Origin of the sequence: Micromonospora sp. NPDC005367 (assembly GCF_040606825.1) — a bacterium.
Lineage (GTDB): Bacteria > Actinomycetota > Actinomycetes > Mycobacteriales > Micromonosporaceae > Micromonospora.
In genome coordinates this window covers 31962-88718 of the sequence record NZ_JBEXFP010000013.1, presented here as the reverse complement: position 1 = coordinate 88718, position 56757 = coordinate 31962, and the positions used below count along the sequence as shown (strand labels likewise).

Annotated in this window: 51 protein-coding genes and 2 pseudogenes (1 of these 53 cut by a window edge); 27 read left to right on the top strand and 26 right to left on the bottom strand. The window is 71.6% G+C overall.

The window, feature by feature from the left end; all coding sequences use genetic code 11:
• From ABZS42_RS12180 to ABZS42_RS12165, 4 genes are all read left to right on the top strand, one after another.
• Window positions 1-1375 carry the 3' portion of a nitrate- and nitrite sensing domain-containing protein gene (locus tag ABZS42_RS12180; RefSeq protein WP_355144413.1) on the top strand. It extends 1145 nt beyond the left edge of the window, so the window shows 1375 of its 2520 coding nt (coding positions 1146-2520); its start codon lies beyond the left edge, outside the window; its stop codon occupies window positions 1373-1375.
• Window positions 1376-1466: 91 nt separating this feature from the next.
• Window positions 1467-1889 (top strand): roadblock/LC7 domain-containing protein, encoded by a 423-nt coding sequence (locus ABZS42_RS12175; protein ID WP_355144411.1) that lies wholly within the window; start codon window positions 1467-1469, stop codon window positions 1887-1889.
• A 5-nt stretch (window positions 1890-1894) separates the two neighbouring features.
• Entirely contained in the window at window positions 1895-2281 is a 387-nt protein-coding gene (locus tag ABZS42_RS12170) for a DUF742 domain-containing protein (protein WP_355144409.1), read from the top strand.
• A complete protein-coding gene (locus tag ABZS42_RS12165) occupies window positions 2262-2864 on the top strand; it encodes an ATP/GTP-binding protein (protein WP_355144407.1) in 603 nt (200 codons plus the stop codon). Before ABZS42_RS12170 ends, ABZS42_RS12165 begins: the two co-directional genes overlap by 20 nt.
• A gap of 137 nt (window positions 2865-3001) precedes the next feature.
• Here ABZS42_RS12165 and ABZS42_RS12160 read toward each other — a convergent pair whose 3' ends face one another.
• Window positions 3002-5854 carry an aconitate hydratase gene (locus tag ABZS42_RS12160; protein WP_355144405.1) on the bottom strand — a complete coding sequence of 951 codons (2853 nt, stop codon included), beginning with the start codon at window positions 5852-5854 and terminating at the stop codon, window positions 3002-3004.
• 154 nt (window positions 5855-6008) lie between these two features.
• Between ABZS42_RS12160 and ABZS42_RS12155 the strand changes: the two genes are divergently transcribed.
• Entirely contained in the window at window positions 6009-6365 is a 357-nt protein-coding gene (locus tag ABZS42_RS12155) for a VOC family protein (RefSeq protein ID WP_355144403.1), read from the top strand.
• Between the two features lie 176 nt (window positions 6366-6541).
• On the top strand, window positions 6542-7180 hold the full coding sequence (locus tag ABZS42_RS12150; RefSeq protein ID WP_355144401.1) for a DedA family protein: 639 nt from the start codon (window positions 6542-6544) through the stop codon (window positions 7178-7180).
• A gap of 57 nt (window positions 7181-7237) precedes the next feature.
• On the opposite strand, the gene ABZS42_RS12145 is transcribed toward ABZS42_RS12150, so the two are convergent.
• Window positions 7238-7900 (bottom strand): C39 family peptidase, encoded by a 663-nt coding sequence (locus ABZS42_RS12145; protein ID WP_355144399.1) that lies wholly within the window; start codon window positions 7898-7900, stop codon window positions 7238-7240.
• 877 nt (window positions 7901-8777) lie between these two features.
• Here ABZS42_RS12145 and ABZS42_RS12140 point away from each other — a divergent pair.
• The gene (locus ABZS42_RS12140; protein WP_355144397.1) at window positions 8778-10448 is read left to right on the top strand and encodes a right-handed parallel beta-helix repeat-containing protein; all 1671 of its coding nucleotides are present in this window, start codon (window positions 8778-8780) and stop codon (window positions 10446-10448) included.
• Window positions 10449-10458: 10 nt separating this feature from the next.
• On the opposite strand, the gene ABZS42_RS12135 is transcribed toward ABZS42_RS12140, so the two are convergent.
• Window positions 10459-10641, bottom strand: coding sequence for a hypothetical protein (locus ABZS42_RS12135; protein ID WP_139337880.1), 183 nt, complete (start codon window positions 10639-10641; stop codon window positions 10459-10461).
• A gap of 222 nt (window positions 10642-10863) precedes the next feature.
• Between ABZS42_RS12135 and ABZS42_RS12130 the strand changes: the two genes are divergently transcribed.
• The 3 genes from ABZS42_RS12130 to ABZS42_RS12120 all read left to right on the top strand — a co-directional run bounded on the left by ABZS42_RS12130 (window position 10864) and on the right by ABZS42_RS12120 (window position 12753).
• A complete protein-coding gene (locus ABZS42_RS12130; RefSeq protein WP_355144395.1) occupies window positions 10864-11547 on the top strand; it encodes a hypothetical protein in 684 nt (227 codons plus the stop codon).
• A gap of 37 nt (window positions 11548-11584) precedes the next feature.
• Entirely contained in the window at window positions 11585-11974 is a 390-nt protein-coding gene (locus tag ABZS42_RS12125; RefSeq protein WP_355144393.1) for a hypothetical protein, read from the top strand.
• 107 nt (window positions 11975-12081) lie between these two features.
• Window positions 12082-12753 carry a hypothetical protein gene (locus tag ABZS42_RS12120; protein WP_355144391.1) on the top strand — a complete coding sequence of 224 codons (672 nt, stop codon included), beginning with the start codon at window positions 12082-12084 and terminating at the stop codon, window positions 12751-12753.
• 160 nt (window positions 12754-12913) lie between these two features.
• On the opposite strand, the gene ABZS42_RS12115 is transcribed toward ABZS42_RS12120, so the two are convergent.
• On the bottom strand, window positions 12914-13252 hold the full coding sequence (locus ABZS42_RS12115) for a hypothetical protein (RefSeq protein ID WP_355144389.1): 339 nt from the start codon (window positions 13250-13252) through the stop codon (window positions 12914-12916).
• A 7-nt stretch (window positions 13253-13259) separates the two neighbouring features.
• Between ABZS42_RS12115 and ABZS42_RS12110 the strand changes: the two genes are divergently transcribed.
• A complete protein-coding gene (locus ABZS42_RS12110) occupies window positions 13260-13514 on the top strand; it encodes a hypothetical protein (protein WP_355144387.1) in 255 nt (84 codons plus the stop codon).
• Window positions 13515-13606: 92 nt separating this feature from the next.
• Window positions 13607-14055, top strand: a pseudogene (locus ABZS42_RS12105) (alpha-1,6-glucosidase domain-containing protein); the annotation flags it as partial.
• 80 nt (window positions 14056-14135) lie between these two features.
• Here ABZS42_RS12105 and ABZS42_RS12100 read toward each other — a convergent pair.
• From ABZS42_RS12100 to ABZS42_RS12085, 4 genes are all read right to left on the bottom strand, one after another.
• A complete protein-coding gene (locus ABZS42_RS12100; RefSeq protein WP_355144385.1) occupies window positions 14136-15422 on the bottom strand; it encodes a hypothetical protein in 1287 nt (428 codons plus the stop codon).
• A gap of 270 nt (window positions 15423-15692) precedes the next feature.
• Window positions 15693-17315: a right-handed parallel beta-helix repeat-containing protein gene (locus tag ABZS42_RS12095; protein WP_355144383.1), complete on the bottom strand. Its 1623-nt coding sequence runs from the start codon at window positions 17313-17315 to the stop codon at window positions 15693-15695.
• 380 nt (window positions 17316-17695) lie between these two features.
• Window positions 17696-19549: a right-handed parallel beta-helix repeat-containing protein gene (locus tag ABZS42_RS12090; RefSeq protein WP_355144381.1), complete on the bottom strand. Its 1854-nt coding sequence runs from the start codon at window positions 19547-19549 to the stop codon at window positions 17696-17698.
• 295 nt (window positions 19550-19844) lie between these two features.
• Window positions 19845-21326, bottom strand: a complete 1482-nt coding sequence (locus ABZS42_RS12085; RefSeq protein ID WP_355144379.1) for an aminopeptidase P family protein — start codon at window positions 21324-21326, stop codon at window positions 19845-19847.
• A gap of 169 nt (window positions 21327-21495) precedes the next feature.
• Here ABZS42_RS12085 and asnB point away from each other — a divergent pair, with 169 nt between their 5' ends.
• Window positions 21496-23457, top strand: coding sequence for an asparagine synthase (glutamine-hydrolyzing) (gene asnB / locus ABZS42_RS12080; protein WP_355144377.1), 1962 nt, complete (start codon window positions 21496-21498; stop codon window positions 23455-23457).
• A gap of 93 nt (window positions 23458-23550) precedes the next feature.
• Here the strand turns inward: asnB and ABZS42_RS12075 are convergent, their stop codons facing one another.
• Genes ABZS42_RS12075 through ABZS42_RS12065 form a run of 3 tightly spaced genes read right to left on the bottom strand, consistent with a single transcriptional unit; the run spans window position 23551 to window position 27246 of the window.
• Complete coding sequence (locus ABZS42_RS12075; protein WP_355144375.1) at window positions 23551-25788, bottom strand: xanthine dehydrogenase family protein molybdopterin-binding subunit; 2238 nt, start codon at window positions 25786-25788, stop codon at window positions 23551-23553.
• Window positions 25785-26780 carry a xanthine dehydrogenase family protein subunit M gene (locus tag ABZS42_RS12070; protein WP_355144373.1) on the bottom strand — a complete coding sequence of 332 codons (996 nt, stop codon included), beginning with the start codon at window positions 26778-26780 and terminating at the stop codon, window positions 25785-25787. The genes ABZS42_RS12075 and ABZS42_RS12070 overlap by 4 nt, the downstream gene beginning before the upstream one ends.
• Window positions 26767-27246: a (2Fe-2S)-binding protein gene (locus ABZS42_RS12065; RefSeq protein ID WP_355144506.1), complete on the bottom strand. Its 480-nt coding sequence runs from the start codon at window positions 27244-27246 to the stop codon at window positions 26767-26769. The genes ABZS42_RS12070 and ABZS42_RS12065 overlap by 14 nt, the downstream gene beginning before the upstream one ends.
• A gap of 190 nt (window positions 27247-27436) precedes the next feature.
• On the opposite strand from ABZS42_RS12065, the gene ABZS42_RS12060 reads away from it, so the two are divergent.
• The gene (locus tag ABZS42_RS12060) at window positions 27437-28594 is read left to right on the top strand and encodes an XdhC/CoxI family protein (RefSeq protein ID WP_355144371.1); all 1158 of its coding nucleotides are present in this window, start codon (window positions 27437-27439) and stop codon (window positions 28592-28594) included.
• A 265-nt stretch (window positions 28595-28859) separates the two neighbouring features.
• Window positions 28860-29795 carry a carbohydrate kinase gene (locus ABZS42_RS12055; RefSeq protein WP_355144369.1) on the top strand — a complete coding sequence of 312 codons (936 nt, stop codon included), beginning with the start codon at window positions 28860-28862 and terminating at the stop codon, window positions 29793-29795.
• An 83-nt stretch (window positions 29796-29878) separates the two neighbouring features.
• On the opposite strand, the gene ABZS42_RS12050 is transcribed toward ABZS42_RS12055, so the two are convergent.
• Window positions 29879-31123: a multidrug effflux MFS transporter gene (locus ABZS42_RS12050; protein WP_355144367.1), complete on the bottom strand. Its 1245-nt coding sequence runs from the start codon at window positions 31121-31123 to the stop codon at window positions 29879-29881.
• 93 nt (window positions 31124-31216) lie between these two features.
• On the opposite strand from ABZS42_RS12050, the gene ABZS42_RS12045 reads away from it, so the two are divergent.
• Window positions 31217-31660 (top strand): MarR family transcriptional regulator, encoded by a 444-nt coding sequence (locus tag ABZS42_RS12045; protein WP_355144504.1) that lies wholly within the window; start codon window positions 31217-31219, stop codon window positions 31658-31660.
• Window positions 31661-31840: 180 nt separating this feature from the next.
• On the opposite strand, the gene ABZS42_RS12040 is transcribed toward ABZS42_RS12045, so the two are convergent.
• The gene (locus ABZS42_RS12040; protein WP_355144365.1) at window positions 31841-32674 is read right to left on the bottom strand and encodes an MBL fold metallo-hydrolase; all 834 of its coding nucleotides are present in this window, start codon (window positions 32672-32674) and stop codon (window positions 31841-31843) included.
• Window positions 32671-33075, bottom strand: a complete 405-nt coding sequence (locus ABZS42_RS12035) for a hotdog domain-containing protein (protein ID WP_355144363.1) — start codon at window positions 33073-33075, stop codon at window positions 32671-32673. Before ABZS42_RS12035 ends, ABZS42_RS12040 begins: the two co-directional genes overlap by 4 nt.
• A gap of 161 nt (window positions 33076-33236) precedes the next feature.
• Between ABZS42_RS12035 and ABZS42_RS12030 the strand changes: the two genes are divergently transcribed.
• The gene (locus tag ABZS42_RS12030) at window positions 33237-34322 is read left to right on the top strand and encodes a phosphatase PAP2 family protein (RefSeq protein ID WP_355144361.1); all 1086 of its coding nucleotides are present in this window, start codon (window positions 33237-33239) and stop codon (window positions 34320-34322) included.
• Window positions 34323-34333: 11 nt separating this feature from the next.
• Here the strand turns inward: ABZS42_RS12030 and ABZS42_RS12025 are convergent, their stop codons facing one another.
• From ABZS42_RS12025 to ABZS42_RS12015, 3 genes are all read right to left on the bottom strand, one after another.
• Window positions 34334-35701 carry a PH domain-containing protein gene (locus tag ABZS42_RS12025; RefSeq protein ID WP_355144502.1) on the bottom strand — a complete coding sequence of 456 codons (1368 nt, stop codon included), beginning with the start codon at window positions 35699-35701 and terminating at the stop codon, window positions 34334-34336.
• A gap of 475 nt (window positions 35702-36176) precedes the next feature.
• A complete protein-coding gene (locus tag ABZS42_RS12020) occupies window positions 36177-36683 on the bottom strand; it encodes a PH domain-containing protein (RefSeq protein WP_355144500.1) in 507 nt (168 codons plus the stop codon).
• A gap of 88 nt (window positions 36684-36771) precedes the next feature.
• A complete protein-coding gene (locus tag ABZS42_RS12015; protein ID WP_350792650.1) occupies window positions 36772-37002 on the bottom strand; it encodes a hypothetical protein in 231 nt (76 codons plus the stop codon).
• Window positions 37003-37244: 242 nt separating this feature from the next.
• Here ABZS42_RS12015 and ABZS42_RS12010 point away from each other — a divergent pair, with 242 nt between their 5' ends.
• Genes ABZS42_RS12010 through ABZS42_RS12000 form a run of 3 tightly spaced genes read left to right on the top strand, consistent with a single transcriptional unit; the run spans window position 37245 to window position 40272 of the window.
• Window positions 37245-38351, top strand: a complete 1107-nt coding sequence (locus ABZS42_RS12010; RefSeq protein WP_355144359.1) for a MoxR family ATPase — start codon at window positions 37245-37247, stop codon at window positions 38349-38351.
• Window positions 38330-39325: a DUF58 domain-containing protein gene (locus ABZS42_RS12005; RefSeq protein ID WP_355144498.1), complete on the top strand. Its 996-nt coding sequence runs from the start codon at window positions 38330-38332 to the stop codon at window positions 39323-39325. Before ABZS42_RS12010 ends, ABZS42_RS12005 begins: the two co-directional genes overlap by 22 nt.
• On the top strand, window positions 39322-40272 hold the full coding sequence (locus ABZS42_RS12000; RefSeq protein ID WP_355144357.1) for a VWA domain-containing protein: 951 nt from the start codon (window positions 39322-39324) through the stop codon (window positions 40270-40272). The genes ABZS42_RS12005 and ABZS42_RS12000 overlap by 4 nt, the downstream gene beginning before the upstream one ends.
• Window positions 40273-40291: 19 nt before the next feature.
• Here ABZS42_RS12000 and ABZS42_RS11995 read toward each other — a convergent pair whose 3' ends face one another.
• From ABZS42_RS11995 to ABZS42_RS11965, 7 genes and pseudogenes are all read right to left on the bottom strand, one after another.
• A complete protein-coding gene (locus tag ABZS42_RS11995; RefSeq protein WP_355144355.1) occupies window positions 40292-41416 on the bottom strand; it encodes an FAD-dependent oxidoreductase in 1125 nt (374 codons plus the stop codon).
• Window positions 41417-41462: 46 nt separating this feature from the next.
• Window positions 41463-41831 (bottom strand): signal peptidase I, encoded by a 369-nt coding sequence (locus ABZS42_RS11990; RefSeq protein WP_355144353.1) that lies wholly within the window; start codon window positions 41829-41831, stop codon window positions 41463-41465.
• Between the two features lie 51 nt (window positions 41832-41882).
• Window positions 41883-42860: a toll/interleukin-1 receptor domain-containing protein gene (locus ABZS42_RS11985; protein ID WP_355144351.1), complete on the bottom strand. Its 978-nt coding sequence runs from the start codon at window positions 42858-42860 to the stop codon at window positions 41883-41885.
• A gap of 584 nt (window positions 42861-43444) precedes the next feature.
• A complete protein-coding gene (locus ABZS42_RS11980; RefSeq protein WP_355144349.1) occupies window positions 43445-44605 on the bottom strand; it encodes an acyltransferase family protein in 1161 nt (386 codons plus the stop codon).
• Window positions 44602-45531, bottom strand: coding sequence for an alpha/beta hydrolase (locus ABZS42_RS11975; protein ID WP_355144347.1), 930 nt, complete (start codon window positions 45529-45531; stop codon window positions 44602-44604). The genes ABZS42_RS11980 and ABZS42_RS11975 overlap by 4 nt, the downstream gene beginning before the upstream one ends.
• Window positions 45532-45627: 96 nt before the next feature.
• On the bottom strand, window positions 45628-46290 hold the full coding sequence (locus ABZS42_RS11970; protein WP_355144496.1) for a response regulator transcription factor: 663 nt from the start codon (window positions 46288-46290) through the stop codon (window positions 45628-45630).
• A gap of 426 nt (window positions 46291-46716) precedes the next feature.
• Window positions 46717-47061 (bottom strand): annotated as a pseudogene (locus tag ABZS42_RS11965) (histidine kinase dimerization/phosphoacceptor domain-containing protein); the annotation flags it as partial.
• A gap of 602 nt (window positions 47062-47663) precedes the next feature.
• On the opposite strand from ABZS42_RS11965, the gene fabG reads away from it, so the two are divergent.
• From fabG to ABZS42_RS11945, 4 genes are all read left to right on the top strand, one after another.
• The gene (gene fabG, locus ABZS42_RS11960) at window positions 47664-48368 is read left to right on the top strand and encodes a 3-oxoacyl-ACP reductase FabG (RefSeq protein ID WP_076467521.1); all 705 of its coding nucleotides are present in this window, start codon (window positions 47664-47666) and stop codon (window positions 48366-48368) included.
• A gap of 33 nt (window positions 48369-48401) precedes the next feature.
• Window positions 48402-49169, top strand: coding sequence for an enoyl-ACP reductase FabI (gene fabI / locus ABZS42_RS11955; protein WP_355144345.1), 768 nt, complete (start codon window positions 48402-48404; stop codon window positions 49167-49169).
• An 88-nt stretch (window positions 49170-49257) separates the two neighbouring features.
• The gene (locus ABZS42_RS11950) at window positions 49258-50286 is read left to right on the top strand and encodes a ferrochelatase (protein ID WP_355144343.1); all 1029 of its coding nucleotides are present in this window, start codon (window positions 49258-49260) and stop codon (window positions 50284-50286) included.
• Between the two features lie 36 nt (window positions 50287-50322).
• Entirely contained in the window at window positions 50323-51102 is a 780-nt protein-coding gene (locus tag ABZS42_RS11945) for an HAD-IIA family hydrolase (protein WP_355144341.1), read from the top strand.
• 44 nt (window positions 51103-51146) lie between these two features.
• Here ABZS42_RS11945 and ABZS42_RS11940 read toward each other — a convergent pair whose 3' ends face one another.
• On the bottom strand, window positions 51147-51941 hold the full coding sequence (locus ABZS42_RS11940) for a hypothetical protein (RefSeq protein WP_355144339.1): 795 nt from the start codon (window positions 51939-51941) through the stop codon (window positions 51147-51149).
• Between the two features lie 495 nt (window positions 51942-52436).
• Between ABZS42_RS11940 and ABZS42_RS11935 the strand changes: the two genes are divergently transcribed.
• Window positions 52437-53255, top strand: a complete 819-nt coding sequence (locus ABZS42_RS11935) for a DUF3097 domain-containing protein (protein WP_355144337.1) — start codon at window positions 52437-52439, stop codon at window positions 53253-53255.
• 137 nt (window positions 53256-53392) lie between these two features.
• On the opposite strand, the gene ABZS42_RS11930 is transcribed toward ABZS42_RS11935, so the two are convergent.
• Complete coding sequence (locus ABZS42_RS11930) at window positions 53393-54700, bottom strand: serine hydrolase domain-containing protein (protein ID WP_355144335.1); 1308 nt, start codon at window positions 54698-54700, stop codon at window positions 53393-53395.
• A 121-nt stretch (window positions 54701-54821) separates the two neighbouring features.
• On the opposite strand from ABZS42_RS11930, the gene ABZS42_RS11925 reads away from it, so the two are divergent.
• Window positions 54822-55295 carry an NfeD family protein gene (locus ABZS42_RS11925; RefSeq protein ID WP_355144333.1) on the top strand — a complete coding sequence of 158 codons (474 nt, stop codon included), beginning with the start codon at window positions 54822-54824 and terminating at the stop codon, window positions 55293-55295.
• Between the two features lie 4 nt (window positions 55296-55299).
• The gene (locus ABZS42_RS11920) at window positions 55300-56403 is read left to right on the top strand and encodes an SPFH domain-containing protein (protein WP_355144331.1); all 1104 of its coding nucleotides are present in this window, start codon (window positions 55300-55302) and stop codon (window positions 56401-56403) included.
• Window positions 56404-56757 lie beyond the last annotated feature (354 nt).

Genomic DNA, 56757 nt, shown 5'->3' with positions numbered 1-56757 from the left:
CCAGGTGGGCAAGGCGTTCAACGCGGTCCAGGAGACCGCGATCCGGACCGCCGTCGAGCAGGCCGAGCTGCGCCGTGGTGTCCGCGAGGTCTTCCTCAGCCTGGCCCGGCGTACGCAGGCGCTGGTGCACCGCCAGCTGACCCTGCTGGACGCGATGGAGCGGCGCGAGCAGGACGCCGAGGAGTTGGAGGACCTGTTCCGGGTCGACCACCTGGCCACCCGGATGCGGCGTAACGCCGAGAACCTGATCGTGCTCTCCGGCTCCACGCCGGGCCGCGCCTGGCGACGCAACGTGCCCATGGTGGACGTGATCCGGGGCGCGGTCGCCGAGGTCGAGGACTACACCCGGGTCAACGTGCTGCCGATCGGGCCGGTGTCGCTCGCCGGTCGGGCGGTCGGCGACATCATCCACCTGCTCGCGGAACTGATCGAGAACGGCCTGTCTTTCTCCCCGCCGAACACCACTGTCGAGGTTCGGGGCCAGATGGTGGCCAACGGGTTCGCCATCGAGATCGAGGACCGTGGCCTCGGCATGACCCCGGAGGACCTGGCCGCGGCCAACCACCGGATCACCGACCAGTCCGAGCTGAACCTCGCGAACGCCTCCCGGCTCGGCCTGTACGTGGTGAGCCGGCTGACCGAGCGGCACGGCGTCAAGGTGCAGCTGAAGGAGTCCGCGTACGGCGGCACGACCGCTGTCGTGCTCATCCCGATCGACCTGGTCACCGACGCGGGTGAAGACCTTGAATCCTCCGGCGGCCTGCCGAGCACCCGGGCGGCCGGCGTAGCGCCCGAGGCGGCCGGCGCGACGCCGGCGGCGATCGCCCCGGCCGTCGCCCAGCCGGCGGCCCCGGTCGCGTTGGCCGAGCCGCCCGCGCCGGAGGCGCCCGAGCGGGCCGAAGCGGCCGTCGACGGGTCGGCGCTGCCCACCCGGACCCGCTCCGGGCCGCCGACCGCCGAGGGACTGCCGAGCCGTACCCGACGCGTCCCGGAACAGCAGGCGGCGCTGGAGGGACCGACGGTGCCGACCGGGCTGCCGCTGGCCGTACCCCGCATCGCGGCGGATGCGTCGGCGCCCGTCCGCTCCGAGGGTGGCCCGCTTCCGTCCCGGGTCGAGCCGCCGCAGACGGATTCGGGCCTGCCGGTCCGCGTCCGGCAGGCGAACATCGTGCCGGAACTGCGTGACGATCCCGCAGTGACCGGCGCTGACGAGGACGAGGAGATGGTGCGGCAGCCCGAGCAGGTGCGCCGGATGATGAGCTCGTACCAGAAGGGGACCCGCCGGGGGCGGACGGAGGCGGCGCGCCTGCTAGGCGACGATGACGCGCCGGAAGCCGGGCCCGGCCCGGACGCCGACGAGCAGCAAGCGACCTGACCAGTGCCGGCGGCGCGGAAGTCCGCCCGCGACGGAGCGGTCAGCACCAGACGAAGACGGCTACATCAGCCGTGGGAGAAGAGGACGACGAGTGGCCCAGAAGACGGCATCGGGTGCCGACCTGACGTGGTTGCTGGATGACCTGGTCGGCCGGGTGAAGCAGGCCGAACACGCGGTCGCGCTCTCGACGGACGGCCTGTTGATGGCCTCCTCGCAGGGGCTCAGCCGGGACGACGGTGAGCATCTGGCGGCGATGGCGGCCGGGATCCAGAGCCTCGCCCGGGGTGCGGGGAAGCGGTTCGGTGGTGGGCAGGTGCAGCAGACCATCATCGAGATGCAGTCCTCGTTCCTCTTCGTCACAGCCGCCGGGCGAAACGCCTGTCTCGCGGTTCTGGCCAGTGAGGACGCCGATGTCGGGCTGATCGCGTACGAGATGGCGATGCTCGTCACCCGGGTCGGCAAGCACGTGGCCTCGCCGACCCGGCCCGCCGAACAGCCGACCGGCGAGAAGTAGCCGCGATGACGGTGCAGGGGGAGTCCGCGGAGCATCAGTGGGTGGACGACCATGCCGGGCCGGTCGTGCGTCCGTACGCGGTCACGCGCGGCCGGGCCCGCCCGGTCACCGGCACGTTCGACCTGATCTCGCTGGTCACGGCGACCCGCGCCGATGTGGGCACGGAAATCGGCCTGGGGCCGGAGCACGTGGCGATCGTGGGGCTCTGCCAGCGCATGCAGTCCGTCGCCGAGATCGCCGCCCACCTGGACCTTCCGGTGGGCACCATCCGGGTCCTGCTGGGTGATCTGGTGGCCCGCAACCTGGTCCAGGTCCGCGAGCCGCGTACCTCGGCCGGGCTTCCCGACAACAGTGTTTTCGAGGCGGTTATCAATGGACTACGGGCCCTCTGAGCGGCCGGCGGGAGCGACCCCACTGCCCACCGCGATCAAGATTTTGGTCGCGGGCGGGTTTGGGGTGGGTAAGACCACCATGGTCGGCGCGGTCAGCGAGACACGCCCGTTGCGCACCGAGGAGGTGCTGACCGAGTCCGGGGTCGGCATCGACGACCTGTCCGGTGTGGAGAGCAAGAGCACCACCACCGTCGCGATGGACTTCGGCCGGATCACGATCAGCGACGACCTCGTGCTCTACCTGTTCGGTACGCCGGGGCAGGACCGGTTCTGGTTCGTCTGGGACGAACTGGCGCTCGGCGCGATCGGCGCGGTGGTGCTCGCCGACACCCGCCGGCTGGCCGACTGCTTCCCCTCCATCGACTACTTCGAGGGGCGGGGGACGCCGTTCGTGGTGGCGGTCAACTGCTTCGAGGGGGCCAGGCACTACCGGCTGGACGAGGTCCAGGCGGCACTGAACCTGGATCCGGGTGTGCCGGTGCTGCTGTGCGACGCGCGTAGGCGGGAATCCAGCAAGGAGGTGCTCATCACCCTGCTGGAGCACGCCATGAAGACCCGCGACGCCCGCCGCGCCTCCGACTGACCGGACGGCGGGCGCCCCTGCCGCCGGCGGGCGCCGACGCGTCCACCCGGCGGTGCGCACGGTCTCGTCCCGGGTGTCCCACAACGGCGAGGGCCCCTTCCCGCGAAGTGCGGGAAGGGGCCCTCGTGCGTGGTGCGTCAGTTGCTGATCATCCGGCGCAGCACGTACTGCAGGATGCCGCCGTGCCGGTAGTAGTCCGCCTCACCGGGGGTGTCGATGCGGACGACGGCGTCGAACTCGAGGCCGGTGTCGGTGGTGACCTTGACCGTACGCGGCGTGTCGCCGTCGTTCAGCGCGGTCACCCCGGTGATGGAGAACGTCTCCGTGCCGGTCAGGCCCAGCGTCTCGGCGTTCTCGTCGATCGGGAACTGCAGCGGCAGGACGCCCATGCCGATCAGGTTCGAGCGGTGGATGCGCTCGTACGACTCGGCGATGACCGCCTTGACGCCGAGCAGCATGGTGCCCTTCGCCGCCCAGTCGCGCGACGAGCCGGAGCCGTACTCCTTGCCGGCCAGCACCACCAGCGGCACGCCCGCGTCCTGGTACGACTGGGAGGCGTCGTAGATGCTGGTCTGCTCACCGGTGAGGTGGTTGACGGTGAAGCCGCCCTCGACGCCGGGGACCAACTGGTTGCGCAGCCGGATGTTGGCGAAGGTGCCGCGGATCATCACCTCGTGGTTGCCCCGGCGCGAGCCGTACGAGTTGAACTCGTGGCGGGCCACGCCGTGCTCCGCCAGGTACTTGCCCGCGGGGGAGTCGGCCTTGATCGATCCGGCCGGCGAGATGTGGTCGGTGGTCACCGAGTCGCCGAGCTTGGCCAGCACCCGAGCGCCGGTGATGTCGACGACGGCCTTCGGCTCCCGCTCCATGCCCTCGAAGTACGGGGGCTTGCGCACGTAGGTGGAGTCACCGCTCCAGGAGAACGTGTCACCGGTCGGGGTGGGCAGGGACTGCCAGCGCTCGTCCCCGGCGAAGACGTCCGAGTACGCCGAGCTGAACCCGGTGGCGCCGATCGCCGAGGCGATGACGTCCTGGATCTCGGCGCTGTTCGGCCAGATTTCGCGCAGGTAGACCGGCTCCCCGGAGCTGTCCTCGCCGATCGGCTCGTTGGCCAGGTCGATGTCCATCGTGCCGGCCAGCGCGTACGCGACCACCAGCGGCGGGGACGCCAGGTAGTTCATCTTGACGTCCGGGTTGATCCGGCCCTCGAAGTTCCGGTTGCCGGAGAGCACCGAGACGACCGACAGGTCGGCCTCGTTGACCGCGGCGGAGATCGCGTCCGGCAGTGGGCCGGAGTTGCCGATGCAGGTGGTGCACCCGTAGCCGACCAGGTGGAAGCCGAGCTTCTCCAGGTACGGCGTGAGCCCGGCACGCTCGTAGTAGTCCATGACGACCTTGGACCCGGGGGCCAGGGTGGTCTTGACCCACGGCTTGCGGTTCAGGCCACGCTCCACGGCGTTGCGGGCCAGCAGAGCCGCGCCGATCATGACCTGCGGGTTCGAGGTGTTGGTGCAGGAGGTGATCGCGGCGATCACCACCGCGCCGTGGTCGAGCTCGAACTCGGTGCCGTCCTCGCCGGTCACCCGGATCGGGTTGGTCGCCCGCCCGCCGGCGCCGACCGCCGCGGTCTCCAGGTCACGCGGGGCGTCGGCCGGGTCGTTGACTTCGTTGGCCGGGGAGTCGCTGGCCGGGAAGGACTCGGCGCTGGCCTCGTCGGCGTGGCCCACGATCCCGTAGGGCGGGTTGGTGCGGACGCCGCCGCGGGCGTCGGTGTCGCCACCGGTCTGGTCGTCGGCCACGTAGTCCTTGAGCGCCGAGCGGAACAGCGTCTTGGCGCTGCCCAGCGGCACCCGGTCCTGCGGGCGCTTCGGGCCGGCCAGTGACGGCTCGATGGTGCTCAGGTCGAGTTCGAGCTTCTCGGAGTAGTTCGGCTCGGCGGCCGGGTCGTGCCAGAGGCCCTGCTCCTTGGCGTACGCCTCGACGAGCGCGACCTGCTCCTCGCTGCGCCCGGTCAGCTGCAGGTAGCGGATGGTCTCACCGTCGATCGGGAAGATCGCCACGGTCGAGCCGTACTCCGGCGACATGTTGCCGATGGTGGCCCGGTTGGCCAGCGGCACGGCGCTCACGCCGGGACCGTAGAACTCCACGAACTTGCCCACCACGCCGTGCTTGCGCAGCATCTCGGTGATGGTGAGCACCAGGTCGGTGGCGGTGGTGCCGGCCGGCATCTCGCCGGAGAGCTTGAAGCCGACGACCCGCGGGATCAGCATGCTGACCGGCTGGCCGAGCATCGCGGCCTCGGCCTCGATGCCGCCGACGCCCCAGCCGAGCACCCCGAGGCCGTTGACCATGGTGGTGTGGGAGTCCGTGCCGACGACGGTGTCCGGGTACGCCTGGCCGTTGCGCTCCATGATCGTGCGGGCCAGGTACTCGATGTTGACCTGGTGCACGATGCCGGTGCCGGGCGGGACGACCTTGAACTCGTTGAACGCGGTCTGCCCCCAGCGCAGGAACTGGTAGCGCTCCTTGTTGCGCTCGTACTCCAGCTCGACGTTGCGCTGGAACGCGTCCTCGCGGCCGAACAGGTCGGCGATCACCGAGTGGTCGATGACCAGCTCGGCCGGGGCCAGCGGGTTGACCTTGGTGGCGTCGCCGCCGAGCTCGCGGACGGCCTCGCGCATGGTGGCCAGGTCGACCACGCAGGGCACGCCGGTGAAGTCCTGCATGAGCACCCGCGCCGGGGTGAACTGGATCTCCACGCTCGGGTCGGCGGTGGGGTCCCACGCGCCGAGCTGCTGGATGTGGTCGGCGGTGATGTTCGCGCCGTCCTCGGTCCGCAGCAGGTTCTCCAGCAGGATCTTCAAGCTGTACGGCAGCCGGTCGTGGCCGTCCACCTTGTCAATCTTGAAAATCTCGTAGCTCGCGTCACCGACGCGTAGCTGGGTCTTCGCACCGAAGGTGTCGAGGCTCGCCACGTCGTACTCCTTCACACCAGCGACCGTGTCCTGAGCAGTCTGTCGCACCGGTCGGGGGGCCGCCGAGGTTAGGCGACACTTACCCGCTTACCGCGTGCCAACAAAACCGTACGTCCGTCTTGCTATTAACGCAACCTCGTGCCATGGTCCGATACGAGGAGGTGCCTTCATGATCCACCACGTCCAACTCGCCTGCCCGCGCGGCTCCGAGGACGCTTCCCGCGCGTACTACGTCGGCCTGCTCGGCATGACGGAGAAGGCCAAACCGCCGGTGCTCGCGGCACGTGGTGGCTGCTGGTTCACCGGGTACGGGGCCGAACTGCACCTCGGCGTCGAGGACGACTTCCGGCCCGCCCGCAAGGCCCACCCCGCCCTGCTCCGCCCCGACCTGGACGCCCTGGCCGCCCGGCTCGCCACGGCCGGTGCCCCGGTGATCTGGGGCGACGACGAACTGCCCGGGATGCGCCGGTTCCACACCGAGGACGCGCACGGCAACCGGCTGGAGTTCGTCGCGCCGGTGGCGTGAACGCTCCCCGTCCTGCGGGAGCGCCACCTCTCGCGCGGGGCTGAACTGCGGATTCGCGTCGTGCGCCGGAGACGTTCGCGGCGCCCGCACGTGACGTGACGGGAAACGCGTCAACGCGCCTCGCTGGTCGTCCCCGGGCGCAGGTAGCGTTCGAGCGCCGAAGCGGGGAGGGTGGCGTGCTGGACGTACAACAGTGGCTCGGGGCGCTGCCGCCGCTGGTGATCTACCTGACCGTCGCCGGGATCATCGGGGTGGAGAGCATGGGCATACCGCTGCCCGGCGAGATCACCCTGCTCAGCGCGGCGCTGCTCGCCGCGACCGGGGTCGTCGAGCCGGAATGGGTGGCGTTGGCCGCCGCGCTCGGCGCGATCGTCGGTGACTCGCTCGGCTACACCGTGGGCCGCCGGGGTGGCAGACCACTGCTCGTCCGGCTCGGCCGGCGCTTTCCCCGGCACCTGGGCCCGGACCACCTCGCCCGTGCCGAGCAGACCTTCGCCAGGCACGGCGTGTGGGCGGTGTTCTTCGGCCGGTTCGTCGCGCTGCTGCGCATCCTCGCCGGGCCGCTGGCCGGCGCGCTGCATGTGCCGTACCGCCGGTTCCTGCTCGCGAACGCGACCGGCGGCCTGGTCTGGGCCTTCGCCACCACGTACCTGCTCTTCCACCTCGGTCGGGTCGCCGAGCACTGGCTGAAGAACTTCTCCTGGGCCGGGCTGGCCGTGGCGCTGCTGGCCGGGGTCGGCAGCACCTGGTGGCTACGGCGACGGGCGCACCGCACGCCGGAGCACGACGAGCCGGTCTCCACCAAAACCCCGTGACACGACCGAGGGCCGGCCCACGTGGGCCGGCCCTCGGTCGGTGGTGGTTACTCCGAGTCAGCTGGTGGAGTAGCCGCGGGTGGCGATCCAGTCGGCGAGGTTGTCGACGTTCATCCGGTAGGAGGCCATGTTCGGGTTGGCCGAGTCGGCGATGGTGACGGTCTTGCCGCCGTCGCGGTAGCCGATGACGCTGATGTAGTGGCCACCCTCGTAGGAGTGGACGTTGCCGTCGGTGTCGGTGGCGGTGCCGAAGATGTTGGCCACGACGGCGCGGCCGTCGTCGACGGTGCGGACGATGTCAGCCTGGAGCTGGTTGGTCTGCTTGTCGTCGGCGGTGGGGCTGGACATCTCGACGCTGTGGTAGGCGTTCTTGCCGGTCTCCTTGTTCAGCACCGGGGTGATGTCGAAGATGGAGTTGGTGCCGTGCACGTTGGTGCCCATCTCATTGGCCATGGCGTCGATGCTGATGTCCTTGCCCTGGACGGAGAGGGCGTTGCGGGCGGCGGCGGGGCCGCAGTAGAAGAAGTTCGGCTGCGCCTGGTAGTGCATGGTGAGTTCGTGTTCGCCGTGGCCCTTGCGGTCGCTCTGCTGGGAGGCCGTGGTGTTCGGCTTCTCGGCGGGGGCCGCGTTGGCGGCGATGGCGGGGCCGGCGATGCCGCCACCGGCGGCGGCGATTCCAGCGGCGGTCAGGACGGTCTTGCGGATCAGATCGGTACGCATGATGTGTGCCTTTCTGGTCGGGTGTCCGTGCGGCAGGGGGTGTCGCACGGGTGAAGTCGTGCAGAAGGCGCCCGACGGCGTGGCGTGCTCGGGCGGCCCGGGGTGTAGCGGCGAGGGCCGGTTCGGCATTGCACCAGGGGCCCGGTTCCCGCGATGGTCACCGCGGGGCTGCGGAGTGTAACGGTGCGCGCCGGCAGGTCATTCCGGGCGCCGGGGTGGGGCTACCTCACGTCCGGGCTCTGGGCCTGGTCGTTCCCGGTGCTGTCGCCGTCGCCCGTGATTCCGAGTGGTGTGGGCGCGACCTGCGCGTCGCCCGCGATGTCGGGTTGCTGTGGGCGCGACCTGCGCGTCGCCCGCGATGTCGGGTTGCTGTGGGCGCGACCTGCGCGTCGCCCGTGATGCCGGGTGCTGTGGAGGTGACCTGCGCGTTCGGCATTTCAACGAGCCTGGGGCCGGCGGTGTTCCCGCTCTCTGCCTGACGCCGGGTCGGGCGGTACGCCGTCTTCAACGCCCCGGCTCCTGGCGGGATTCCGGCGCGGGGTCGCCGCAGGCAAGGGACGTTCACCTCGATACCGGACATTCGACGCGGTATGCCGCCCACCGGACCGCCAAAATTAACCAATGAGGCCGATCGGCGACATGATCGACTCGCCTTCCATGAAGTCGCGGTAACCCGGCGCCTCGGACACCCCGACATCAATGACCCCGAGTCGATCATCCCAGTCGTGCTCCCGGGGCCGGACCTCCCGCTGGGCCGGGGCCCGGAGGCCGGAGGCCGGTGGCTTTTCGACGGGGCGCACGGCGTCGGGCGTTTTCGGCCGAGGCGAGCGGGAAAGCGTGCCGAGCTTGACGGGACCTACCGTGGAGGGAGCGCCGGGTGTCGCAGCACGGGTTGCCGACCGTCGCGCAGCGGCCCACGCCGGTCGCCGGCGCGCCTCTCTACTGCGACGCACGCGAGTGCGGTTTGCAGGGCGACGGTGTGACGAACGACCAGCCGGCGCTCTCCGCTCTCGTCGACCGCCTCGGCACCGGGTACGTCTCCGACGGCCGTCCCCGGGTCATCTACTGCCCGCCGGGCATCTACTCGATTCGTGACGCCGGCACGGTCTGGCGCAGCGGGGTGTCACTGATCGGGGCGGGCCCGGCGGCCACCCGCTTCGTGCTCAGCAACGAGGGGAACCGCGCCGATCCGACGCCCCTCGCGTACTGGACCACCGTGCAGCACGGCGCCGACCGGGACCGGCACATCGCCGACTGCTCGTTCGCCGACTTCGAGATCGACGGATCCGGGGTGGCGATGGCCGAATACAGCTACCTCGCCAAAGGGCTCGGGCTTCAGTACGTCGTACGGGGCGTGTTCCGCAATCTCTACATCCACCACACCGGGGCGACCGGTCTCGGTTGCGACTTCCTGCAGGACAGCCTCATCGAGGGATGCGTGGTGGTCGGCTGCGGCCGGCTGGACAACGGCGAGGAAATAGGCGGCGCCGGGATCGGCGTCGGCATCGGCGGCTGGGGCGAGGTGGAGCGGCTCACCATCGCCAACTGCACCACGATCGGCAACGGCACCAACGGCATCTTCCTGGAGTTGCAGAAGGACTACTGGACGCCACCGCGAGGATTCCGCATCATCGGCTGCCACAGCCAGGCCAACCGCTTCGGCATCTCCGACTGGGGCGCGGACGGCCTCATCGTGTCGGCCTGCACGCTGACCGGCAACCTGGAGGCCGGCTTCGACGTCTCGGGCAACGGCACCGCCGGCGTCGCCGGTCGCGGCGGGCTGTTGACCGACTGCGTCATCGATCGCAACGTCGGCGACGGCGTGAGCATCGGCAACACGCCGGGCCCGTACACCGTGCGGGGCAACCGGATCAGTGGCAACGGGGCGCACGGCCACCACGAGCACGACCTCGGGCCGACCTACCCGGGTCCGGCCGAGCACGTCGTCATCGAGAGCAACGAAATCTGGGACAACGGCCTCGACGGGATCCGGATCGACCGTCCGATGTCCGACGCGGCCATCGTCAACAACCGGATCCGCAACAACGGCCGCCGGCGCGCTCCGGCCGCGACCGGCGGCGGCGATGCGGTGCGGTACGGCCCGCGGTCCGCGACGGACCGGACGGCGCGCTGGCCCGCCGACGGCCATCGGGGCAAGGTGCTGCGGGTCGATTCCCGGGTCGCGCTGGTGGCGGGCAACACCGACACGGAACTCAGCCTCGCCGAGGTACGTCCGGACGCCAACTCCGGTTGGAACGAGGCCGTCCCCGGCCCGGGCACGGGGTACGAACTGCCGGAACCGCCGCCGGTGCGGGCCGGTATCACCGTGAACGCCGCCCTCGACTCGGCCACCGTACGGGGCAACCGGATCTGGGACCACCGCGACGAGCAGGGACAGACGTACGGGATCTGGCTCACCGCGCGGGGAAGTTGCGTCAGTTGCCGGGTCCAGGACAACGACTTCGCCGGCAACGCCGAGGGGCCGCTACGGCTGGACACCCCGCCGATCGGCGGGCGCTGGGACGGCAACCATCACGACGAGGACTGACCCGGCGCGTTCACCGGACGTCGTCGCCCTGCGCCGTGGCCTCCGCGTGCCGGGCGAGCAGTCGTGCCCGGATCTCCTCCGGGGTGTACGCGCGGCGACGCCGCTCGGCGCGGGCGATCACCACCCCGGTGGCCGCCACACCGGCGAGACCGGCCAGCCCGAGCACCTTCCACCACCGCATCCGTCGCCGCACCGCTCCAGGGTAGACGTCCGGCCGTCGCGAGCAGGTGCGACACCCGCCGGGACGACTCCGTCGGCGCGTCGTCTCCGGCACCGTTCGGCACGAGAGCGTGCGTCGACTCCGGCGTGGGTCGGCACGAAGAGCATGACGCCCCGCAGGTTGAGATCCAGCCGGCGGGTCCACCGGCCCGTCGAACATGTCCATGGCAGCGACATCGGCATAGGCTCAGCGCCTATGAGCGTCAGTCTCGACGAGGCGGTGGAGCTGACCCGCACCGGCGACCTGTGGGTCTTCCGTGGCCGCAGCGTGCCGGACCGAGCCATCCAGCTCACCACCAACAGCCCGGTGAACCATGTCGGGATGGCCGTGGTGCTGGACGACATGCCGCCCCTGATGTGGCACGCGGAGCTGGGCAGGTCGCTCCCGGACCTGTGGTCCGGCGGGCACCAGCGCGGCGTGCAGCTGCACGACCTGGCGGACGCGGTCCACGTCTGGGCCAACCGCTACGGGCAGCGTGCCTGGCTGCGCCAGCTCGACCCGCCGGCGGGGGCGGAGGCGGAGCAGGCGGTGCTCCGTACGATCGCCCGGCTCGACGGCACGCCGTTCCCGTCGACCGCGCAGCTCGCCTGGCGCTGGCTGCGTGGCCGTCTGCCGCAGCTGCCCCAGCCCGGCCGGGACATGCTGGCGCGTGCCGGCGGGAACAGAACGCCCCGGCCGGCGACGGTCCCCGATCGGGCGCTGGAGACGGCGTACTGCGCCGAGGTGGTGGCGGTGACCTACGAGGCGATGGGTCTGCTGCCGCCCGGACGCCGCCCGAACTGGTACGACCCGGGCCGGTTCTGGAGCGGCGACGACCTCGGTCTGGCCGGGAACGCCCGGCTCGGCGCCGAGATCGAGGTACACGTCCCGCCGCGCTGAGGTTTGCCGACTCCGACGACCGGCAACTGCTTGCGCTGTGAGAGCCTCCACCGATCTCGATGCACTGACCGACTTCTTCGACCGGTACGGCGTGGCGCTGACCGCCGGCGACGTGCCTGCCCTCGCCGGCTGCTACGCCCTGCCCGGGCTGGTGGTCGCCGGCACCTACAGCTTCTCCTTCAGCTCGCTGGCGGCGGTGGCGCTCTCCTTCGTCGGCGCGGCGCCGGACTACCGGGAGCGGGAACTGATCGCCGCGCACGCGCTGATCGAGGACGTGCAACCGGTCTCCGCGTTGCTCACCATGGTTGCCGTGGAGTGGGAGTTCCTGGACAGTGCCGGCGCGCGGGTGCCGGGCGAGCGCTACCGGTACCTGCTGCGCCGCACCGACACCGGCCCGGTCATCTGTACCGTCGTGCGTACCGGCTGACCGGAGCGTTCCTTCCGTCCGGACGGCCGGTGCCTTCCGTCGAGACGCCGTTTCCCCAGCGGTTAAGCCTGACTACGCTGCGGGTCGGCTTCGAGGAGAGGGGACACATGCCTGTGCGGCCTGCCGGGGCGTCGGGACCGGGGACCGCGTCCAAGGTGGTGGCGTCCGTACCGTGGGTCGTCGTACTGCTCGGCGTCCTCACCCTGGCGATCCTCCTGCTCGTCGCGTCGCTGTCCTTCCGGGTCCGTGAGCCGGAACCGGCTGCGGCCCCGGGGCCCCCGCCGGTGTCACCGGTCTCGCCGGCGGCGACGAACAGTCCCACCGCCGCGTCGCCCACCGCCAGGACCAGCCCTTCCCGCGCTGCGGTAGCTCCGTCCCGTGCGGTACGCCCGTCGCCGACCGTGCCGCCGCCCCGGTCTCCGTCCGCGCCCCGGTCCGACCAGCCGGCGTCGGTCGACGGCGCAGCGTTGACGGCCACTTACCGGGTGCGGGACGCCGACCGGGACGACGTCGTCGCGGAGCTGGTGCTGCGTAACGAAACCGGCCGCGCCGAGCGGTGGACGGTCGACCTCAGCTTCACCGGCCGGGTCCGGGGCCTGCGGGTCTCCGGCGCGCCGGTCTGGGTGGCGCCCAGCGGTGACGGCCGGTACGTGCTGCGCGGCCACGGCTCGCTCGCGCAGGGGCGGAGCATCGAACTACGCCTGCGGTTCAGCCGCGGCGACCGCGGCGGCCAGCTCAGCGAGTGCGCGGTGAACGGCAACGCGTGCGTCCTCGCCTGACCCGTTACGCTCCCCGGGCGACCAGGAGAGGGAGGGACATGTCCGGCACGGATCAGGGCACCCGACGCAGACATGGCAGGGCTGTGGCGTCCTCGCCTTGGATCGTGGTCTTCGCCGGGGTGGTGGTCATGGTGGTGCTGCTGGTCATCGTGCTGAGCACCTACCGGGGACGCTCCGATTCGGAGGTGCCGCGCGGACTCGACGTCGGAGCGCCGATGCCGACGCCACCCTGGCTGTCCGCGTCGCCGACCGGTTCCGCTTCCGCCGACTCGACCGGTGGGACGCGTCCACCGTCGGTGTCGCCCACGCCGACACCCTCGTCGTCCTCGGCCGTCCCGACGTCGTCGGCGTCGAGCGCGACGGTGGCTCCGCCCGGTTCGCCCTCGTCCACCCCGAGCCCGCGGGTCTCCAACGCGCCGCAGGTGTCCGCGGCGCCGCCGGCTCCGCCCACGTTGACCGGCCGGTACCGGGTCAGCAGCACCTTCAGCGGCGGCTTCATCGGGGAGGTGCAGGTCAGCAACGTCTCCGGAAGCGATCAGGACTGGCAGGTACGGCTGGAGTTCTCCGCTGGCCGCGTGACGACGGCCTGGGTGATGAACGCTCCGCAGGGAAGGCTGCGCGAGAACGACGACGTCTACACCTACACCGGTGGGGCCGACCTCGCGCCGGGCGGCTCGGCGCGACTCATGTTCCATGTGGAGCGCGCGGAGACCCGCCCGGTGGCGTGTTCCGTCAACGGCGTCACCTGCGGCGGTCTCTGACTTGTCTGCCTCCGAGGCTCGCGGTACGGGCGGCCGACCAGCGGCGTCGTGTTCCTAAGCAAGTGGTGTTCGGGCAGGGCACCGGGCTTCGTCACCGCCGACGCCGAACGTACGCCCGGCCGCTGCTGGCCGATCCGGCACCGCTGCCGGACTGCGCGGCGATCGACACCACCGACGCCCGCTGTGTCGAGCTGTTGCGGGTCCGGGCCTCGTCGCCGGTCTTCTGACTGGCCACGGCCGAGGAGGTGCAGCGGAGGTTGTCGTTCCCGCTGTCCGGTACGGCGGAGACGCCCGGCGTGCTCACCATGACGCTGGACGGCGGGGGCTGGATCAGCGCTGGGCGTCGGTGACCGTGGTCTTCAACGCCACCCCGCAGGCCGCGACCCAGCGGTTGCCCGAGTTACGGGGTGCGGACGTGTCGCTGCAACCGGTGCTGCGTACGTCCGCGGATCCGGCGCTGCGGGCCGCCTCGTTCGACCGGGCCACCGGCACGTTCACCGTGCCGCCGCGCAGCGTGGCGGTGTTCGTGCGGGAGCGCTGACGTACGACGCGACCGGCCCCCTCCCGCTGGTGCGGGAGGGGGCCGGTCCGCGCCTGCGATGGCTTGCCTGCGTCACCAGATCAGTAGCCGCAGCCAGGGACGTTGACGCAGTTCCTCGGCGGGTTGAACTTGACCCAGGTGTTGTTGGCGAGTGTGACGGTGCCGTTGTTGTTGTGGATGCCGCCGGCGCCCGCCCTCGTGCTGGCGAAGTTTCCGATGATCCTGCTGCCGCTCACCTCGAGAGTCGCGCCGGTGTCGTTGTATATGGCGCCGCCCTGCCTGGCGTGATTGCCCAAGAAACCCCGGTCGTGAAGGTTCCGGGTTCTGCTGTCGAACAGGCCCGCGATGTCGAGGGTGAAGGTGGAGTTCCGCACGGTGGCGGTGGCTCCGCCCTGGAAGAGCCCGCCGCCGTTGCGGGCGGCCTTGTTCCCGGCAACCTTGCTTGAGTCGAGCAGCAGCGTGGCGTTCCCGTCGTTGTGGAGGCCGCCGCCGTCGTTGCTCGCGCTGTTGTGGGCGATCTGGCTGGACGTGATGCTGGCGGCACCGCCTCCATCATTGGCGATGCCGCCGCCGTCGGCGCCGCTCTTTCCGGTGCCTTTGGCGGTGTTGTTTTCGATGCGTGAACTTTGGATGGTCAGCTCGCCCGCGTTGTAGATGCCGCCGCCGGCGACGAAGGCGCGGTTCTTTGACACCACGGAGTCGCGCAGGGTGGTCGTGCCGAAGTTGGCGATTCCGCCGCCTCGCCCGCAGCTCTCGTTCTCTGTGATGACGCTGTCCTCGATGTCAGCGGTGCCGCCCGGCTGCACGAGGATGCCGGCGCCGTCGCCGGATCCGGGTTCGGGGTCGATGGGGGATGGACACGGCTGAGGCTTCGGTCCGCTCGTGTCGCCGCCCCTGATGGTGAAACCTTTCAATATCAGGTGACCGCCAGCGCCGACGTTCAGGATCCGAAAGCCGAGCTCGCCGCCGTGGGCGAACGTCGAGCCGTTGCCCAGGATCGTGATCGGCTTCTCGATGACGGGGAAGGAACTGTTGCTGGTCTGCGCGGCGTCCGCGCCGGGCTCCGCCAACGTGTACGTGCAGTTCGTCGCCAGGTTGAGTACTCCACCGTTGGTCCGGTTGGCCTTCGTCAGCTCCGCTAGCAGCGCGCTGGTGTCGCACGACACGTCCTTGGCTGTCCCGCCGATAGCCGCCTCGCCGGTGGACAACGTCACGCCGGCGGGACGCTGGACACCGGCAGCGTTGGCGCCAGCAACGGAAACACCAAAGACGCCGAAGATGCCGGTCAGCCCCGCCACGCCAGTGGCGAGCCAAAGCGTGCGTCGGCTGGTCGACGCGCTGTTGTTATTGGGAAGTTGGTTGTTCATCGGGCTCTCCTCGTGCCACACGGGTCGGTCAGTCATGATCTGCGCCGAACGCTTCAAATACGGAGGAAGTGCATAAACCGACGATAAGGCCCACTACGTCCACAAGCGGCAAAACATGAGAATGACTTGCTTTGGCGTCGGCGGTGCCTCGCACTGTCGGCCCCGGGTTCGACTGGCAGGGATCGGCCCCCTCCCGCTGGTGCGGGAGGGGGCCGGTCCCTGTCTCGACCCGTGCCGTCGCCGTCGGCGGCGTCACGTCACCCGGGGGTGTCAGCCGAAGCAGTTGGGGGGTGTGGCCCCCAGGCCGAGGCAGTTGGTCGGCCGGTTGGCGGTGACCGCCGACTTGTCGTCGATGATCACGCCGGAGTTGCTGGTGAAGATGCCGCCCGGCGGCAGGGTGGAGAAGTTGGCCGCGACCTTGGTCTTGTCCAACCGGACCTCGCCGCCGAGGTTGAAGATGCCGCCGCCGATGCCGATCGGGCCGACTGCCCGGTTGCCGACGACCTCGCTCTTGCGCAGCACGGTGATGCTGCGCTCGTTGAACAGGCCGCCGCCGAAGAAGGCCGCGACGTTGTCCTTGATCGAGGTGTTCTCGATGTTCGCCCGGCTGCCGAAGGCGATCGCGAGACCGCCGCCGACACCGATGGTGCTGTTCTTCTCGACCTTCACGTCGTAAAGGTTGAGCGAGGACTCCGCAGCGGCGATGCCGCCACCGGCGACGAGCGCGGTGTTGTCGGAGATCTTCGACTGCTTCACCGTGGTGTTGCCCTCGATGTCGAGGAGGCCACCACCGAAGCCGATGGTCTTGTTGCCGCTGATCTCGCTCTTCTCGACCCAGACCGTGCCACCGTCGACGTCGTCGGTGAAGATCTCCGCGGCGCCGTTGGAGATGCCGGCACCACCGATGCCCGCCTCGTTGTTCGTCACCTTCGAGTCGAAGACCCGCAGGACGCCGGCGTTGAAGACACCACCGCCGAAGAAGAAGGCGGTGTTCTGGGCGACGGTGCTCTGCCGGATGCTGGTGGTGCCGAAGTTGGCGATGCCACCACCGTTGCCGCCGGACTGGTTCTGCAGGACCTCGCTGTGCTCGATGTCGGCCGTGCCGCCCGGCTGTACCAGGATGCCGGCGCCGTCGTTGAACTCCGGCTGCTCGACCAGGGTGCTGACGCCGTCCTTCGGGGTCGCCTTGGGCGCGGCCTGCAACGTGGTGCGCGGTGTCATGGCCACGGCCTTACCAGCCTTGGTCGCGGCCGCCTGCGCCTCGACCGAGGTCGAGTACGCCGACCAGACCGCGGCCGGGGCCGGCGCGCTGAGGTAGTTCAGGGTCTGGCCACCCTTGATGGTCAGGCCCTTCACCGTCAGGTGCCCGCCCGGACCCACGTTCAGGATCCGGAAGTACTGGGCGGTGGCGTCCCGGACGATCTTGGTCTTGTCGCCCTTGAGGGTGACCCTTTCGGTGATGACCGGCAGGCCGTCTCCGTACTGGTTGTACCGGGTCAGGTTGTAGGTGCAGTCCTTGGCGAGTTCGAGCGTCGCGCCGTGGTTCTGGTTGGCGAAGACGATCGCCTGGATCAGCTTGTCGGTGTCGCAGGGCACCTCCCTCACCTTGTCGTCCCTGCGGTTCTTGTCGCTCTTGTCGCCTTTGTCGTCGCGGTGGTCGCGGTCATCCTTGCCGCCCCAGTCGCCGCCCTTGTCGCCGTCCTGGCTGACCTGGGCGGTGGCCCAGCGCAGGCCGTCGACGCCGGCTGCGCCGGCACCGGTGGCGACGCCGACTCCGGCAAGGCTGACCACACCGGTCAGACCGGCGACACCGCTGGCGAGCCAGACCTTACGACGGCGCTTGGCCGCCGTCGCCGGCTCCGCGGCCTCGTTGTTGGTTAGGTGATTGGACATCGGAGCTCTCTGCCCTCTCCTCGTACCAGACAGGTTCGCGCCGCCACAGGCGTGCGTCCCCTGCTACAAATCGGTTGTAGCTCCCGAAACCCAACTTATGAGAATGTTCTTCGCCTCGGGCTCGTATCCGAGATAAGTCCACATTCCGTACCCGATTGGGCAATCAGGGTCGCGAACCCCCGGCAGGATCGAGACCGCTTGACAGGGCCCGGACGGGGTGGAGGGTGATGGCAGCTCCGGTGTGGCCCGGACGGCGCGGAGCGCGCCAGACTGCCCGGCCGGGACGCCGTGCGGCAGGCCCGATGGAAATGGAAGGCCCCTCCGTGTCGTCCGAAACGACGCGGAAGGGCCTTCCTCTATGTGAACCAGCCCCTCGCCGGTCAGGCGAAGCAGCCGGGAACGTTGAAGCAGTTGGTCGGACGGTTGGCCGTCACGGCCGACTTGTCATCGAGCTCCACCTCGCTGCTGGGCGAGTTGAAGATGCCGCCGGGCGGCAGGGTGGCGAAGTTGTCCTTCACCTTGGTCTCGTCCACCCGGACCTCGCTGCCGAAGATGGTGAAGATGCCACCACCGATGCCGAGCGGCCCGACGGCGCGGTTGCCGGCGACCTCGCTCTTGCGCAGCGTCACGGTGCTGTCCTCGACGAAGAGGCCACCACCGAAGAACGCGGCGACGTTGTCCTTGATCGAGCTGTCCTCGATCGTCGCCACGCTGTCGAACGCGATGGCCAGACCACCACCGACGCCCACCGTGCTGTTCTTCGCCACGGTCACGTGCTTCAGCGTGAGCTGGCTGTCCGCCGCCGCGATGCCACCACCGGCGAGTACCGCCGTGTTGTCGGTGACCTTCGCGTACTCCAGCTTGGTGTCACCCTCGACGTCGAGGATGCCGCCACCGAAGCCGACGGTCTTGTTGCCCGTGACCTCGGTCTTGTAGAGCCAGAGCGAGCCACCGTCGACGTCGTCCCTGAGGATGCCCGGGGCGCCGTTGGCGATGCCGGCGCCGCCGATCCCGGCCTCGTTGTTCCTGACCGACGACTCGTCCACCTGGAGCACGCCGGCGTTGAAGATGCCGCCGCCGTAGCGGAACGCGGTGTTCTCCGCGACGGTGCTCTTGCTGATCCGCGTGTGCCCGAAGTTGGCCAGCCCGCCGCCCTTGCCGCCGGACTGGTTCAGCAGGATCTCGCTCTGTTCGATGTCGGCCGTGCCACCCGGTTGCACCAGGATGCCCGCGCCGTCGCCGAACTCCGGAATCTCCACGAGGACGCCGGCGTCGGTGGCGGCCTGGTCGGCCGGAGCCGGCGCGGCGGCCGCCCCCGCGGCGGTCGCCGGTTCGACCGCGGTGGCCTTCGCCTCAGCCGCCGCCTTCGCGTCGGCCGCCGCCTTCGCCTCAGCCGCCGGCTTCGTCGCGTTGCCCGCCGGCTTCGTGGCGTCGACCGGCTTCGCGTCGGCCAACGCCTTCAGCGTGTCGGCCTCCACAGCGGTGGGCGTGCCCACCTTGACCGCCTCGGTCGCCTGGACCGAGGTCGAGTACGCCGACCAGACCGCGGCCGGGGCCGGCGCGCTGAGGTGGTTCAGGGTCTGGCCACCCTTGATGGTCAGGCCCTTCACCGTCAGGTGCCCGCCCGGACCCACGTTCAGGATCCGGAAGTACTGGGCGGTGGCGTCCCGGACGATCTTGGTCTTGTCGCCCTTGAGGGTGACCCTTTCGGTGATGACCGGCAGGCCGTCTCCGTACTGGTTGTACCGGGTCAGGTTGTAGGTGCAGTCCTTGGCGAGTTCGAGCGTCGCGCCGTGGTTCTGGTTGGCGAAGACGATCGCCTGGATCAGCTTGTCGGTGTCGCAGGGCACCTTCTTGACCTGGTCCTTGTGCTCGCGATCCTTGCTCTCGCCGGCGCGGTCGCTCTGCCCGCTCCAGTCGCCGCCGCTCCACTCGTCGCCGCTCGCGTCGGCGCCGCTCCAGTCGTCGCCGGACCGGTCGTCCGCGCCCTTTTCGTCGCCCGCGTCCGCCGCGCCGGCGTCGCTGACGTTCTGCCTCGAGGTGGATGACTGCGCGTCGGACAGCCGGTCCGTGCCACCAGCCTTGTCGTCACGTGCGGCCATGCCGCCCAGAGCCGCCAGGCCGACCACGCCGGTCAGGCCCGCGACGCCGGCGGCCACCCACAGTTTCCGTCGTCCTGATCTCGGCGGTGGGGCCGGTGCCCCGCCGTCGGGAGTGGTTACGTCATTGGACATCAGAGCCTTCCGCCCTTTCCTGCTACCAGACGGGGTCGCTCCGCTCTAAGTCGGTGCGACCAGCTACAAATCGGTTGCAGCCTCTGATGGCCACCGTATGAGAAGGATCCTCGCGACGGGGATGTATCTGAGAAAACCCCACATTGTTCTCACATCGGTCATCGGTCGAGGCAACCGGTTCGCCTAGGTAGGAAGGGCCCGACCAGCACGAACACGGACGGGCCCCGCAGCCGGCGCGGAACGTTCGAAAACGTCACCGTCCGGCGGCGGGGCCCGCCGCGTTCGGTCCTACCTGTCAGCCCGGGAGGCGGGGACCCGCCTCCCGCTGCGCGGCCAGCCAGGTCTCCACCTCGTCGGCCGCCCGCGGCAGGCCGGCCGAGAGGTTCACCGCACCGGACGCGGTGACCAGCACATCGTCCTCGATGCGGATGCCGATGCCGCGCAGCTCCTCGGGGACCAGTTCGTCCTCCGGCTGGAAGTAGAGCCCGGGCTCGACCGTCAACACGTAGCCCTCGCCGAGCGTGCCCTCGCGGTATTTCTCCTTCGAGGCGTTGGCGCAGTCGTGCACGTCGATGCCGAGCATGTGCCCGAAGCCGTGCAGCGTCCAGCGCCGGTAGACCGTCGACTTCTCGTCCATCGCCTCGTCCACGCTCACCGGAAGCAGGCCCAGGTCGGCCAGGCCCTCGGCGAGCACACGCATGCAGGTCCGGTGCACCTCGCGGAACTCGACTCCCGGCTTGATGAAGTCGATGCCGGCCTGCTGCGACGCGTACACGATGTCGTAGACCTGGCGCTGCAACGGCGTGAACCGGCCGTCCACCGGCACCACCCGGGTGACGTCGGCGGTGTAGAGGTTGCGGTTCTCCACGCCCATGTCCATCAGCAGCAGCTCACCCGGGCGGGTGGTGCCGTGGTTGTGCACCCAGTGGAGGGTGGTGGCGTGCTCCCCGGCGCCGACGATCGAGCCGTAGCCGACGTCGTTGCCGTCGTGCCGGGCCCGCAGCGCGAAGACACCCTCCAGAAGCCGCTCGGAGACACCCCGGTCGGCGGGGAGAACCCGCGCCACGTCCTCGAAGCCTCGTACGGTCGCGTCGATCGCCTCCTGGAGCTGCGCGATCTCCCACTCGTCCTTGACCAGCTTCAGCTCGGAGATCACGACGGCCAACTCGTGGTCCCGGGCCGGCTGGCCCTCGGCGCGTGGGCCGTCGTACGGGCGCACGGCCGCATCGACCCGGGAGTCGAACCCGCGCAGCACCCGGGTACGCCGTGGCGCCAGGTCGGCGAGGGCCACGTCCAACTCGGCCAGATCAGCGGTGGGCAGGCCGAGTTCGGCCGACTTCTCCGTCAGCGTCGGCCGCCGGCCCACCCACAGCTCGCCGTGCCGGCTGCGGAAGAACTCGTCGGTCTGCCGGGACGAGCGGGGGCGCATGTACAGCGTCGCGTCGTGCCCGGAGCCGTTCGGCCGCATCACCAGCACGCTGTCCGGCTCGAGATCACCGGTCAGATAGGCGAAGTCGCTGCCGGCTCGGAACGGGTAGGCGGTGTCGTTCGCGCGTACCTTCTCGTTCCCGGTGGGGATCACCAGCGTCTCGCCGGGGAAGGCCGCCGAGAGGGCGGCCCGGCGCTTGGCGTGGTTGGGTGCCTGGGGGGCGGGGGTGACCGCCAGCTCGCTGTCCCGCCAGCCCTGCCGCATGAAGGACAGAAACGCCTCCGGAAAGGCAGGATCGTGTGATTCCGTACCATCCGTCGGCTTTTCGGCGGCCCGCTCCTCGGTCATGCTGCGTTCCTCTCGCGTGGATCCTGGTGCCGACGGTACCTGCGTGCCCGTGTGCTCGTGAACCCGCGGGATCGGCCGACCGACCGCGCGACCCGCGGCGGCGTGAGTAGCCTTCCGGATCGCCGGACGGCCGCGACGGCTCTTCTCCGCGCGTGAAAAGATGACGACCATGTGCGGACTCCTGGCCTTCTTCAGCGCGCGCGGTGACGCCGGCGCGCACCGCGACCACATTGCCGGCGCGTTGGAGTGCCTGCACCACCGTGGCCCCGACGAGACAGGGGTCGAGCTGGTGGGCGACGCGTCCGGCCGGTACGCGGACGCGGTTTTCGCGCACAAGCGCCTGGCGATCATCGATGTGGCTTCCAGCCACGAGCCGCTGCCGTACGCGAACGGCCGCTACCTGCTCACCTTCAACGGTGAGATCTACAACTACATCGAGCTCCGGGACGAGCTGATCCGGGACTTCGGTGCGCAGTTCGCCACGGCCGGCGACGGTGAGGTGATCGTGGCCGGCTACCACTACTGGGGCGAGCAGGTACTCACCCGGCTGCGCGGCATGTTCGCGTTCGTCATCTGGGACCGGCAGGAGCGGCGGGCCTTCGGCGGCCGCGACTACTTCGGCATCAAGCCGCTGCATTACCTGGAGACCGCGGACGGGCTCTACCTCGCCTCGGAGAAGAAGGCGCTGCTGCCCTTCGCGCACTCGAACTACGAGGGCGACGCCGGTATCGACACCGCGAACCTCAGCCACTACCTGACCCTCCAGTACGTCCCGGAGCCGGGCACCCTGCACAAGGGGGTCCACCGGATCGGGTCGGGGGAGTACCTGACCTGGACCCCGGGTGGCCGGATCGAGGTGCGCCGCTGGTACCGGCCGGTCTTCCGGCCCGCTCCGGTGCCCGACGAGCAGAAGCTGTACCACGAGATCCGGGAGACGCTCCGGGATAGCGTCCGGATGCACATGCGCTCGGACGTGCCGGTCGGCTCGTTCCTGTCCAGCGGCATCGACTCGACCGCCGTGGTGGCGCTGGCCCGGGAGTTCAACCCGAACATCCTCACCTTCACCGTCGGCTACGACGTGCCCGGCTACTCGGAGATCGACGTCGCCCAGGAGTCGGCGCGGCACCTCGACGTCACCACCATCCCGACGAAGATCGGGCCGCAGGACATGATGGAGGCGCTGCCGAAGATCGTCTGGCACCTCGACGATCCGGTCGCCGACCCGGCCCTGGTGCCGCTCTACTTCGTGGCGAAGAAGGCCGCCGAGCACGTCACCGTGGTGCTCTCCGGCGAGGGCGCGGACGAGTTCTTCGGCGGCTACACCATCTACCGGGAGCCGCTCTCGCTGAGCTCGGTGAACAACCTGCCGGGTGGTGTGCAGAAGGGGCTGCGGGCGGTCTCCAAGGCCATCCCGCAGGGGGTGAAGGGTAAGAGCTTCCTCGAACGCGGCACCACCCCGCTGGAGGAGCGTTACTACGGCAACGCCCGGATGTTCACCGAGGAGGAGAAGCAGCACCTGCTGCGCCGGTACGACCCCTCGGTGCGTTACACCGACGTCACCGCGCCGATCTACGCCGAGAGCACCGAGCTGGACGACGTCACCCGGATGCAGTACGTCGACCTCTACACCTGGCTGCGCGGCGACATCCTCGTGAAGGCCGACCGGATCTCGATGGCGCACTCGCTCGAGGTGCGGGTGCCCTTCCTCGACCGTGAGGTCTTCGACGTGGCGGCGAAGATCCCGGTGGATCTGAAGCTGCCGCCGCGTTCCGACGCCACGAAGTACGCGATGCGCCAGGCGTTGCAGGGCGTGGTGCCACCGGCGATCGTCAACCGGAAGAAGCTGGGCTTCCCGACCCCGACGCGGGTATGGCTGCGGGGCGAGATGTACGAGTGGGCGCGTCACGTGCTGGCCACCTCGGGCGCCGGTGACCTGCTCGACCTGTCGTACGCGATGCGCCTGCTCGACGAGCACAAGCGGGAGGAGGCGGACCACTCCCGCAAGGTGTGGACCGTCTTGATCTTCTGCATCTGGCACGCCATCTTCGTGGCCAAGACGCTCGACCCGGGCATCCAGCGCAACCAGTCGGCCCTGCTCACGAAGCCGGTCGTCGGCTCGATGGTCCGCTGAGCTCCGCCAGCTCCATCACGATCAAGAGGTTTGCGTCATCCGGCCGTCGTCCGGTGACGCAAACCTCTTGATCATCTCCCGGTGGGGTGGGGGTTAGAGGAGCTTTTCCAGGGTGATCGGCAGCTCGTAGATGCGGCGACCGGTGGCGTGGTGGACGGCGTTGGCGATGGCGGCGGCCGCGCCCACCACGCCGATCTCGCCCACCCCCTTGATCCCGATGGGGTTGACCACGTCGTCCCGCATCTCGACGGTGTCCACCACCACGTCCGGCGCGTCCGCGTTCACCGGCACCAGGTAGTCGGCGAGGCTGGCGTTGGCCCAGCGTCCCAGCCGCGGGTCCATCCGGGTGGCCTCCAGCAGCGCCTGGCCCAGCCCCCAGAGCATTCCGCCCATGAGCTGGCTGTGCGCCAGCTTGCGGTTGAGGACCCGTCCCGGCGCGAACACGCCGACCATCCGGCGTACCCGCACGACACCCAGGTCCGCGTCCACCGCCACCTCGGCCATCTGCGCTCCGAAGGTGTGGATGCCGTAACCGGCGTCCTGCGGCGGCGGGTTCCAGGTGCCGAGCACCTCCACGTCCGGCGTCATCGTGCGGTGCAGCAGGTCGGAGTACGTCTCACCGACGTCGGGACGGTCCGACAGCACCATCTTGCCGTCGCGAACCTCCACCCTGGCCGGGTCGGCGCCGTGCAGTGGTGAGTGGTCGTCGCCGACGGCGCGCCGGATCAGCTGGTCGCGCAGCTCGCACGCCGTCACATGCACGGCGGAGCCCACCGCGCTGGTGCCGGCCGACCCCACCGCGGCGGTGATGTTCGGCAGGTCGCTGCTGCCGCCCACGAACCGCACCCGCTCGACCGGGAGGCCCAGCGCGTCGGCGGCGACCTGGGTCATCGCGGTGAAGACGCCGGTGCCGAACTCCGAGACACCGGCCTCGACGACCGCCGTGCCGTCGTTGTAGATCCGGGCCTTCGCCCGCTGCGGGTTGACCGGCTGGGTCACCGGGTAGAGCGCGCTGGCCAGGCCGGTCCCGATCAGCCACTGCCCCTCGCGCCGGGACCCGGGCCGGGGGTCCCGGTCGTGCCAGCCGAACAGCTCCGCCGCCCGCTGGAAGCACTCCCGGAGCCCACTGCTGGACCAGGGATTCCCGCTCTCGGGGTCGGTGTCGGAGTAGTTGCGCATCCGCAACTCCAGCGGGTCGATCCCGACCCGCTCGGCCAGCTCGTCCATCGCGCACTCGAGCGCGAACATGCCGCTCGCCTCGCCGGGCGCGCGCATGAAGGTGGGGGTGATGGTGTTGCCCCGGACCAGGTGGTAGATGCCCTCGTAGTTGGGGTTGAGGTACGCCACCGCCGCGCTCTGCAACGACGGCTCGGCCCAGTCGTCGAACGACGAGGTCAGTGAGATCTTGTGATGGCGTAGCGCGGTGATCCGTCCGTCGGCGTGGGCCCCGATGGTGACTCGCTGCTCCTGCTCCTCACGGTGCCCGCACGAGGTGAACATCTGCTCCCGGGTGAGCACCAGCCGGACCGGCCGGCCCACGTGCCGGGCGGCCAGCGCGGCCAGCGCCGGGTGGTGCCAGACCATCGCCTTGGAGCCGAAACTGCCGCCCACGGCGTGACTGACGACCCGGATCGAGATCGGCGGCAGGCCGAGCAGTTCGGCGACGGTGAGCTGGACGGCGTTCGGTCCCTGCGTCGAGTCGTAGATGGTCAGCCGGTCGACGTCGTCCCAGACCGCGGTGCTGGCGGACATCTCGATCGGGTTGTGGTGATTGGGCGCGAACCGGTAGGTGGCGTCGACGCGTACCTCGGCCTCGGCCAGGGCCTTCGCCACGTCACCGCGGGAGCTCTGCCCCGGCAGCAGGCCGCCGAAGATCCGCTCCGGCACGTATGCCCGGTCGCGGGCCTGGTCCAGCAGGGTGGTCGCCGGTGTGGTCTCGTACTCGATGCGGATCAGGGTGCCGGCGTGGTCGGCGCGCTCGATGGTGTCGGCCACCACGATGGCGACCGGCTGGCCGCCGTAGTGGATGGTCTCGTCCTGCATCGGGAAGAACGTCTGGCCGGGTGCGGCGAGCCCGGCCAACGACGGCAGCAGCCGCGGCACGTTGGCGACCCGGCCCAGGTTGCGGTGGGTGAGCACGGCCAGCACCCCGGTGGCCTGTTCCGCCGCACCGGTGTCGATCGAGGTGATCCGCCCGCTGGCCACCTTCGCGTTCACCACCACCGCGTGGACCAGGTTGGTCACCGGCACCTCGGCCGAGTACCGGGACTCGCCGCGTACCTTGTAGCGGCCGTCCACCCGGTTCAGGGTTGCGCCGATCGCCGGGCTCATGCCGACCCCTCCCGCTCCGCCATCTCCGTGAGGGCGCGGACGATCGTCCGCCTGCCGAGCTCGATCTTGAAGGCGTTCATCCCGTGCGGTGTCGCCGCCGCCATCTCCGCCTCGGCTGCACGGGTGAAGGACTCGGTGGTCGCCGGCGCGCCGTCGAGCTCACTCTCGGCGGCGCGGGCCCGCCACGGCTTGGTGGCCACCCCGCCGAGGGCCAGGCGGATCTCGGCGATCCGCCCGCCCACCACCGACATGGCCACCGCGACCGCGACGAGCGCGAACTCGTACGACTCCCGGTCGCGGATCTTGATGTAGCGGGAGCGGGCCGCGACGGGCAGCGGTGGCAGGTCGATGCCGGTCACCAGTTCGCCGTGCGTCAATGGGTGCTCCCGTTCCGGGGTCCGCCCCGGCAGCAGGTAGAAATCGTCGATCGGGATGCCGCGCTGTCCGGCCGGGCCCTCGGTCTGCACCACCGCGTCCAGCGCCATCAGGGCGACCCCGAGGTCGGACGGGTGGGTGGCGATGCAGCACTCGCTGGTGCCGAGTACCGCGTGCCCCCGGTTGACCCCTTCCAGGGCGCTGCACCCGGTACCGGGTGCGCGCTTGTTGCAGGCCGCCTCGGTGTCGCGGAAGTACGTGCACCGAACCCGTTGCATGAGGTTGCCGGCGACGCTCGCCATGTTCCGCAGTTGCGGCGAGGCGCCCAGCAGCAGCGACTCGGTCACCACCGGATAACGCCGCCGTACCGTCGGGTGCTCGGCCACGTCGCTCATCCGGGCCAGCCCGCCGAGCCGCAGGCCGCCGCCGGGCAGCTCTTCGACCTGCTTCAACGGCAGGTCGTTGATGTCCACCAGGCGGCGGGGCTGTTCGACGTAGATGCGCAGCAGGTCGACCTGGGTGGTGCCGCCGGCCAGGAACGCGCTGTCGGGGTCGGCGGCGACGGTGCCGATCGCGGTCCGGACGTCGGAGACCCGCGAATAGCTAATGGGACGCACGTTCGCCTCCCTGCTCGTCCCGGACCCGCCGGATCGCCCTGCGGATGTGTGGGTACGCGGCGCAGCGGCAGAGGTTGCCGCTCATCCACTCCTTGATCTCGTCGTCGTCACGGGCGTGCCCCTCGGTGAGCAGCGCGACGGCGGACATGATCTGGCCGGGGGTGCAGTAGCCGCACTGGAACGCGTCCGCGTCCAGGAACGCCTGCTGCATCGGGTGCAGCGTGTCGCCCTCGGCCAGGCCCTCGATCGTGGTGATCTCGCGGTTCTCACAGCTGATGGCGAGCGTCAGGCAGGCCAGTACCCGCCGCCGGTCCACCCAGACCGTGCAGGCTCCGCAGGCGCCCTGGTTGCAGCCCTTCTTGGTGCCGTGCAGGTCGAGCCGGTCCCGAAGCGCATCGAGCAGGCTGACCCGAGGCTCGATGAACATCTTCCGGACGGTCCCGTTCACCCGCAGGCGGACCTCCACCTCGTCCGGGCCTCGGACCACCGCGCTGTCCGGGGCCGGCGCCGTCTGGACCGCCTGGTGCGACTTCACCAACTCACACCCCCTGGTCGTCCGGCCGACCATATATTCCAAATCGCTACATTTTCGTGGGCATGGCCGGACTTAACCCGTCCGGCGGTGAGAGCCCGGCGGTGCGCCGGGAGGTGGGACGGTGCGGGTGCGGGACGCATTCGACGAACTGCACCGCCGCTGGCGGGCCGGGGAAGCGGTGGCCCTCGCCACGGTCGTGGCCACCTGGCGGTCGGCGCCCCAGCCGCCCGGTGCCACGATGCTCGTCACCGCCGACGGCACGGTCACCGGCAGCGTCTCCGGCGGCTGCGTCGAGGCGGACCTCTACGAACGGGCGCGTGGCGTGCTCGGCAGCGGCCTGCCCGAGCTGGTCCGGTACGGCGTCAGCGACGACGACGCGTTCAACGTCGGCCTCACCTGCGGCGGAGTGCTGGAGGTGTTCGTCGAGCGGATCGAGCCCGCCGGCTTTCCGCAGCTCGACGCGGTCGTCGTGGCCCGTCGGGCCGGGGCGCCGGCGGCGGTCGTCACCTGCGTCGCGGCCGACTCCGGCGACCAACCCGGCGCGGTCCCCGCCGACCCGGACGGCCGGTTGGGCCGCAGGCTGGTGCTCGCGGGCGATCGGATCCTCGGCTCGCTCGGCAGCGAACGGTTGGACGCCGCGGCGGCCGCCGACGCGCTCGGGATGCTCGTCGCGGGCCGCAGCGGCATGCTCCGGTACGGCTACGACGGGCAGCGCCGCGGCAGCGGCGTCAGCCTCTTCGTCGCGGCGTACACCACACCACCACGCATGATCGTCTTCGGCGCGATCGACTTCGCCGCGGCGGTCGCCCGCATCGGCTCGTTCCTCGGCTACCGGGTGACCATCTGCGACGCCCGACCGGTGTTCGCCACCGCTCGGCGGTTCCCCGGCGCGGACGAGGTGGTCGTCGACTGGCCGCACCGCTACCTGCAGGCGCAACTGGACGCGGGGCGGGTCGACGCCCGGACGGTCGTCTGCGTGCTGACCCACGACCCGAAGTTCGACGTGCCGGTGCTCGCGTTGGCGCTGCGCCACCCGATGGCGTACGTCGGGGCGATGGGCTCCCGCCGTACGCACGACGAGCGGCGCAAGCGGCTGCGCGAGGCGGGCGTGACGCCGGAGCAACTCGCCCGGCTCGCCTCGCCGATCGGGCTCGACCTGGGCGGACGTACCCCCGAGGAGACCGCGGTGAGCGTGGCCGCGCAGATCGTCGCCGATCGTTGGCGCGGCAGCGGTCGACCGCTGGCCGAACTGGCCGGACCGATCCACCACCCGGGCTAGCCGGGCTGCACCTCGGCGATCGCGTAGCGCTCGACGAGGTGCTCGCGGCCCGCCGGCGGCTCGTCGCGCTCCGGCCAGAACTTGGTGACGACGCTGATCCCAGCCGCCTCGTCCAGGTCGAAGACCCCGTTACCGTGTCTTCGACGTTCGCCGTGGTGCGCACTGTGCCAGCCTGGTACGACAAGATCTCCCCAGGCGTGACGTCGCGCGCGGGTGACCGTCGCGTCGGACGGCGCGGCAGCGGGCGAGGACGAAAGGGACCGGAATGGGATACGCGATGGTGCTCGGCGAGGCACTGGTCGACCTGATCGAGACCGAGTACGACGGGGCGCCGGTCTACCGGCAGGCGATCGGCGGTGGACCACTGAACGTGGCGGTCGGGGTGGCCCGGCTCGGCGGTGCCGTGCAGTTCGTCGGGTCTCTCGGTGACGACGCCCTGGCCGGCCGTATCCGCGACTTCCTCGCCTCCGCCGGCGTCGGTCTCGACGGGGCGGTCACCGCGCCGGCGGCCACCGCGCTCGCGGTGATCACGCACGCCGGTGCGGAACCGGACTTCCGCTTCTACGGCGAGCCGCCCTCGTACGGTCTGCTCGCCGCCGGCGACCTCGACGTCGCGGTGGTGGAAGGGGCGGACGTGCTCTACTGCGGGTCGGTCGTGCTGCTCCGTCCGACGGTGCTGGCCGCCGCGCGGCATGCCTGGTCGCTCGCCACCGGCCTGCGGGTCTTCGACCCGAACGTCCGCCCGCGGCTGCTCGACGATGAGGCCGCGCTCGCCGGGCTGCGCGAGGTGGTCGCCGAGTTCGCCGCCGGAGCGCATGTGGTCAAGCTGAGCGAGGCCGACGCCGCGCTGCTCTATCCCGGCGAGCCGGTCGAGGGCGTCGCCGCGTACCTGCGGGAACTCGGTGCCGCCACGGTGGTGGTGACCCTCGGGGCCGACGGCGCCGTACTCGCCGCGGCCGACGCGGACCCGGTCCGGGTACCGGCGCCAAAGGTCAATCCGGTGGACACGACAGGCGCGGGCGACTCGGTGATGGCCGCGATCATCGCCGACCTGCTGGTGGCCGGCGAGCCGGGGGAACCGGCCGGCTGGATCGAGCGGGTCGCGTTTGCGCTGCGCGTCGCCGGCCTGGTCTGCGAGTCGCCCGGCGGTGCCACGTCGATGCCCACCCGGGCCGCCGTCCTGGCCCGCTTCGCGGACTGAGTCGCGCTCTGCCGCCGGCCGGTACGCGACCTTGGTCGCCGCCCGGCCGGCGGGACGCGAGCGCGACCCGGTGGGCGGCGGGTTCAGGTGGCGGGACCGGAGCGCGTCAGGGCCAGTACCGCGGTGAGGGAGAGCACGACGGCGCCCGCGACGACCGCGGCCATCGGCACCCCGCTGCCCTCGCCGCCGAGACCGACCAGCGGCGCGGCGAGCGCCCCGGCCACCGACTGGACCGTTCCGAGCAGGGCCGCGGCGCTGCCGGCGTGGCGCGGATGGCGGTCCAGTCCGAGCGCGGTGCTGTTCGGCGTAACCATGCCCAGCGAGGCGACGAACACGAACAGGCAGGCCGCCACCGCCCACGCGCTGCCGACCACCGCACCCGCGAGCAGTCCACCCGCGGCTGCCGTGCTGACCACCAGGGTGCGGGTCAGCAGCGTCCGCGGGTCCGAACGGTCGAGCAGCCGCGCGTTGGCCTGCCCGACGGCGACCAGGCCCAGCGCGTTGAGGCCGAAGATCAGGCTGAAGGTGGTGTCGGAGACACCGAAGACGTCCTGGAAGACGAAGGACGAACCGGAGATGTAGGCGTACAGCCCGGCGAAGGCGAGGGCCTGGGTCAGCGCGTAGCCGAGATAGACCCGGTCCATGGCGAGCATCCGCATCGTCCGTACGGTGCTGACCAGGCCGCCGCCGTTGCGACGCTCGACCGGCAGGGTCTCGGGCAGCCGCCAGGCGACCGCCACGGCGAGCAGCAGGCCGATCGCCGCGAGAGCGACGAAGACCGCACGCCACGAGCCGAACCGCAGCACCAGGCTGCCGATGCCGGGCGCGGCGACCGGGGCGACGCCGAAGATCAGTGTGAGCTGGGAGAAGTACTTCGCCGCTGCCCGACCGGAGTGCAGGTCGCGGACCACCGCCCGCGCCACCACGACGCCCATCCCGCCGGCGAAGCCCTGGGCGAAGCGCGCCACCGCCAGCGCGGAGGCGTTCGGTGCGACCGCGCAGACCAGGGAGAGTACGGCGTACGCGAGCACGCCCGCGAGCACCAGCCGGCGCCGCCCCAACCGGTCGCTGAGCGGGCCGGTCACGAACTGCCCGACAGCCATTCCGACCAGGCAGGTGGTGAGCGAGAGTTGGATGTGCGCCTGGTCCGCCCCGAGGTCGCGAGCCATGGCGGGAAACGCAGGCAGGTACATGTCGAGCGACAGCGGCCCGAACGCGGTCAGCAGGCCGAGCAGGGCCACCAGACCCGGGCCGCCGCGCGCCGGGCCGGCGTTCGCCTCGCCGTGACCCGACGAGGAGCGTACGGACGTGCGCGCGAGCTGGACCACGGTGCTTCCCCCATCAAGACGATCTCGGTCGGTAACCATAGCTCTGTAGTCAGAGGTATCTCTCGCGGGTAGGGTCACCTCGTGGGGAACGTCATGTCGGGCGACAGCATGACGCGGCTGGGCGCGCTCGTGGGCGATCTGCACCGGCTGCTGCGCCGCTCGGCGACCCAGCGGGCGAACCGTCCCGAACTGCCCGACGCGCAGGCGGAACTGATGCTGCTGGTCCGGGCGAACCCGGGCGTGAGCGTCAAGGAGGCGGCCAGCCGGATGCGTACCGCGCCCAACACCGTCAGCACCCTGGTACGCGATCTGGGCGCGGCCGGACTGGTGCGACGCGAGCGCGACCCGGTGGACGGCCGGGTGGCCCGGCTGCGGGTCACCGAGGCCGCGGAACAGCGAATCGCCGACCACCACCGGCACCGGGTGGCCCTGCTCACCGACGCGCTGAACCGGCTCGACCCCGAGGCACGGGAGGCAGTGACCGCCGCCGTACCGCACCTGGAGCGTCTCGCCGAGCTGCTCCGCGAACCCGGCTGAACACCGCGCCCGGGGTCACGGCCTCGTCGCGGGTTGATCGACTCGGGTTGCGTGGATGTCGGGGTGTCCAGCGCCCGTGGACGCCCCGACTTCAAGGAACCCGAGTCGTTCTTGAAGGGGGCGGGGGTGCACGCCGATCAGGGGGCGCTGGCCTCTGAAGGGGGCGGGGGTGCACGCCGCTCAGACGGCTGCGGCGTCGAGTTCGGCGTAGCCGCGCCGGATCGCGCTCAGCGCGGCGTCGGGACCGAACGGGGCGTCGGCGGCGAGCCGCTCCGGCGCGACGCCGGCTCGGTGCCCGGCCCGGGTCAGCCCGGCCAGCTCCGCCAGTTGCCGCTGCTGGGCCCGGACGAAGTCCACGTCCACCGGGCGGCCGTGCCCGGGAACCACGACCGTCGTGGCGGTGCACAGCCGCAGCAGGTCGACCACGGCGTCGGGCCAGCGCAGCGGGTACGCGTCCTCGAACGCGGGCGGCCCGCTCTGCTCGATCAGGTCCCCGGCGACCAGCACGTCCACGTCCGGTACGTGCACCACCAGGTCGCCGTCGGTGTGCCCCGGTCCGGGATGGCGCAGCAGCACCGGCCGGCCGCCCACGTCCAGCAGCGTCTGCGTGCGTACCGAGTGGGTAGGTGCCAGCAGCACGGTGGCGGCCAGCGCGGGGGCGAGTTCCGGCCAGCCGGCCGACACCTCGTCGTACGCCTCCCGGCGCAGCCGGTCCGGGTGCTCTCGCAGCGCCGTGGTGACGCGCTCGTGCGCGTAGATCGGGCGGGGTGGCTGCCCGGCGAGGACGGCGTTGCCGAAGCAGTGGTCGAAGTGGTGGTGGGTGTTCACCACCGTCCACCCGGCGGTGGTGACCGCTCGGGCGGCGACGGCCAGTTCGGCGGCCTGCCCGGCGGTGGAGAGCGTGTCGACCAGCAGGGCGGCGCCGTCCCCGACGACCAGCGTGACGTTGACGTCGAGCACCGGCTCGTTGAACACGTGCACGCCGTCGGCGACCTCGACGAAACGGCCGGTCATGCGGTACGGGTGGCCCGCTCCACGAAGCGCCGGCGGTCCACGAGGATCCGCTCCACGCGCCCGTCGGCCACCGTCTCCGCACCGTCGGTCACGCGCACCTCGAACAACAGCCGTCGCCCGTCGACCTCGGCGAGCCGGGCCTGGGCGTGGACCGTTCTCCCGACCGGGGTGGCGGCCCGGTGGTCGAGCTCGACGCGGACACCCACCGTGGTCATGGCGGGCGGCAGGCTCGCCGCGGTCGCGGCCACCGACGCCGCCTCGGCCAGCGCCACGACGCGCGGTGTGCCCAGGACCGGCACGTCTCCGGAGCCGACCGCCTGCGCGGTGTCGGCGTCGGTGACGGTCAACTCCACCCGGGCGGTCAGCCCCGGCGTGAATCCGGGCACGGGCTGTTCCTGCATGGCCAACACCCTAGGCCCCGGGTGGCCCGGGGGCCATGCCCGCGACGGGCGGTGAGCAGGCGGGCTCTACCGGCCCGTAACGCGGCAGCCCGGCCGGCCACCGGCGACGCGCTGGTGGCTGGCGTCGGTCGATGCCACGCCCGCCGTTAACCTTGACCGCGATGGCCGTCGTGACTGACCCCCAGCCCCCCGCCCGGACCGACCCGCCCGCGCCGCCGGACCGCGGGCGTCGCCGTCTGGTCGCCATGACGATCTGGGGGATGGCCTTCGTCGCCGCCTGGTTCCTCATCGGGCTGCCCACCGACCCGGCGTACGCGTTCCTCTGGATCTGGGCGGCCACCATCGCCTGGCACTCGTCCCGGCCCTGGCGCAGCCACCTGCGCTTCGCGCGCGACTGGGTGCCGGTGGTGTTGCTCTTCGCCGTGTACAACCTCTCCCGTGGCTTCGCGGACAACGGCGCGGTGCCGCACGCGTACGAGCTGGTTGCCGCCGACCGCTTCATGTTCGGCTGGGCGACGGGCGGGCAGGTGCCCACCGTCTGGCTCCAGCAGCACCTGTACCGGCCCGAGGTGCAGTGGTGGGACGTGGCGGCCAGTTGGGTCTACTTCTCCCACTTCGTGGTCACCCTCGCCGCCGCGGCGGTGCTGTGGCTGCGTAACCGGTCCCGCTGGGGGGCGTACATGCGGCGGTGGGGTTTCCTCTGCGCCGCCGGCCTGGCCACCTACTTCCTCTACCCGGCGGCCCCGCCCTGGTGGGCCGCCCAGAACGGCCTGATCGAGGAGGTAGCGCGCATCTCCACCCGGGGGTGGAAGGAGTTCGGCATGCACGGCGCCGGCAACCTGCTCAACGCCGGCCAGATCGCCTCCAACCCGGTGGCCGCGATGCCGTCGCTGCACACCGCCTGGGCGCTCTTCGTGGTGCTGTTCTTCATGACGTCCACCCGGAAGCGCTGGTGGCCGCTGCTGCTGGCCTACCCACTGGCGATGACCTTCACCCTGGTGTACTCGGGCGAGCACTACGTGATCGACGTGCTGGTCGGCTGGACGTACGTCGGAGTGACGTTCCTCGTCGTCGGCCTGGCCGAGCGGTGGTGGGCCGCCCACCGTGCCCGCCGAGGCCCGGCCGGCACCGCGGCGGCGAGCCGCGACCCGCTGCCGACCGGCGACGGATCGGCCGCCGCGGCGCCGGCCGAGGCCGAGGACACCGCACCGGCCGCCGATCCGGCGGGGGTACGAGCCACCGGCTGAGCCGGCCGAGATCAACCGGCCCGGCGCGCGGTGTGCGTCCGCGCGGTCAACTCCGCGGCCAGCGCCCACGCCTCGTCGACGTCGCGGGACTCGGCCGCCGCGCCCGAACCGCCCGCGGTGTCCGCGTACACGGTGGCGAGCCGCAGCCAGCGCTGCAACGGCCCCTGCACCACCCGGACGCTCTGAATCCGGGCGTACGGCACGACGGTCACCTGCCGGGTGAGCAGCCCGGAGCGGACCGCCACGACCTGCTCGTGCAGCCCGGCGCCGAGGGCGTTGCGCCCGACCGGGTGCAGCCAGCGCGCCCGGGGTGGCGGCGGGGTGAGCGGCAGCCCGGTCAGCCGTACCCCCGGCAGCACCTCGGCCACGATCAGCTCGGCGGTCGGTAGGTCCCCGACCGGCAGCAGCCGGTCCGGGCGGTTCCGCTCGTCGCCCTCACCGACCGAGTAACCGGCCACCTCCAGCCGCAGCCGCAGCCAGCCCTTCATCCGCCACAGCAGCGGCCAGGTGGCCCGTACGGTCTGCACCCGGCGCAGTGGGACGGTCTGCGCCCGGGTCTCCAGCAGGCCGTTGCGTACGCGCAGCGTCCCGTCGTCCCGCGCGAGCCGGAAGTTCCAGTCGTCGAGGACCCGTCGGACGGGTTGCAGCACCACACCGGCCATCGCCGTGAGCGTGCTCGCCACCGCGATGAACGACCACGAGTCCTCGGAGAGGAACTGCGCGATCACGAACGCCAGGCCGAGCGGCAGCAGGAACGCCTGTGGCGTGAGCAACTGGCTGACCAGGAGGTCCTGGTTGCCTACCGTGTGCAGCGCCCGGCCGGGCGGTGCCGCCGCCGGGGCGGCCGGCCGGCCCGCCACTGCCGGCACCGCCGCGCCGGCCGCCGGTGCGACCGCGGGCTGCCCGACCCGGTCGGCGAGGGCCAGCAGCCGCCCGCGCAGCGCGGCCGCGTCGGCCACCGTGAGGTACGCGAGGGGTGCCTCGGTCTTGCCGCCGCCGACCACCTCGAGACGCAGCTCGGCCAGGCCGGTGAGTTGGGCGAGCAGGGGCCGGACCACCTCCACGGCCTGCAACCGCTCCAGCGGGATGGCGCGGGTACGCCGCCAGAGCAGCCCCTCGTACACCCGCAGTTCCCGGCCGACCACGTGGTAGCCGGTGTTGTACCAGCTGATGATCGAGATCACGGTCGCCCCGAGGGCCAGCACGACCACCATCGCGGCGAACCAGCCGAAGCCCACCCGGGACAGGGTCGACCAGGAGAGGCCGGCGATCACCACGACCAGCGACTTGGCGCCGTGCAGGGCCGGGCTCAGCGGATGCAGCCGCTTTCGCGGTTCCACCGGGTCCGACCAGGCGGGCGGGCCGGGCCGGACGTACATGCCCGGTCCGACCGGCTGCGGCGAGCCGCCGTACGGTGTCGCGGGCCAGCCCCCACCGGGGTACGGCCCGGCCTGTGGCGGCCCGCCGGGGTACGCGGCGTACGGCGGTCCAGCTGGATACGGCCCGGCGTACGGCGGTCCAGCTGGGTACGGCCCGGTGTACGGCGGCGGTCCACCCGGGTAGCCCGGTGGAGCCGGGTGCGGCGGGGCGCCGGGGTGAGCCGGGGTGACGGGGTACGGCGTCGGGGCGCCGGGGTACGGCGGGGCGCCGGGGTGCGGCGGTGGAACCGGCGCCGGCCCGGCAGCGGATGCCTCGGGAGCGGCCGGCGGCATGGGCTGCGTGGGCGGGGCGGGCGGCGCGGGCGTGCCGGCGGCCGGTGGCTCGGACGGCGCGGGCGGTTGGGCGGCCGGCTCGGCCGGGCCGTCGCTCATCGAGCCGGCTCCGTGAGCAGCGGCGACGAGCCGCAGCGGACGATCACAGCCCCTCCGCCCGGTCCTCGCCCAGCGCGGTGAGCCGGTCGCGCAGCCGGGACGCCTCGGCCGGCCGCAGCCCCGGCACCCGGGCGTCGCTCGCCGCCGCGGCGGTGTGCAACTGGACGGTGGCGAGGTCGAAGGCGCGCTCCAGCGGGCCGGCGCTGACGTCGACGAACTGCATCCGGGCGTACGGCACGATGGACAGCCGCCGGACCAGCAGCCCGTGCCGGACCAGCAGATCGTCGGAACGCTCCGCGTAGCCCCAGGCGTGGACCGCGCGGACGATCGAGACGGCACGTGCCGCGCCCAGCAACAGGACGACGGCGAGGCCCAGCCCGAACAGCCAGTGACCGTTGAGCACCCAGCCGATCACCACTCCCAGCAGGAAGACCACCAGTACGGCGGCGAGCCTGAGCAACTCGACCCAGATCAGGTCCCGCGAGATCGGCTGCCAGCGGACGGTCTCCGGCCACGGCTCCAGCGGCCCGGCCGGCGGCGGGCCTGGCACGGACGGGGACGGGAAGGGGCCCGCCCCGGCCGCGGCCGGTGGCTGGTGGGACTCCGCGGCACTCACCGGGGCGTTCCGTTCTGCGCGCTCACGCTTCGAGCGTAGGCGATCCGGCCAGTGGTGCGACCGCACGCAGGAAGCCGCGTGCGTCGAGGAAGTCGCCGAGGGTCTCGCGGTGTGCCGGACATGCCAGCCAGGTCTTGCGCCGGTCGGGGTCGTGCAGCCGAGGATTGTTCCACCGCAGCGCCCAGGTCGCGGGCGCCTGGCACCCCTTTGCCGAGCAGATCAGCGGCTCGTCGGCGGGAGAGGGAATGCTCATCCCGGCCAGTCTAGGCCAGCGGCGGGGAGAGAAGATGAGCGCCGGGCGGCCACGGGGGGAGCCGCCCGGCGACGGGTGAATCGTACACGCGCCGGTGCCGTTCCTGTCCACCCCGAACGTGGCGATCCGGCCGCTCGGGACGGCGCGGCGGAAATCGCCTTCTCCCCACCTCGGTACTCAGCCAGGCATGCGAGTCTTGATACGCACCACGCCGCGACAACCGATCATGCTGTGGAGGACCGGTGGCCCAGCCGACCACGCCCGACGCCCCGACGCCGAACGGGACAGCACCCGAGACGCCCCCGCCGGTGACCACGCCCGCCGAGGACGCGACCCTGCTGGAACGGGCGCTGTTCGAGATCAAGAGGGTGATCGTCGGGCAGGATCGAATGGTGGAGCGGATGGTCGTCGCGCTCCTCGCCCGTGGTCACTGCCTGCTCGAAGGGGTGCCCGGGGTGGCCAAGACCCTCGCGGTCGAGACCCTCGCCAAGGTCGTCGGCGGCTCCTTCGCGCGGGTGCAGTTCACCCCCGACCTGGTGCCGGCCGACATCATGGGCACCCGTATCTACCGGCAGTCGAGCGAGAAGTTCGACATCGAACTCGGCCCGGTCTTCGTCAACTTCCTGCTCGCCGACGAGATCAACCGAGCGCCGGCCAAGGTGCAGTCGGCGCTGCTCGAGGTGATGAGCGAGCGGCAGGTCTCGATCGGCGGGGAGAGCCACCGGGTACCGGACCCGTTCCTGGTGATGGCCACCCAGAACCCGATCGAGCAGGAGGGTGTCTACCCGCTGCCGGAGGCGCAGCGGGACCGCTTCCTCATGAAGATCGTCGTCGGCTACCCCACCGACGTCGAGGAACGGGAGATCGTCTACCGGATGGGGGTGGCCGCCCCCGAACCGGCACCCGTGTTCACCGCCACCGACCTCGTGGCGCTGCAACGCAAGGCCGACCAGGTCTTCGTGCACAACGCCCTGGTCGACTACGCGGTCCGGCTGGTGCTCGCCACCCGTGCCCCGGCCGAGCACGGCATGCCGGACGTCGCGCAGCTCATCCAGTACGGGGCCAGCCCGCGCGCCTCGCTCGGGCTGGTCCGGGCCACCCGAGCGTTGGCGCTGCTCCGGGGCCGGGACTACGCGCTTCCCCAGGACGTGCAGGACATCGCGCCGGACATCCTGCGCCACCGGCTGGTGCTCAGCTACGACGCGCTCGCCGACGACGTACCGGCCGACCACATCGTGCACCGCGTGATGTCCACGATCCCGCTGCCCTCGGTCGCGCCGAGACAGCAGGCGACCCCGGCGCCCATCGCGCCGCCGCCGGGCGCCGGCTGGCCCGGGCAGCGCCCGTGACCTCAGCCACTCCTCGCCCCGCCCCCGCCGACCGGTCGGAGGCCGTCCTCTCCCGCCTGCAACTGCTGGTCACCCGCAAGCTGGACGGCCTGCTCCAGGGCGACTACGTCGGACTGCTGCCCGGCCCGGGCAGCGAGGCGGGGGAGTCCCGCGAGTACCGCCCCGGCGACGACGTACGCCGGATGGACTGGCCGGTGACCGCGCGCACCACCACACCGCACGTCCGGCGGACGGTCGCCGACCGGGAGTTGGAGACGTGGCTGGCGGTGGACCTGTCCGCGAGCCTCGACTTCGGCACCGGGCGGTGGCTCAAACGGGAGGTGGTGGTCGCGGCCGTGGCCGCTCTCACCCACCTGGCGGTGCGCGGCGGCAACCGGGTCGGCGCGGTGATCGGCACCGGGGCCGGCGCACCGCCCGCCGGTCGCCGTCGCCTCGTCGCACCGGCCGCCGCGCCCGGGACGCTGACCCGGTTGCCCGCCCGCTCCGGGCGCCGGGAGGCCCAGGGCCTGCTCCGCGCCGTCGCCGGCACCGAGCTGCGGCCCGGCCGCAGCGATCTGGGTGCCCTGATCGACATGCTGAACCGGCCGCCCCGCCGGCGTGGTCTGGTCGTGGTCGTGTCCGACTTCCTCGCCCCGCCCGCGCAGTGGGCCCGGCCGCTGCGGAAGCTCCGGGTACGCCACGACCTGCTGGCCGTCGAGGTGGTCGACCCGCGGGAGCTGGAACTGCCCGACGTGGGTGTGCTGCCCGTGGTCGACCCGGAGACCGGCGAGCTGCACGAGGTGCAGACCGCCGACCCGCGCCTGCGCCACCGTTACGCCGAGGCGGCCGCCGCCCAGCGCGCGGAGATCTCCGGCGCGCTGCGGGCCGCCGGGGCCGGGCACCTGCGTCTGCGTACCGACCGAGACTGGCTGCTGGACATGGTGCGCTTCGTGGCCGCGCAGCGGCACACCCGCACCCGAGGGACGACACGATGATCCGTTTCATGCAACCGTGGTGGCTGCTGGCCGTGCTGCCGGTGCTCGCCCTCGCCGCCCTGTACGTGTGGCGGCAGTTGAATCGCCGGGCGTACGCGATGCGCTTCACCAACGTGGAGCTGCTGCGCACCCTGGCGCCGAAGGGTCTCGGCTGGCGGCGGCACGCGCCGGCCACCGCCTTCCTGCTCTGCCTGCTCGTGCTCGCCACCGCGCTGGCCCGGCCGGCCGTCGACACCAAGGAGCCGCTGGAGCGGGCCACCGTCATGCTCGCCATCGACGTGTCGCTGTCGATGCAGTCCGACGACGTGTCGCCGAACCGGCTGGAGGCCGCGCAGGAGGCGGCCAAGCAGTTCGTGGACGAGCTGCCGGAGAGCTACAACCTGGGTCTGGTCTCCTTCGCGAAGTCGGCGAACGTGCTGGTGCCGCCGACCAAGGACCGGGGCGCGGTGACCAGCGCGATCGACGGGCTGGTGTTGGCCGAGGCGACGGCGACCGGGGAGGCCGTCTTCACCTGCCTGGAGGCCATCCGGTCGGTGCCCGCCGACGGGGCCGCCGGGATTCCGCCGGCCAGGATCGTGCTGCTCTCCGACGGCTACCGCACCGCGGGTCGCGCCGTGGAGGAGGCGGCCGCCGCCGCCCAGGCGGCCAACGTGCCGGTCTCCACCATCGCGTTCGGCACGGACGGCGGGCAGGTGGACATCGGTGGGCAGCTGCAACGGGTGCCGGTGGACCGGATGGCCCTGGCGGAGCTGGCCGAGACGACCGAGGGCTACTTCTACGAGGCGGCCTCGGTGACCGAGCTCAAACAGGTCTACCAGGACATGGGCAGCTCGATCGGGTTCCGGACGGAGCCGCGGGAGATCACCCAGTGGTACGCGGGGATCGCGCTGCTGCTGGCGCTCTGCGCCGGGGCGTCGAGCCTGCTCTGGTCGTCCCGGATGCTGTGAGCTGCGGGAAGTATCGCGCTTAGCGCGCCTGGTCCCACGGGCGTGCTGGTATCCGGCCGTCGAGCAGCTCGTCGCAGATCTGGTGGACGACCCGATCGGCGACGAACGGGGCCTCGGTGAGTTTTCCGGGCGATACGCAGTAGACCGCGGACGAGAGGCGCCGGATTTCGGAGTTCACCGAGAGCGGCACTCGCCCCGACCGCATGTCGACCTTGATGCATGCGTACGCGGTGAAGCGGTCGCCATGCTCACCCACGATGGTCCGTCTCATCGCCTCCTGAACGAGGGCGATCCGGCTCGGCTCGACCTCGACGTCGGCCTTCTCCACCTCGATCGCGTCGGTGGTCATTCCGACGACGCTGACCGACGGAGTGTGGTTGACGATCGCGACCTCCAGAGGATCCAGCCAGAAGACCGGCCGGTCCACCAGTTGCGGCCCGTAGAGAATGTGGCTTTTCCACAGCCGCAGCGGAACCGGGCAGCCGAGTTGCGTGCTCAGCCGATTGATCTCGTGTCCTGCCGCAAGCACGGCCCGACGGTAGCGGAGCCTCGAAACGGCGCCGTCGTGTCGACGCACGCATTCTCCGACGGTGTCCGAGACGAAGTGGAACTCCGAGTCGAGTTCGATGCTCACGCCACTTCGCAGCGCCTCCGTGAGCAGCCGGCGATACAGGAGTCGGATGTCTATCCCCACGTCCTGGACGAGGTAGGCGCATACTGCCCGACTGAGGTCGACGTTTGGGAGAGCGGGCTCGACGTCGCGCGGGCGGACCCTTCGGAAGCGGACCTGCGCCTCCTCCCACCGCCCCTCGGCCTGCTGTGAGCGCACCGGTTCGGCGACGAGCGCGATCGCGAGCCCGTTGGACCACTCGAGGGACTCCGGCGCCAGATTCCGTATTTGGTGGTAGCCGTACAGGCACTTGCGGGCGACTTGAACCGCCTCGTGCGGGTCCGCGATCGCCGAAGCGTGGTACGTCCCGGCGTGAAGCCATCCCTCGTTGCGGGACGACGCGGCGGGCGCGATCGTCGACGAGCGCTCGACGAGAGTCACCCGTAGGCCGACCTGCGCCAGCTTCAAGCTGGTCAGCAGCCCGGAGACGCCAGCACCCACGACCACCACATCGGACGCTACCTCACGCGACATCCTCCGACCGCCCTCGTCCGTCCCAGCCGCCGAAGCAGCCGCCGATTCAACCCGGCCAACGCACGGTGATGACTATCGAATCCTCCATCGCCTTCCAGGAATGGGGCACCTCGGGGCCATAGATGACATAGTCCCCTCGCTCACGGAGCAGTACCTCGTCCAGCGCCTCGCCGGGAAAGGAGAAATGGAATGTGCCGGTGACGAGGATCGCCAGGCTCACGAAGTTCTGGTACGCCGCGGCGGGTGCTCGCTCCGCGCCGGCAACATGGGAACTCCACTTCACCTCGATGTCCTTGGTGCTGCGGAGGCCCGCGTCCTGAGCCCAGTACGGCCCGATGAACCAGCCGCGGTGCGCATCGAACTGTCTGTCACCGGCGTTTCCGGTCGAAACTCGTGGATGGTCGAGCAGTCTCATGGCCAGGTGATCCTGTCTCCGGATGACAACGGTGCACGCGGGCAGGGAGGGCTAGGGTCCTCGGCTCTCCAGAGTGAATGCCGGAACGCGCTCAGTCAGCATGCTTTCACACGTGGCCAGGATGGATTCGAGAAGACTCGCCTGGGAGCTGTCCGTGGCTCGAAGAATGAAAGAATGCCGCTTCTCGAAGGGAAGCCCCGCGCCGATCTCCAAGATCCCGCACGGGCCGATCAGGTCCTGGTAATAAGTGAATGAGAAGAGCGGCGCGTTGGGCAGGAAGTACAGCTCGAACGATCCCTCCGCCTGCGCCGAGAGGTGGGGCATCAGGCGGAACTTCTCGACGCTGGGCTGCACATCGAGGGTCGCGTACGCCGATGGCGTCATCCAGGAGTCCTTGGGCAGGGCCGGATCGACCAGCGCGAAGCGAGCGCGGATCGATCGTGTCTCGCACGCCGTCCAGACCCCACGGAACTCGCGAGCCCACGCCTCGAGGCTTCGCCCCACCACGAGCAGGTCAGATGAGGTGGCGATCCGATCCAGCACCTGCGACACCGTGAACCGGCGGAACAGCTCCTGCCGGTCGCTGAAGACGTTGCTGATGCCGAGGCGAACGAGGTGTGCGACCGTCGCGTTGTTCTCCGCTCGAGCTTCCAAGATTCTGGAGACGAGGCGGTCCCACTGGCGGCCCCGCGGATCGACGAAGTCCAACCGGGCCAGGCCGTCGAGCCCGGCCGGCAGAGCCAGCGACGGTTCGTAGATGACCGGAATGACCGGTAGCCGGAGCCCTGAGGCGTACGACCACTCGAAGGTCACTTCGTGGGATTGGACCGACCGGTTGGTGCAGACGACGACCACCGCGGCCGATTCGTGTAGAGCTGAGACGATCGCGCTGCGCCAGTGGTCGCCGGCGCGTATCCGCGAGGAGTCGATGAAGCAGTCGATCGAGGCGTCGTGCAGGCGGTCCCGCAGGGCCCTCGCCAGATCCTCGTCGTCGCGGCTGTAGGAGACGAAGACCTGACCGGTTTCCATGTCGCTCCTCGGGGGGCGGGAAGTCGCAGGAACGGCGTGACCCGGGGTGGGCCCGCTCTTCGCGTGGTCGGAGGTATGTCATCGCGCGAGCGGCCGACGATGAAGATGCCTCGGATCGGGCTCGATCCTCCCAGACGAGGGCAGCGCCCCCTGTCGGCTGGCCGACAGGCGTACGGCGCGTGGCGGCACAGCTGTCGCAGGTCGGCGTTGCGGCCCGTGACGCCTCGTCACGGTCGGTACGACGGCTCAGTGCCCGGCGAGGACGAAGAGGACCGCCACCCAGACGGCGGCGAGGGTGAACCCCAGCGGGGCGACGTAGCGACTCATGGACGGCTCCGAGTGGCGACTGGACAGCCTCGGGTGCACCGGGGCAGTCGAGTGGATCAGGACGCACACACGAACTCGTGACCGGGATGCTCCCGCCCCGCCCGGCGAGCGGGCGGCGCACGGCGTCGGCCCCGACCGGAATCGGAGGCGCGACGTACGGGAGCGGAACTGGGTCAGCTCACCTGCTGCAGCCGTGGCTCAGCGGGACTGACGATCGGCCCGGCCACGACTAGGAGGATCGCTATCTCGCACAGCGATCACCTCCTGCGTTCGGCGGGCTCGGAACGATGAACATCGTATACCCGGGCGGAGGGACGCTCGCATTCGGCCGGTACGTCCCGACGAGGCGCGGCGGCGGACCGCTCCGGACGCCGACGTACGAGCATCACCAGCACCAGGGCGAGCAGCGGCAGCCAGCACGCACGGGCCAACAACCAGCGCGGCCCGTCGGGAGCGGTGTGCAGCCCGGGCAGCGGCCCGCCGGCGAGCGCGGTGAGCGCGGTGACCCCGACCAGGACGGGCTGGTGGCAGAGGTAGATCCGCAGCGCGTACCGGTTCACGGCGTCCACCGTCCCGGCGGGCACCGGCCGGCGGGCGAGTCGCAGCAGCGCCGGGCGGGCGAGCAGCCCCACCCCGATCTGGGTGACCGCCAGGGCGACTGCGAAAAGCGACGGCGGGTTCAGGTTCGACATCCCCGCCCCGGGCACCCCCACGGCGCTGGCCGGGTAGCCGGCCGGAATCAGGGCGGCGAGCGTCGCCGCGCCGCCCACCGCCAGCACGGCGGCCGGTCTGCGCCCCGCGAGCCGCCCGTCGGCGTACGCCAGGCCGAGCAGGTAGGGCACCGCCCAGGCGGCCAGCAGACGGATCGGCAGCGCACCGTCGACCGCCGGCAGCAGCCGGTCGGCCAGGTCGGCGCCGGCCACCGCGGCGACCGCCGGCGCGGCGCACCACCACGGCCCCCACCGGCGTACGGCCGCCCGCAGCGGGCCGGTCAGCGCCACCAGTGCGCAGAGCGGCAGCAGGAACCACAGCGGACTCACCGCGAGGGTCAGCGCGACGGCGAGCGTGCCGTCCGAGGCGCCGGCGACGGTCGCCGCCAGCAGCACCGCGGCGCCACTGCCGAGCAGCGCGACCGCGGGTAGCACCAGCCGGCGCAGGCGGCGGGCGAGCCAGCGACCCTGGCCGCCCCGGTACCGCGCGGCCGAACGGGCCGAGGCGTACCCGGCGGTGAAGTAGAACAACGCGAGGGTCTGCAGCACCCAGGTGACCGGTGCCAGGGCCGGCATCGCGGTGAGCGGACTGGCCTGTCCGAGCGACCCGTCCTGGGCGAGCACCAGACCGGTCACCAGCCAGTGCCCGAGCACCACCGTGGCCACGGCGTAGCCGCGCAACGCGTCGACCGGCCAGTCCCGCGTCACCGGGCCGCCCCCGTCGTGGTGGCGGCGAGCCGGACCGGGGCCGGTGCCTCGGCGGCGCCGGTGAGTACGACCGACGCCACGGCGGCCAGGGTGCTGGTGCCCCGCACGAGGTAGCCGTCGTGCCCGTGCACGTCGGCGGCCGGCAGGGCACGGGCGCCGAACTCCGGATCGGCCGGCCGCCGGCCGTGCCCGAGGCCGGGCAGCCGCACCGGCGGCACCCGGCGGATCCAGTCGTCCGGTGCCTCCGCCGCCCAGATCCGCCGCGCCGGGCCGAACGCGGTGGCCCGGTCCGCGCCGGTCCCGATCCCGCCGAGGGTCACCACGTCGGTGAGCTGCGGCGGCGCGTCGTGGGCGGCCAGCCCGGCGACCAGCGCGCCGTAGCTGTGCCCGACCACGGTCACCGTGGCCGACGGACGGTGCGCGGCCAGTTCGCGCAGCGCCGCACGTAGTGCGGCGGCGCCGCGGTGGGCGGGGGCCGGGCCGGCGGCGGCGACGACGCCGTCCGGCGTGTCGTAGCCGAGCCAGGCCAGCACCGCGATCCGGGCGTCCGGGTCCGTCGCCCGCAACTCCGCGTGGAGGGCGGCAGCCTGCACGGCGGGTGCACGCCGGGCCACCCCGGCCAGCCCCCGATCGAAGTCGCGCAGCGTGGTGCCCACGCCGGGCACCAGCACCACGATGTGCTCCGCCGTGGCCAGGTCGCCGAGGACCTCAACCGCGCGACCGTCGCCGCGCGGGTCGAACAGCAGGAACCGCCGCCCCTCGGCCGTCCAGTCGGCGTACGGCGGGCCGGCGGCGCGCATCGCCGCCGCGGTGACCGGGTACGCCTCGACGAACCCGGCCGCCGTGACTGGCGCCGGCCGGCTGACCACCACACCGGTGCCCAACAGGACGGCCAGCGCGGCTCGGGTGGGGACTGTCCAACGCATCTCGTTCTCCCTTCCGGATCTCGGTTGGGAGAGTGCGTGCGGAGCACGGTTGCGTGCGTCACCCCGGGGAGTGATCTCCGCCCCGGTACTCCGGGGCTATTCGCCGGCGGCGACCAGTCCCGTCTCGTACACCAGCACCACCGCCTGCGCCCGGTCCCGCAGGTGCAGCTTGGTCAGGATGCGGCCCACATGCGTCTTCACGGTCTGCTCGGCGACCACCAGGTCGGCGGCGATCTCCTGGTTGGACCGGCCCCGGGCGATCAGCCGCAACACCTCGGTCTCGCGTGGTGTCAGCGCGGCCAGTTCGGTGGGGCGGGGCCGGTGCCGCTCCGGGCGGGCCGCGAACTCGGCGATCAGCCGACGGGTCACCGCCGGGGCGAGCAGGGCGTCTCCGGCCGCCACCACCCGCACCGCGTGCACCAGGTCGGCGGCCGGCGCGTCCTTGAGCAGGAACCCGCTCGCCCCGGCACGCAGCGCCTCGTAGACGTAGTCGTCCAGATCGAAGGTGGTGAGGATGAGCACCCGCGGTCGCTGCACGGCCCCGTCGCCGAGCAACTTGCGCGTGGCGGCCAGGCCGTCCAGCACCGGCATCCGGACGTCCATCAGCACCACGTCCGGGTCGAACCGGCGGGCGGCGGCGACCGCCTGCGCGCCGTCCGCGGCGTCGCCGACCACCAGCAGGTCCGGCTGGGCGGCGAGCAGCGCGCCGAAGCCCTGCCGCACCATCGCCTGGTCGTCGGCGATCAGCACCCGGATCATGACTTCTCCTCGTCGTCGGCGTACGGCAGCGTCGCCTCGACCGCGTAGCCGCCGCCGTCGGTGACGCCGGCGGTGAACGTACCGCCGAGTGCGACGGCCCGCTCGCGCATGCCGGTCAGCCCGTGCCCGCCGGTCCGGTCCGGCCGCGACGCCGTCGGCGGTGTTCGACACCCGTACCGCCAACTGCCCGCCGTGGGCGCGCAGCGTGACGCGCACGTCCGCGCCCGCCGCGTGCCGGGCGGCGTTGGCCAGCCGATCCTGCACGATGCGGTACGCGGCCAGCCCGACCGGGGCGGGTGGCGCGGTGGGCGCGTCCGTGGTCGAGACCACCGCCATGCCCGCGCGGCGGGCGGACGCCACCAGGTCGGGCAGGTCGGTCAGGTCGGGTTGCGGCGTGGTCCGCGGGTCCTCCGACTCGCTGCGCAGCACGCCGAGCAGCCGCCGCATGTCCGTCAGCGCGGCACGGGCGGAGTCGGCGATGGCGGCGAACTCGTCGCGTGCCGGACCGGGCACCGCGTCGAGCCGGTACGGTGCGGTCTCCGCCTGCACGGCGATCATCGACATGTGGTGGGCGACCACGTCGTGCATCTCCCGGGCGATCCGGGTGCGCTCCTCCAGCACCGCGCGCCGGGCCTTCTCCAGCTCGCTCAGCTCGGCCTGCTCGGCCAGCGCCCGCCGGGTGTGCACGTTGCGCCGCACCAGATCGCCGATGATGAGCAGCACGACGAAGAGCAGGCTGATGCCGACCTGAGCGGACGGTGCGACGTACATCCAGACCGGGATGAGGCTGAACAGGCCGATCCAGGCCAGCACGGCGCGGTCGACGCGGGCGGCCACGACGGTCAGCACGATGATGATGACGATCACCTGGCTGGCGCTCCACGGCCAGACCTCCGTCGCCTGCCGGTTGAAGGCGCCGAGCAACTGCCCGACGAACATGACCCGCCAGGCCCACAGTGGTCGGGTCAGCAGCAGCGGCAGTGGCGCGACGGTGAGCACGGCGATCAGCCATGCGCCGGCGATGGGCAGTCTCCGCGAGTCGAGCAGGAACACCACGGTGACCAGGGTCAGCCCGACCAGCGCCAGCGACCCGACCGCCGATACGACGGCGGCTGCCCGGGGCGAGCGGCGCAGCGGCCGGATCGGAGGGTAGTCCGGCCCGGCCACGACGCGGCGAAGGGCTGACACGGCGGCGTGGACGGGAGTCGAACTCATCCCACGAACGGTAGTTCGGCGCAACGTCCCGGTCGTGCCCCCACAGAGCCATCCCGGGGGTCGTACCCAGGTGTGACACGGCACTCCGGTTAGCGCTTACCTACCGGTAACGCCTAGGCTCCGTCCCGTCCGCGCTCGTGACGTCGCAAGGGGGAATCGTGGCCCGTACCGTGCTGGTGACCGGGGGCAACCGGGGGATCGGCCTGGCGATCGCGCAGGCCTTCGCCAAGCAGGGCGACCGGGTGGCGGTGACCTACCGCAGCGGCGAGGCCCCGGCGGGCTTCTTCGGTGTGCGCTGCGACGTCACCGACGGCGAGTCGGTGGACGCCGCCTTCACCGCGATCGAGGCGGAGCTGGGCCCCGTCGAGGTGCTGGTGTCCAACGCCGGCATGACCGACGACACGCTGCTCATGCGGATGTCCGAGGAGCAGTTCACCCGGGTGCTGGACACGAACCTCACCGGCGCGTACCGCTGCGCCAAGCGCGCCTCGACCAAGATGCTCCGCGCTCGGTGGGGCCGCATGATCTTCATTTCCTCGGTGGTCGCCCTCGCCGGGGGCGCCGGCCAGGTCAACTACGCGGCCAGCAAGGCCGGCCTGGTCGGTGTGGCCCGCTCGATCACCCGTGAGCTGGGCAGCCGCAACATCACCGCGAACGTGGTGGCGCCGGGCTTCATCGACACGGACATGACCGCCGTACTGTCCGACGAGCGCAAGGCGGAGATCCGCAAGTCGATCCCGGCCGGCCGGATGGCCCACCCGGACGAGGTCGCGACCGTGGTCACCTGGCTGGCCGGGGACGGTGCCGGCTACGTGTCCGGCGCCGTGATCCCGGTGGACGGCGGCCTCGGCATGGGCCACTGACCCAGATCACCACACAGGACGGAGGAACCCGGCATGTCCGGACTGCTGGCCGGTAAGCGGCTGCTGATCACCGGCGTCATCACCGACGCCTCGATCGCCTTCTCGGTGGCGAAGCTCGCGCAGGAGAACGGGGCGCAGGTCGTACTGACCGGCTTCGGACGGCTCTCCCTGGTGGAGCGGATCGCCAAGCGGCTGCCCGAGCCGGCCCCGGTGATCGAGCTCGACGTGACGAACACCGAGCACCTGGCCGGGCTCGCCGACAAGGTGCGCGAGCACGTCGACGGCCTGGACGGCGTGGTCCACTCCATCGGCTTCGCCCCGCAGAGCTGCCTCGGTGGCGGTTTCCTCGACGCGCCGTGGGAGGACGTGGCCACCGCGGTCCACGTCTCGACGTACTCCTACAAGTCGCTGGCGGTGGCGGCGCTGCCGCTGATGTCCCCCGGCAGTGCGGTGGTCGGCCTCACCTTCGACGCGACGAAAGCCTGGCCGGTCTACGACTGGATGGGTGTGGCCAAGGCCGGGCTGGAGTCCGCCTCCCGCTACCTGGCGCTACACCTCGGCAAGCAGGGCATCCGCAGCAACCTGGTGTCGGCCGGTCCGCTGCGCACCATGGCCGCGAGGTCGATCCCCGGCTTCGACCAGTTCGAGCAGGCCTGGACCGAACGCGCCCCGCTGGGTTGGAGCCTCACCGACCAGGAGCCGGCCGCCCGGGCGTGCCTGGCGTTGCTGTCGGACTGGTTCCCGGCCACCACCGGTGAGATCGTGCACGTCGACGGCGGCTACCACGCCCTCGGCGCCTGATTCGCCAAGGGTGCCCCCGCCGCGATCGGGGGCACCAGTCGGCGGGGGTGTCGTCGGAGCGGCCGGGCCGCGGGGAAGAATGGGAGCCATGGCGTACGACGCGGTGGTACTGGTCGGTTTCGGGGGGCCGGAGCGGCCCGAGGACGTGCTGCCGTTCCTGCAGAACGTCACCCGTGGTCGTGGCGTGCCGCCGGAGCGGCTGGCCGAGGTCGCCGAGCACTACCAGCACTTCGGCGGGGTGTCCCCGATCAACCAGCAGAACCGGGACCTGCTCGCGGCGATCCGTGCCGATTTCGCCGCGAACGGTGTTGACCTGCCGGTCTACTGGGGCAACCGCAACTGGCACCCGATGCTCGCCGACACCGTGACGCAGATGCGTGACGACGGGGTGACCAACGCCCTCGCCTTCGTCACCAGCGCGTACGGCGGCTACTCCTCGTGCCGGCAGTACCAGGAGGACCTCGCCGCGGCCCGTGCCTCCGTCGGCCCGGACGCGCCCATGATCGAGAAGCTGCGTCAGTTCTGGGACCACCCGGGCTTCGTCGAGCCGCACGTCGACGCGGTACGCGCCGCTCTCGGCGAGCTCGACCCGGCGAAACGGGACAGCACCCGGCTGGTCTTCACCGCCCACTCGGTGCCCATCTCGATGGCGAACAGCGCCGGCCCGCACGGCGGCCGGTACGAGGCGCAGCTGCGCGAGACCGCCCGGCTGGTGGCCGCGGCCGCCGCGCCCGACCTGCCGTACGACCTGGTGTGGCAGAGCCGGTCGGGCCCGCCGCAGGTGCCGTGGCTGGAGCCGGACGTCAACGACCACCTGGCCGCGCTCGCCGAGGCGGGCACCACGAGCGTGGTGATCAGCCCGATCGGATTCGTCTCCGACCACCTGGAGGTGGTCTGGGACCTGGACACGGAGGCGCGGCACACGGCGAAGGAGCTCGGCCTGGACTTCGCCCGCGCAGGCACTCCCGGCGTCGACCCGCGCTTCGTCGCGATGGTCCGGGAGTTGGTCGCCGAGCGAACCGACCCCGACGGGGCGAAGCTGCGTCGACGCCTCGGCGAACTGCCGCTCTGGGACACCTGCCCGGCGGTCTGCTGCGTTCCGCCGCGCCGCTCCTGACACCGACCCGCCCGCCGACAGACCTGGGAGCACCCGATGCATGACCGCAAGCCCGTGCAGAGCTGGCTCACCGACATGGACGGTGTGTTGGTGCACGAGGGCCAGCCCGTACCGGGGGCACCCGAGTTCATCAAGCGGATGCGCGCCTCCGGCAAGCCTTTCCTGGTGCTCACCAACAACTCGATCTACACGCCACGGGACCTGCAGGCCCGACTCAGCCGGATGGGGCTGGACGTGCCGGAGGAGGCGATCTGGTCGTCCGCGCTGGCCACGGCCCAGTTCCTCGGCGAGCAGCGGCCGGGCGGCACGGCGTACGTCATCGGGGAGGCCGGGCTCACCACCGCGCTGCACGCGGTCGGCTACGTGCTGACCGATTTCGCACCCGACTACGTGGTGCTGGGGGAGACCCGCACCTACAGCTTCGAGGCGATCACCAAGGCGATCCGCCTGATCAACGACGGTGCGCGGTTCATCTGCACGAACCCGGACGTGACCGGGCCGTCGATGGAGGGCGCGCTGCCCGCCGCCGGCTCGGTAGCGGCGATGATCTCCAAGGCGACCGGCATCGAGCCGTACTTCGTCGGCAAGCCGAACCCGATGATGATGCGCTCGGCGTTGAACACGATCAACGCGCACTCGGAGAGCACCGCGATGATCGGGGACCGGATGGACACCGACATCCTGTGCGGCCTGGAGGCCGGCCTGGAGACGATCCTCGTGCTGAGCGGGATCAGCACCCGAGCCGAGGCGGAGCGCTACCCGTACCGCCCGTCGCGCATCGTCGAGTCGGTCGCGGACCTGATCGACGAGATCTGACCGGACGGATCAGCGGTGCGGCGGCGGAGAACCGTCGCCGCCGTTCAGGGGCGCAGCGGGGCGTTGCAGGCGGCCACCAGAGCCTGTCGGCACGCAGTGGTCAGCGGGCGCAGGGCGGCGTCGCGCTGCTGGGCCTCGTAGTTGTTGATCGCGCCGCCCGGCGCCGTGTGGCCGGCCAGGGCGAGCACCCGGTCCAGGACTGCGGCCCGGGCGAACAGCCGGCGGGCCCGCGGGTCGAAGCCGGGCGGCAGGTCGGTGGTGCCGTCGGGACGGCGTAGCGCCTCCAGCGCCCCGGCCAGCTCGGGCCGCCACTGGGCCACGTCGAGGCGGGTCAGCGCGGCCGTGGTCTCGGCGAGCGCGGCGGCGAGTTCCGCCTCCGCCTCGGCGGCGCCGGGAAGGATCAGTGAGGCCGCCGGCGCGTTGGCGGGCAGCGGATAGACCCGCCAGAGCACGGTCTCGAAGGTGTCGCCGGAGCCCGAGGTGTGTGTGCGTACCTGCGGGATCAGCCCGAGCCTGCCGGCCACCACCGCCTCGCCCAGGTCCAGCGCCGTGCCGGTGAAGTCGCCCGGCCCGGGCAGCCCGCGTGGGTCGCCGGGGGCGGGCAGCACCAGGCGGATCTCGTCGGGCGACAGCTTGGCCAGGATGGGCAGCGCCTCGCCCAGCGGGACGTCGGTCCAGGTGCCGGGGGCGTCCGCGACCAGGTGCTCCTCGTGACCGGCGATCGCGTCAGCGACCTCGTCGAAGGGCACCAGCCCGGCGCGCCACGCGCGTACCCAGGCAACGAACCGGCTCGACCGGTGGGGCGTCAGCGTCGCCGCGCCCGTTGCGGGGGTGGACATGCCGAAAGGGTACGTGGTCACGACCGGCTGTGTCTCGGCTGCCGCCGCTGCGGCGTGGCCTGCGCCGAACTGCCCGCTTCGCCGTCTCCGTACCGGCCCGTCAGGTCCCGTCGATCATGCACTGGTGGCATGCCATCGGAGGCATTTCGTACCGTTCATCCGGTCCCACCGCGACCCGGCAAGCCACGCACCGCGTCCGACGGGTCACCCCGACCCCCGGCGCGCTACGCCACCTGGACCGGGCGTGCGTCGCGATCTCCGCAAGATCGTGCTGTATCTAGGAAGTAGTGGCTTCTGCTCGCCGGAAGACCACTACTTCCTCGTTGTAGCGCGATCTTGAAGGTCAGACGTGGCCATGGCCCGGCGTATTGCATTCTCCGGCTCGGCAGGCGGCCGATGGGCGGCGAGCCGGTCGGTGGAGGGTGAGCGGCGAGACAAACTGGGATCGGTGTGTCGGCGGGCCGGGCGCGCGGGGTGGCGGCTAGCGTGATCCACATGGCGCGGCGGTACGAGAGCGACGTGTTGGCGGGGAACTGGCGGCGGCGCAAGGTCGTACCGGAGGTGGACGCGGAACCCGACCTCGTGGTCGAGGACGCCGACTCCGGGTTCTGCGGCGCGGTGGTGGGCTTCGAGTCCGGTGCGGTGGTGCTGGAGGATCGGCATGGCCGCCGGCGCAACTTCCCGCTGGTACCGGCCGCGTTCCTGCTGGATGGAAAGCCGGTGACCCTGCGCCGCGCGGTGCGTACCTCGGCCCCCGCACCGCGTCGGCGGACCGCGTCCGGCTCGGTCGCGGTGGACAACGTGAAGGCGCAGGTGGCCAAGGCGAGCCGGATCTGGGTCGAGGGCGTGCACGATGCCGCGCTGGTCGAGCGGATCTGGGGCGACGACCTGCGTATCGAGGGAGTGGTGGTCGAGCCGCTGGACGGCATCGACGCCCTCGCGGCGGAGGTGCGCGACTTCGGCCCCGGGCCGGGCCGCCGGCTCGGCGTACTCGTCGACCACCTGGTGCCGGGCTCCAAGGAGAGCCGGATCGTGGCGAAGGTGACCTCGCCGCACGTGCTCGTGACCGGCCACCCGTACGTCGACGTGTGGCAGGCGGTGAAGCCGAAGGCGCTCGGTATCGCGGCGTGGCCGGTGGTGCCGCCCGGACGTCCCTGGAAGGAAGGGGTCTGCGCCGCGCTTGGCGTCGCCGAACCGGCCGACATGTGGCGGCACATCCTGTCCCGGGTCGACAGCTTCGCCGACGTGGAGACCCCGCTCATCAACGCGATGGAACGCCTGATCGACTTCGTCACCGAGCCCGCCAGCGACTGAACCGCCGGCTCCCAGGATTGCGGCGGTCGTCGGGGCCTCGATTGAGCCGTGGGCCCGGGGTTGCGGCCGTCGCCGGAGCGTCGGCGCCGGCTGCGGTGGCCAGGCACCGATCCGCGCGCAGCCTGGCAGAGCCGCTGTCAGGGTTCCTGGTCCGGGCTGCGGGTGAAGACGAAAGTGGCGATGTCGAGCGCCACGACCTTGCCCGAGTCGTCGCGCAGGACCGAGAGGACCTCCCCGTGCTCCGGGCCGGAGCAGCCCCGCCAGCGGTCCGGCCCCTCGGCGACGAACCGGTTCATCCGCTCGCCGCGCATGAGCACCTCCAGTTCGCCGGCGGCCTCGTCCCAGCGCACGTCGAGCGGCACACCCATCCACCACCAGCGGCCGGTCACCTCGGTGACCCCGGTCGACGGTGCGGCGGTGCCCGGCTCCCAGGGGCGGGGCAGCGGTGGCTCGGTGTCGAGCACGGTGGTGAGGATCCGCCGTCCGAGGTTGCCGATGCCGAAGCCGTACGCGTTGGCGAAACCCACCACGGCGGTACGGCTCGGGCGGTGCACCGCCAGGGCGGCCACGTAGCCGGGCATCGAACCACCGTGGCCGACGTACACGCGGTCGCCTTCGCGGTAGAGCTCCAGGCCGAGGCCGTGCCCGCCGGTCCACGAGTCGAGGTCGCTGATCACGACCGGGGCGCACATCTCGGTCAGCGTGTCCGGTGCGAGCACCTCGGGCGCCGGGTCGGCCAGGAACGCCGCCCAGCGGGCGAGGTCCTCCACGGTGGACCAGAGCTGGCCGGCCGGGGCCATCGCGCCCGTGTCGGTGCGCGGCTCCTCCCGCAGGGTGCCGTGCCACGGGTGCACCACGTACCCGCGGGCGAACGGCTCGGTCGCCGCGTACGTGGTGCGCCGCAGGCCCAGCGGGTCGAGGATCCGCCGGTGGACCAGTTCGGCCCACGGGGTACCCGTGATCCGCTCCAGCACCCCGCCGAGCAGCCCGTACGCCAGGTTCGAGTAGTGGTACGCGCGGTGCGCCGGGTAAGCGATCTTGTCCGCGTTCACCCCGGTCAGCAGGGTGGCCAGGTCGGCGCCCTCGGTCCGCTCCCACCACTCGCCCACCGGCTCGCGTTGCAGGCCGCCGGCGTGCCCGAGGAGCTGGCGAAGAGTGAGCCCGCCCACACCCGTGTCGGGCAGGTGCTTCTCCAGCGGGTCGTCGAGGTTCAGCCTGCCCGCGTCACGTTCCTGCATGATCATCGCGGCGGTCATCGTCTTGCTGATCGAACCGATCCGGTACTGCAGATCCGGATGGGCGGCGGGGTGCTCGCCGCCGGTGGCGACGTGCACGAGCGATCCGTCGCGGACCACGCCCATCACCAACGACGGCGCGCGCCCCGCCGACTGCGCCTGCGCGACCAGGAGGTCGACCTGACGGGCGGTTCCGGGCAGCAGGGACACGGGGTTCTCCTCGCTCGCTGGGGGCGGTAGGCGTGCGGCTGGGTGGCCCGCCGCGGCCGTCGCCGAGCTTACTGATCATCGCGGGGCGGCCGCGCGTGCATTTGCGTGTCACGATCGAGGGGTGGACGCCGTGCTGTGGATCGTGTTGGGTGTGTTGCTGGCGGTCGCCGAGGTATTCACGACGACGCTCTTCTTGATCATGTTCGCAGCCGGCGCGTTCGCCGCGGCCGGCGCCGCGGCGCTCGGCGCGCCGACCCTCGTACAGGCGCTGGTGTTCGCGGTGGTCTCCGCGCTCACCTTGACCGTGGTCCGGCCGGTGATCAAGCGGCACCGACGCTCGGCGCTGGAGAGCGGCGAGCAGCCGTTCGGGGTCGAGGCGATCGAGGGGGCGACCGCGCTGGTGCTGGAGCGGGTGGACGCCGAGCGTGGCCTGGTCAAGATCGACGGTGAGCTGTGGACCGCGCGGTCGTACGACGCGATGCAGTCGTTCGACCCCGGTCGGCGGGTGCGGGTGATAAAGGTCCGGGGCGCGACTGCCCTGGTGTGGCAGGACGATGATGTTACGTCCGGCGAATTGCCGGAAGCGGGAGGGTGAGGGAATGCCAGCGATAACCGTGCTCGTGATCGCCGTGGCGTTGATCGCTGTGGTGACACTGGCCAAGGCGGTGCGGATCGTGCCGCAACAGCGCCAGGACGTGGTCGAGCGGCTGGGCAAGTACAAGAGGACCCTCAACCCGGGCCTCAACCTGTTGGTGCCGTTCATCGACGCGGTGCGCACCAAGGTCGACATGCGTGAGCAGGTGGTCAGCTTCCCGCCGCAGCCGGTGATCACCTCCGACAACCTGGTCGTCTCGATCGACACGGTGCTCTACTACAAGGTCATCGACTCGGTCCGCGCGACCTACGAGATCTCCAACTTCATCCAGGCAATCGAGCAGCTGACGGTCACCACGCTGCGTAACGTGATCGGCTCGCTGGATCTCGAGCGGGCGCTGACCAGCCGCGAGGAGATCAACCGGCACCTGTCCGGTGTGCTGGACGAGACCACCGGCCGCTGGGGCATCAAGGTGACCCGGGTCGAGATCAAGGCGATCGAACCACCGCCGAGCATCCGTGACTCGATGGAGAAGCAGATGCGCGCCGAGCGGGACCGGCGGGCCGCCATCCTCAACGCCGAGGGTCACAAGCAGGCGCAGATCCTCACCGCCGAGGGTGAGAAGCAGGCCGCGGTGCTGCGCGCCGACGGTGACCGGCAGGCCCGGATCCTCCAGGCCGAGGGTCAGGCCAAGGCCATCCGTACCGTCTTCGACGCCGTCCACCAGGCGAACCCGAGCCAGAAGGTGCTCGCGTACCAGTACCTCCAGGCCCTGCCGCAGATCGCCAACGGCACCGCCAACAAGGTCTGGATCGTGCCGGCCGAGCTGACCAAGGCCCTCGAAGGGATGGGTGGCGCGCTCGGCGGGCTGAGCCGGATGGTGGGCGACGAGCCGGCCCCGGAAGCGGCCGACCACGCGAGCGCCGTCGAGCGCGAGGCGGCCGAGGCCGCGCAGGCCGCCGCGGCGGCCGCCCAGGAGATCCACGACGAGGTACGCGTCGCCGAGGTGCAGGCCACCGGCGGTACGCCGCAGGGGTTGCCCGCGCCGGAGCCGGTCTCCCCGGCCAACCTGATGAACGATCCGGCCGACCAGCGCGAGCGCGGCTGAGTGAACACCGCGACGCGGGTCGCCCGACCTGATTTCCCTCGGGAAGCAGGCCAGGCGGCCCGCGTCGTTCTTCCCCGCCAACCGCCAACCGCCCGCACCGCCCCTGATGCGGGGGCAAACGGGGTGAACCGGGCGCGGCGGACTGCCCGACCCGGATCGCCGGCATGATCGACTCGGCTTCATTGAAGTCGCGGTATCAGCGGGCCTGGGACACCGCGACATCAAGGATCCCGAGTCGATCGTGAGGTTCGATCCGCGATCCGCGATCCGCGATCCGCGATCCGCGATCCGCGATCCGCGATCCGCGATCCGCGATCCGCGATCCGCGATCCGCGATCCGCGATCCGCGATCCG

Bases quoted from the DNA above. Each gene is read 5' to 3' on its own strand.
- ABZS42_RS11920 (WP_355144331.1), top strand. From the start codon at position 55,300: ATGCCAGCGATAACCGTGCTCGTGATCGCCGTGGCGTTGATCGCTGTG.
- ABZS42_RS12120 (WP_355144391.1), top strand. From the start codon at position 12,082: ATGCCTGTGCGGCCTGCCGGGGCGTCGGGACCGGGGACCGCGTCCAAG.
- ABZS42_RS12145 (WP_355144399.1), bottom strand. From the start codon at position 7,900: ATGCGTACCGATCTGATCCGCAAGACCGTCCTGACCGCCGCTGGAATC.
- ABZS42_RS11950 (WP_355144343.1), top strand. From the start codon at position 49,258: ATGGCGTACGACGCGGTGGTACTGGTCGGTTTCGGGGGGCCGGAGCGG.
- ABZS42_RS12040 (WP_355144365.1), bottom strand. From the start codon at position 32,674: ATGACCGGCCGTTTCGTCGAGGTCGCCGACGGCGTGCACGTGTTCAAC.
- ABZS42_RS12115 (WP_355144389.1), bottom strand. From the start codon at position 13,252: ATGAAGCCGCCGCTGAAGGTGCTGCTGACCCGGTACCGGCCGGTCAAC.
- ABZS42_RS12165 (WP_355144407.1), top strand. From the start codon at position 2,262: ATGGACTACGGGCCCTCTGAGCGGCCGGCGGGAGCGACCCCACTGCCC.
- ABZS42_RS12075 (WP_355144375.1), bottom strand. From the start codon at position 25,788: ATGAGCCCGGCGATCGGCGCAACCCTGAACCGGGTGGACGGCCGCTAC.
- ABZS42_RS12090 (WP_355144381.1), bottom strand. From the start codon at position 19,549: ATGTCCAATGACGTAACCACTCCCGACGGCGGGGCACCGGCCCCACCG.
- ABZS42_RS12170 (WP_355144409.1), top strand. From the start codon at position 1,895: ATGACGGTGCAGGGGGAGTCCGCGGAGCATCAGTGGGTGGACGACCAT.
- ABZS42_RS12095 (WP_355144383.1), bottom strand. From the start codon at position 17,315: ATGTCCAATCACCTAACCAACAACGAGGCCGCGGAGCCGGCGACGGCG.
- ABZS42_RS11990 (WP_355144353.1), bottom strand. From the start codon at position 41,831: ATGAGACTGCTCGACCATCCACGAGTTTCGACCGGAAACGCCGGTGAC.
- ABZS42_RS12130 (WP_355144395.1), top strand. From the start codon at position 10,864: ATGAGCGTCAGTCTCGACGAGGCGGTGGAGCTGACCCGCACCGGCGAC.
- ABZS42_RS12025 (WP_355144502.1), bottom strand. From the start codon at position 35,701: ATGTACGTCCGGCCCGGCCCGCCCGCCTGGTCGGACCCGGTGGAACCG.
- ABZS42_RS12000 (WP_355144357.1), top strand. From the start codon at position 39,322: ATGATCCGTTTCATGCAACCGTGGTGGCTGCTGGCCGTGCTGCCGGTG.
- ABZS42_RS12030 (WP_355144361.1), top strand. From the start codon at position 33,237: ATGGCCGTCGTGACTGACCCCCAGCCCCCCGCCCGGACCGACCCGCCC.
- ABZS42_RS11995 (WP_355144355.1), bottom strand. From the start codon at position 41,416: ATGTCGCGTGAGGTAGCGTCCGATGTGGTGGTCGTGGGTGCTGGCGTC.
- ABZS42_RS12155 (WP_355144403.1), top strand. From the start codon at position 6,009: ATGATCCACCACGTCCAACTCGCCTGCCCGCGCGGCTCCGAGGACGCT.
- ABZS42_RS12035 (WP_355144363.1), bottom strand. From the start codon at position 33,075: ATGCAGGAACAGCCCGTGCCCGGATTCACGCCGGGGCTGACCGCCCGG.
- ABZS42_RS11985 (WP_355144351.1), bottom strand. From the start codon at position 42,860: ATGGAAACCGGTCAGGTCTTCGTCTCCTACAGCCGCGACGACGAGGAT.
- ABZS42_RS12055 (WP_355144369.1), top strand. From the start codon at position 28,860: ATGGGATACGCGATGGTGCTCGGCGAGGCACTGGTCGACCTGATCGAG.
- ABZS42_RS12045 (WP_355144504.1), top strand. From the start codon at position 31,217: ATGTCGGGCGACAGCATGACGCGGCTGGGCGCGCTCGTGGGCGATCTG.
- ABZS42_RS12100 (WP_355144385.1), bottom strand. From the start codon at position 15,422: ATGAACAACCAACTTCCCAATAACAACAGCGCGTCGACCAGCCGACGC.
- ABZS42_RS11940 (WP_355144339.1), bottom strand. From the start codon at position 51,941: ATGTCCACCCCCGCAACGGGCGCGGCGACGCTGACGCCCCACCGGTCG.
- ABZS42_RS12015 (WP_350792650.1), bottom strand. From the start codon at position 37,002: ATGAGCATTCCCTCTCCCGCCGACGAGCCGCTGATCTGCTCGGCAAAG.
- ABZS42_RS11970 (WP_355144496.1), bottom strand. From the start codon at position 46,290: ATGATCCGGGTGCTGATCGCCGACGACCAGGCGATGGTGCGGCAGGGC.
- fabI (WP_355144345.1), top strand. From the start codon at position 48,402: ATGTCCGGACTGCTGGCCGGTAAGCGGCTGCTGATCACCGGCGTCATC.
- ABZS42_RS11975 (WP_355144347.1), bottom strand. From the start codon at position 45,531: ATGCGTTGGACAGTCCCCACCCGAGCCGCGCTGGCCGTCCTGTTGGGC.
- asnB (WP_355144377.1), top strand. From the start codon at position 21,496: ATGTGCGGACTCCTGGCCTTCTTCAGCGCGCGCGGTGACGCCGGCGCG.
- ABZS42_RS12085 (WP_355144379.1), bottom strand. From the start codon at position 21,326: ATGACCGAGGAGCGGGCCGCCGAAAAGCCGACGGATGGTACGGAATCA.
- ABZS42_RS11935 (WP_355144337.1), top strand. From the start codon at position 52,437: ATGGCGCGGCGGTACGAGAGCGACGTGTTGGCGGGGAACTGGCGGCGG.
- ABZS42_RS11945 (WP_355144341.1), top strand. From the start codon at position 50,323: ATGCATGACCGCAAGCCCGTGCAGAGCTGGCTCACCGACATGGACGGT.